A 54,445-nucleotide genomic window follows, 5' to 3' on the forward strand; every position below is an offset into this window, starting at 1 on the left:
GCAGGAACCGCGCCCGGGTGAGCCAGTTCCGGACCAGCAGCAGCGTGCCGAGGATCGCGCATGAAGGGTCGACACGGCGAAGACCCGGTCCGGAGCCGTGTCGACCTCACAATCACGCGTGTCGACCCTCGGATCACGCGTGTCGACTGCTCGAGCACACCTCAGCGGTGGTGGCGGGTTACGTGCCAGGAGTACCACGTGTGGGCCTGCGCGTCCGTGAGGGAGGCGACCTGGTCGACCACCACCCGGAGCAGCCCCGCGTCGTCGCGGGCCGCGTTCCAGGCCGGGACGAACAGCGGGTCCAGGGACTCCGGGGCCCGGCGGGCCAGCGCGTGGACCAGCTCCACCAGCAGCTCGCGCTGCCCCTCCTGCATCGCCAGCCGGCGGCGGTCGCTCATCACGTACCGCAGCGCCAGCGCCTTCAGCAGGGCCACCTCCGCCGCGACCTGCTCCGGGACGCACAACCGCGCCCGGTAGCGGCCCAGCGGGCCCTCCCCGAACTCCGCTCGGGTGCCCGTGACCGCCGCCGTCGTGAAGCGGCCGACCAGCTCGCTCGTCAACCGCTTCAACGCCACCTGGGCGCCCGGGGAACCGTCCGGCTCCGCCGACGTCAGCGCCGCCACCACCGGCAGCGCCAGCAGCTCCGCCGCCGCATCCTCCAAAGTGGACACCGACTGCGCCGAGAAGTGCTTGGCCGCGGCCTCGGCGACGGCCGCGCGCTCGTCCGGGTGGGCGAGCACGCCCAGCTTGATCCGGCCGGCCAGCACGCCGTCCTCGACGTCGTGCACCGAGTACGCGACGTCGTCCGCCCAGTCCATGATCTGCGCTTCCAGGCACGTCCGCTCGGCCGGCGCTCCTTCGCGGACCCACGAGAACACCGGGACGTCGTCGGCGTACACGCCGTACTTCACCTGCCCCGGCTTGCGCGGCCACGGGTACTTCGTGGTCGCGTCCAGGCACGCGCGGGTCAGGTTGAGCCCGACCGGGTCGCCGTCGTCGGACAGCAGCTTCGGCTCGAGGCGGGTGAGGATGCGCAACGTCTGCGCGTTGCCCTCGAACCCGCCGCACGCGGCCGCGACCTCGTCGAGCGCGCGCTCGCCGTTGTGCCCGAACGGCGGGTGCCCGATGTCGTGCGCCAGCCCCGCGGTGTCGGCCAGGTCCGGGTCCGCCCCCAGCTCGTCGGCGATGCCCCGCCCGATCTGCGCGACCTCCAGGGAGTGCGTCAGCCGCGTGCGCGGGACGCCGGTGACCTCGGCGCCCTCCCCCGGCCCGACCACCTGGGTCTTGCCGGCGAGCCGCCGCAGCGCCGCCGAGTGCAGCACGCGGGCCCGGTCGCGCGAGAACGCGCTGCGCCCGTCCGCCCGCGTACCGGGCAGCGCCGCGCCCTTCGCCGGCTCCGGCAGCAGGCGGGCGGTGTCGTGCTCGGTGTACTCCACCCGGCCAGCCTAAACGGGAGGACCGACAAACTCAGCCGAGGAACGTGGCGAAGAGATCGTCGGCCGGGGTCTTCGTCAGGCGGTAGTACAGCAGGGCGCCCGTCTCGCGGACGATGTAGCGCACCTGGGTGACGCGCTCCTGCACGATCGGCCCGCTGTGCGTCGGCGCGGTCCACGCGTCCAATCCCAGGTCGCCGGCCATGGTCCGGGCGCGGAACGAGTGCCACGGGTCGCTGACGAGCACCGCCGTGTGCCAGCCGCGCCCCTGGACCTCGTCGGCGACCGCGCGGAGGCTGCGCAGCGTGTCGCTGCCCTCCCCGACCGCCAGCGTCGCGGACGAAGGCACGCCGTGCCGGGTCAGCCAGAGCTGGCCGGCCCGGGCCTCGGTGAAGTTGTCCTCGGCCTTCTTGCCGCCCGCGGTGACGATCGTCTTCGCGACGCCCGCGTCGTAGAGCTGCTTCGCTTTTTCCAGCCGCGCCGCGTAGATGTCCGACGGCTTGCCGTTGTACTGCGCCGCGCCCAGCACCACGATGACGTCGGCGGCCGTGCGGTCGTTCTCGCGCGCGACCTGCCAGACGCGGAACGCCGTGCCGCCGACGAGCGCGAGCAGCATGAGGACCGTGCCGAAGACGATCCGGCGCGCCCAGCTCGCCAGCGTCGGTTTGGTGCGTTCAGCGGTACCCACCCGGACCATCTTGTCAGAAGGCCGCCGGCCGCTCAGAGCCAGCCGCGCTCCTCGGAAACCCGCACCGCCTCGGCCCGCGTCCGGGCGCCGGTCTTGCCGATCGCCGCGGACAGGTGGTTGCGGACGGTCCCTTCCGACAGGTGGAGCGCGCGAGCGACGTCGGCCACCGTGCTGCCGTCCTTGGCCTCCCGCAGCACATCCCGCTCCCTTCCGGTGAGCGGGCTGGCGCCGGTGGCCAGCGATTCGGCGGCCAGCGCCGGGTCGACCACCCGGAGTCCACTGTGGACTCGCCGGACGGCCTCGACGAGCTGTTCGGGCGGGGCGTCCTTGACCACGAACCCGGCCGCGCCCGCCGCCATCGCGCGGGCCAGGTAGCCGGGACGGCCGAACGTCGTGCAGATGATCACCCGGCACGACGGCAGCGCGGCCCGGAGATCGGCCGCCGCCTCGAGCCCGTCCTTGCCCGGCATCTGCACGTCGAGGAGGGCGACGTCGGGCTCGGTCTCGCGCGCGGCGGCCACCACCTCGTCACCCGAGCCGACCTGCCCGACCACCTCGATGTCCGATTCGAGGCCGAGCACGGTCGCCAGCGCGCCGCGCACCATGGCCTGGTCGTCGGCCAGCAACACCCGGATCAAGCGAGTCCTCCCGCGGGTTCGGCGCGCACGGCCGGAGCGGCCGCGCGGGGTTCGGGCAGCGGAACCTCCGCCCGCACCGTCAATCCTCCCCCGGACCGCGCCGACGCGCGTACCGTGCCCCCCACCGCGGCGAGCCGCTCGGTGAGCCCGCGCAGACCGTTGCCCGGCACGACCTCGGTCGCGGTGCCGTCGTCCTCGACCTCCAGCCAGGTGTCCCCCAGCTTCACCTTGACCAGCTTGGCACCGGAGTGCCGCAGCACGTTCGTCACGGCCTCGCGCAGCACGTAGCCGAAGACGCTCTGGAGCTCGGGCCGCACGTTGTCGACCGCGTGCGGCAGGTCGGCGTCGATCTCCGCGGCCCGCAACGCGGCCCGGGCGCCGACGATCTCGGCCGACAGCGACACCTCGCGGTACTCCGACACGGTGGCGCGGACGTCGGACAGCGCACTGCGGGTGAGGCCCTCGACCTCGCGGATCTCCTCGACCGCGCGCGGGATGTCCCCCGAGCTTTCCAGCACCCGCCGGGCCAGCCCCGCCTTGACGGTGATCGTGGTGAGGCTGTGCCCGAGCAGGTCGTGCAGGTCACGGGCGACGCGCTCGCGTTCGTTCGCCACCGCGAGCGTGGCGATCTCCTCGTTGGCCAGCTGCAGGCGCCGGACCGCCCGGACCAGGCTCGACATGAAGAACATCGCCATCGTCACCGACCCGACGGTGACCAGGTCGCCCCAGTTGTCGCCGAACCGGCCGTTCACCAGCAGGATCACCGCCGCGACCAGCAGCGCCGCGCCGTCGAGGAGCACCACCCACGCCAGCGGCAGCAGGAACACCAGCGCGGCGGTGCCGTAGAGCAGGACGAACGGGTTGGTGTGCGTCGCGGCGACCACCGTCAGGCCCAGGGCGAGCATCCACACGCTGTAGGCGAACCGGAACGGGCGGCCGCGGTCGAACGCCACCGGGAAGAGCGCGTAGGACACCGCGACGCCGTAGACGAGCACCCACAGCGCCACCACGCCGGGCGTCACCCGGTCCACGGCCAGCAGCGACTTCGTCACCGGGATCAGGTAGGGCAGGGTGAACACGATCGACAGGAACGGCCACCGGAACTTGTCCGGCCCGCTCTTGCCGCGGTTGGGCGGCGGGTCCTCCCACCACGTCTCGCGGGTGCCCAGCCCGTACTTCTGCGCCTCGTCCTTGGCCATCGCCGTTCCCATTCCCCTGTTCCCGGCCCTCAGACCCGGGCGCTGTCCTTACGGTAACGCCTGATCACGAGGGCCCCGAGCACGACGGTCCACGCCGCGAGCACGCCCACCGCGGTCGGCAGCGACACGACCATGTCCGTGGTCACCGCGGGCCGCGCCAGCTGCAGCACCCAGTACGTCGGCATGAGCTGGGCGACGTCGTGCATCCAGCCCGGCATCGTCTCGATCGGGATCCACAGCCCGCCCAGGAAGCCCATGCCCAGGGTGACCAGCATGTTGATCGGCTGCATCGACTCCGGCGTGCCGAACTGGCCGAGCAGCAGCCCGAGCAGCACCAGCGGGATCGTGCCGAGCCAGACACCGGCGAAGATCCGGACCCAGCCCGCGGCGTCGAGGTGCACCCCTTCGCCCACCACGGCGAGCGCCGGCACGAGGATCAGCGCGGGCAGCCCGACGAGCAGGCCGGAGACGCCCTTGCCGGCCAGGTAGCCGCTGCCGGTCAGCGGGGTCAGGCGCAGCTGTCGCTGCCAGCCCGCGGCCCGCTCCAGCGCGAGCCGGGCGCCGCTGTTCGTCGCGGCGGCGAACGCGCCGAACGTCATCATGTTGATCATGATCACGGCCACGATCTGCGCGTGCTCCGGATCGGACGACTTGGTGAAGACGTTGGCCTGCAACAGGAACATCAGCACCGGGAAGGCGACGACGAAGATCAGGAACCGCGGCGCCCGGAAGTTCCGGCGGATCTCGGTGAGCAGGTAGGTGGCGTTCATCGCACGGACTCCGGGGTCTCGTCGGCGGTCAGGGAGAGGAAGGCGCCTTCGAGGCCGACGGCGCTGATCTCGACGTCGTGCACGGCGGGCACCGCGGCTTTGAGCGCCCACAGCGTCGCGTCCGAGTCGGCGGTGGAGATCGCGACGCGGTCGCCGCGCAGCTCGAACTCCTTGACGCCGGGCAGCGCCGCGACGACGGCTTCGGTCACGCCCGGGACGGCGGCCCGCAGCGTGCGGCCGCCGGCCAGCGCGCGGACCTCGGCGACCGAGCCGTCCGCGACGACGCGGCCACGGCGCATCAGCACGACCCGGTCGGCGAACTCTTCGGCCTCTTCGAGGTAGTGCGTGGCGAACAGGACCGTGCGACCGGACTCGGTGAACGCGTACATCGACTGCCAGAACTCGCGCCGGGTGCCGACGTCCATCGCGGCGGTCGGCTCGTCGAGGATGAGCAGGTCGGGGTTGCTGACCAGGGCGACGGCGAACCGCACACGCTGCTTCTGCCCGCCGGACAGCTTGTTGGCGCGGCGGCCGGCCAGATCTTCGACGCCGGCGGCGCGCAGCGCTTCGGCGACCGGCATCGGCCGGCGGTGCAGGGCCGCGACCATGCCGACCGTCTCGGCGACGGTCAAGTCGTCCATCAGGGCGCCGCCCTGCAGCATCGCGCCGATCAGGCCGGCGCGGACGGCGTCGATCGGCTTGCGGCCGAAGACACGCACTTCGCCGCTGTCCTGCGTGCTGAGGCCGAGGATCATGTCGACGGTGGTGGACTTCCCGGCGCCGTTGGGGCCGAGCAGGGCGACCACCTCGCCCGGGGCGATGGTCAGGTCGACGCCGTCGACCGCGTGCACGTCGCCGTAGTGCTTCCGCAGGCCGGTGAGGTGGATCGCGGCCCCCGCCGCCACCGCCTGGATGTCTGTTTCTCGCATGCCCCCAGGCTGCCGCCCGGGCGGCCCGGGTTCCCAGACCGTGCGTCACGACCTGAGGGTGACAGGTGTCAGGGGTCGAACGCGCCGAAGCCGCCCCGCGGGGTGCGGGGCGGCTTCGGCGGGAAAGCGGGGTCAGCAGCCGATCAGGCGGCCGGCCAGGTACGACTCCAGCTTGTCGATCGCGACGCGTTCCTGCGCCATGGTGTCGCGGTCGCGGACCGTGACGGCGTTGTCGTCGAGGCTGTCGAAGTCGACCGTCACGCAGTACGGCGTGCCGATCTCCTCCTGGCGGCGGTAGCGCTTGCCGATCGACCCGGCGTCGTCGAAGTCGATGTTCCAGTGCTTGCGCAGCAGGTCGGCGACGGCCTTCGCCTTCGGGGTCAGGTCGGCGTTGCGCGACAGCGGCAGCACCGCGGCCTTGAACGGCGCCAGCCGCGGGTCGAGCTTCAGCACCACACGGGTGTCGGTGCCGCCCTTGGCGTTCGGGACCTGCTCCTCGTGGTAGGCGTCGACCAGGAACGCCATCATCGACCGGCCGACACCCGCCGCCGGCTCGATGACGAACGGGCGGTACCGCTCCTTCGACACCGGGTCGAAGTACGACAGGTCCTGACCCGAGTGGTTCGAGTGCGTGGTCAGGTCGAAGTCGGTGCGGTTGGCGATGCCCTCGAGCTCACCCCACTCCTGCCCGGCGTTGAACGCGAACCGGTACTCGATGTCGACGGTGCGCTTCGCGTAGTGCGAGAGCTTTTCCTTCGGGTGCTCGAAGTGACGCAGGTTGTCGGCCTTGATGCCGAGGTCCGTGTACCACTTCGTGCGCTCGTCGATCCAGTACTGGTGCCACGTCTCGTCTTCGCCCGGCTCGACGAAGAACTCCATCTCCATCTGCTCGAACTCGCGCGTCCGGAAGATGAAGTTGCCCGGCGTGATCTCGTTGCGGAACGACTTGCCGATCTGGCCGATGCCGAACGGCGGCTTCTTCCGCGTCGTCTGCTGGACGTTGGTGAAGTTCACGAAGATGCCCTGCGCGGTCTCCGGACGGAGGTAGTGCAGGCCCTCTTCGGACTCCACCGGGCCGAGGTAGGTCTTCAGCATCATGTTGAAGTCCCGCGGCGCGGTGTACTGGCCGCGCGTGCCGCAGTTCGGGCAGGGCACGTCGGACAGGTCGTCCTCGGTGGTCTCCTTGCCGGTGCGGCCCGCGTACTCCTCGGCGAGCTGGTCGGCGCGGAACCGCTTGTGGCACGAGAGGCACTCGATCAGCGGGTCGGTGAACACGTTGACGTGCCCCGAAGCCACCCACACCTGGCGCGGCAGGATCACCGAGGAGTCGAGGCCGACGACGTCGTCGCGGCCCTGGACCACGGTCTTCCACCACTGGCGCTTGATGTTGTCCTTGAGCTCGACCCCGAGCGGCCCGTAGTCCCACGCCGAGCGGGTACCGCCGTAGATCTCTCCGCTGGGGAAGACGAAACCACGGCGCTTGCACAGGCTGACTACGGTATCGATGGTGTTCGTGGGCACTCCACGCTCCGGAAAGCTTGCGGGACGGTTGTCTGACTGGAACGTCCAGGGTATCCGCCGGTGCCCACCGCTTTTCGCGCAGGTGAACCTACGGCCGCGACACCAGCGACGCCGTCACGACGCGGTTGTCCTCGTAGCCCTCGCTGCCGCCGACGTACTCGCCCCCGCAGGTGACCAGGAGCAGCTTGTGCGGGCCGTCCGGGTCGAACAGCTGCTCCGACCGGCCGGCCAGCTCGGACTTGTGGATGGTCTCGGTCGCGTCGACCCGGTAGACCCAGGCACCGCCGGCGGCGTCGGTCAGCTTGACCTCCTGACCCTGCTTGACCTGCCAGAGCTCGGTGAACGGGCCCTTCTTGCCCTTCCAGTTCACGTGCCCGGACAGCAGCGCGACACCGTGGTCGGCGCCCAGCTTCGCGCCCCACCAGGCGGCTTCGTCGAGGCCCTCGGGGATCTTGAGGGCGCCCGCGGCGTCGAGGTCCTCCTGGACGAGCTTCGCGGCACCGCCACCGGGCAGGGACAGCTGCGCGGGCGCCCGGCCGGTGTCCGGCTCCGCCTGCCGGCCGGCGGGCTGTTCCGCGGCCGCGACGGGCGTGGTCGTGCCGTTCGCGCCGGCGGGTTCATCCTTTCCGGTGAAGATGAGCAGCGTGGCGACGAGCGCCGCGACCAGGAAGGCGCCGGCGACGCCGACAATCCACCAGCGGCCGGGGCCCTTCTTCGGTTCCGCCGGGTTCTGCTCCTGCATGCGCCTGTGCTCCTTCGCTGTCCGTGCCGTTGCGAAGACACACATGCGGCGGCCGGCGAAGGAGGTTGCACCGGATCCGGTCAGCCGGTGGGGCGCGTCACCAGCGTGGCCGTGACCAGGCGGTTCTCGTCGTAGCCCTCGGTGCCGCCGACGTAGTCGCCGCCGCAGGTCACCAGGACCAGGCGGTGCGGGCCGTCCTGGCCGAACCACTTCGCGGCCTGCTCCGGCAGCGTCTCCTTCGGGAGCGTCACGACGTCGTCGACGCGGTAGACCCAGCGGCCGCCCCGCGCGTCGACCACGCTCACCTGGTCGCCGTCACGCATGCGCCAGAGCTCGTCGAACGGACCCCGCTGCCCTTCCCAGTTCACGTGGCCGGACAGCAGCGCCGCGCCCTGGGCCGCGCCCAGCTTGGCGCCCCACCAGGCGGCGTCGCCCAGGCCGCGCGGGATCGGGAGGACGCCGCGGTCGGTGAGCTCCGTCCGGACCAGGCGGGCGGTGGCGCCGCCGGGCAGCCGGACCGTGCCCGGGCGCTGCTGCGCGGCAGACTCGCTGTCCGCGGGCAGCACGGCCGGGGCCGCGTTCTCCCCCGGCAGCGAACCGGGCGGGGGCGCGGCGAGCGCCGCCGGCTCGGGCGGCAACCAGGTCAGCAGGATGACGCCGGCCGCGAAGGCGGCCACGGCCAGCGCCGCCGAGACGGCGGCCAGCCCGGTGCGCAGCACCTAGTCCGTCCCGGACTTGCGGCGCCGGCCGAGCAGCAGCGCGACGGCCCCGAAGAACACCCCGCCGAAGAGCAGGCCGATGCCGAGCGGGACGCGCGAGCCGTCACTGCCCGTGTCGGGCGCGGCCGCGCCGAGGTACCCGGCCGGGACCTGCGTCGGCACCGCGGCCTGCGTCGCGCTCTTGCCGCCGCCGGTGCCGCCCGAGGCCTTCGCGACGAATCCCTTCGGCACCGAGCAACTGACCCCGCCGAGCACGATGTTCGTCTGCACGTCCTGCAGCGCGGCGCCCGCCGCGTCCTTGACGTGGGTGGTGATCTCGACGCGCCAGCCGGCGACGGCGGTGTAGTCGCCGCCTCGCCAGCCGTCCTGGCGGATCAGCTGGTCGAACGCGCCGACGCGGGTCAGCTTGAGGTCGGAGACCGTCGTGTCCTTGCTCGCGTTCGTGATGTCGCCGGGCGGGCCGAGCCGCAGGTTCTTCAGCTCGAGGCCGGCGCTGCCGCCGGGCATCGGGACGATGCCGAGGCCGCCGCCCTGGCGCACCCAGAGCCGGGTCACCGACGAGGTGCCGGTGAGCTTCGACGGCGCGGTGCAATCCACCGCCGTCTTCGCGCCTTCGAGCACGAGCACGGTGTTGTCGGCCGCCTTCGCGGCGCCCTGCCAGTTGTCGCGCAGCGCGTAGCTGGTCTCGGCGACGGCGGTGGGCACGGTGGTCGCCTGCAGCGCGGCGACGACGTTGTGGTCCCGGCTCGCGACGCCCGCCGGGTACGGGTTGCCGCCGCTGTAGCGGCCGAGGTCGATCTGGTAGTGCCCGCCGAAGGTCGCGCGCTCACCGTCGTCCTTGGGGACCGTGACGCGGTCCGTGCCGAGCTTCGACTGGCCGGGCAGCAGCGGGGAGCGCTGGGTCTCGGTGATCAGGGCGCCACCGTGCTGGCCTTCGCCGCCGATCCGGATCGACGCGATGTTCGCGAACGAGACCGGCCCGGTCTTCTCGTCGACGGCCTGGCTCTGCGCCCCGGCCACCCCGGCGCCGACCAGCGGGAAGAGGACGGCCGTCAGTGCGGCTGCTTTCGTCACGAAACGGGTCATGTCTCCCCACTGCTCTGCTCGGGCGGGTCGCCAGCGTACGAGATAGCGACGAAACGCTCCGCGACAACCTTGCACCGTCGGCCACTACTTGCGAAGCCGAAGAGGCAATTCCCCACGAACTCACCCGAATGGGGGAGTACGACCGGCCGTAGTCCGCAGTGCTCGGTGACGGAGCGGGTGCTACCCGGGGGAACACTAGGATGGGTGGTGCCGTTATCGGCAATGACTACGGAATTCATGGTCGGCGGCGGCGATGACGAGCAGCGTGGAGGCGGGAATGGCGACAGTCACCGGAGGTGGCGCCCAGCCGGGCCTCGCGGAGTGCGCCCCGGCACCGGCCGGGACCCCGGCCCACCCGCCCGCGTCGGTCCTGAACGACGCGGGCGACCTGTTGCGCGCGCTGGCGGCCCCGGTCCGGATCGCGATCGTGCTGCAGCTGCGCGCGGCCGACCGGTGCGTGCACGAGCTGGTGGACGCCCTCGACGTCGCCCAGCCGCTGATCAGCCAGCACCTGCGGGTGCTGAAGACCGCGGGGGTGGTCCAGGGCGAGCGTCGCGGCCGCGAGGTCGTGTACCGGCTCGCCGACGACCACCTCGCGCACATCGTCGTCGACGCCGTCGCCCACGTGCAGGAAGGAAAGTGATGAACGCCGTCGTACCGCGCAGCCAGGCCCCGGTGCCCGGGCGCCGATCGACCCGCCAGCGCGCGGCGGTCGTCGAGCTGCTGAGCACCGTCGACGACTTCCGGTCGGCCCAGGAACTGCACGACGAGCTGCGCAAACGCGGCGACGGAATCGGCCTGACGACGGTGTACCGCACGCTGCAGTCGCTGTCGGAGGCCGGCGAGATCGACGTGCTGAGGACGGACTCGGGCGAGGCGATCTACCGCCGCTGCTCGGCGCACCACCACCATCACCTGGTGTGCCGCCTGTGCGGCCGGACGGTCGAGGTCGAGGGGCCGGCGGTGGAGCGCTGGGCGGAGAAGATCGCGGCCGAGCACGGCTTTTCGGAGATCTCGCACACGGTGGAGATCACGGGGACCTGCGGGGAGCACTGACGCGGGCTTCGGGGTCGCCTGCGGGTGTGGTGCTGAGGTGCGTCCCAGGTCTCGACGCGGCCACGCCCACCCCGCCCACACTGGGCCAGCGGCTCCCCGGCTCAGTACTCGTAAGGGTCCTTGGGCGCCGGGACCGTCGTGATCGAGGCCAGCGTGAAGTCCGGCGTGTAGCTGTTGTCCTTCGTCGCCGTGCGGGGGACGGCCGAGCCCGTCACCCGGATCCACGCGTCGCTCGGGAGGTGGTCGGCTTCGCCTCCTCGGAGGTGGACCGTCACCGGGAACGCGTCCGCCGCGCAGCAGCTGATCACCAGGCGGGCCAGCAGCGTGCGGCCGCCCGTGTGGACCACGAACCCCGTCAACGAGACCGTGCGGTTGTCGAGCGTGCCCGCCGCGTCCCAGCCTGCTCGGCTGACAAACTCGTTCACCGTCAGCGGTACCACGTTCCCCGCGGGCAGTGGCGGGAAAGCGGCGGCGTTGGCGGCGGCCGCGCTCGCCGGGGCGCGGGCCTCCGTGCGGATCACCGAGTCGGCGCCCAATGCGGGCGGGGCGACCAGGAAGACCGCCAGCACCGGCACCAGCAGCAGCCACGCCGGGCGCGCCGAATGAGAATGGCCGTGGTCCTGCTCGGCGGCCGCTTTCGCCCGCGCCGCCAGGAGGTCGCGCGCGATCGCGACCGCGCCCAGGAGCACCATCACCGCTCCGCCCGCGATGATCCACGGCTGCTGCGCCGGCTTGACGTACCGCAGGTAGTCGCCGTTGACCGCGATCTTGACCAGCGCGCCACCGAGCAGGATCAGCAGGATGTTCTGCGTTTCGCGCCTCATGCCACCCCCACCACCAGGCCGGCCACCACGGCGCACGCCATCGCCACCACGAACGTCGCCGGGGCGAACCGCGCCGCGAACGACCGGCCGAACGTGCCCGCCTGCAACGCGAACAGCTTCACGTCCACCGCCGGCCCCACCACCAGGAACACCAGCTTCGGCAGCATCGGCAACGCCGTCAGCGACGCCGCCACGAACGCGTCCGCCTCGCTGCACAGCGCCAGCACCACCGCCAGCACCGCCATCACCACGACGCCCAGCACCAGCTGGTCGCCCAGCACACCGAACCAGTGAGCCGGCACCAGCACGTTCAGCGCCGACGAGATCAGCGCCCCCAGCACCAGGAAACCGCCCGCCTCCACCAGGTCCGTGCGGGCCGTCTCGGCGAACACCCGCCACCGCTGCCCGGCCGCCACCTCGGGCAGGCGCCGCAGCGCCCGCGACGTGATCCACTCCAGCTTGCCCCAGCGGGCCCACAGCCAGCCCATCACCATCGCCGTCGCCAGCGAACCCGCGAAGCGCGCCAGCACCATCTCCGGCCGGCCCGGGAACGCCACCGCCGTCGCCACCAGCACCACCGGGTTCACCGCCGGCGCCGCCAGGAGGAACGTCAGCGCCGCCGCCGGGGCCACGCCCTGCCCCATCAGCCGGCGCGCCACCGGCACCGAAGCGCATTCACAACCCGGCAGCGCGACCCCGGCCAGGCCCGCCACACCGACCGCCGCGCCGGCCCGCTTCGGCAGCACCTTCTCCAGCACCCGGGCCGGCACGAACGCCGCGATGGCGCCACTGATCAGCACGCCCAGCACGAGGAACGGCAACGCCTGCACGCAGACGGCGACGAACACGGTCGAGCCCGTGCGCAGCGCGGGCACGTCGAACGCCTGCTGCAGCCAGCCCTGGGCGAGGATCGCGACCAGCAGGATCGCGCACAGCACCTCGACGGAGCTGATGCGGAACCGGCGGGTGCGCCGAGCCGAGTCGGAAACCATGTTCACGACGGCGATGATGCCAGCCGCGTCCGACAGCGAGAGCACCGCACATCCGCGAACGGTCGAAAAGTGCCGGTTTCCGGCCGGAATTCGCCGTTCGCGGCGAAACGACACCCCGAGTGGGTTACTCGCCGGGCGCGATTCCCGGCAAATCGGTCCGCAGCTGCGACGCCGTCGACACCACCAGCATCAGCAACGTCCCGAGCGCCGCGGCGTCCAGACCCGCCGCCGGGAACGCGTACCGCAGGGTCACGTCCACGCCGTTGTCCGAGTGCCCGACGCCCAGCGTCCCGAACAGTCCCTGCCCCGCCCGCTCGGCGACGGCGATCGACAGCTCCGGCCCGTCCGTGAGGTCCCAGCCGACCACGCAGGTGAGCGAGAGAACCGTGAGGCCTTCGCCGAGCCGGGTCGCCTGGATCACGCACGGAACGTCGCCGTGGGAGAACGTCAGCGCGCCGTCGTCGTCGACGTGCACCTCGAGGTAGCGCTCGAGCGATTCCTTCGCCTGCGTAAGCAGTTCCGCAGTCTCGGCCGCTTCGGTCGCGCTCATGACGACGCCTGGTCGACAGCGCCGCCGAAGCGGCGATCCCGCTTCGCGAACTCCAGGCACGCGCGCCACAAGTGCGTCCGGTCGAAGTCCGGGAACAACGTGTCCTGGTAGACCATCTCCGCGTAAGCCGACTGCCACAGCAGGAAGTTCGACGTCCGCTGCTCCCCCGACGGCCGCAGGAACAGGTCCACGTCCGGCATGTCCGGCTGGTACAGGTACTTGCCGATGGTCTTCTCGTTGACCTTGTCGGGGTTCAGCTTGCCGTCGGCGACGTCACGCGCGATCCGCTGCATCGCGTCGCCCAGCTCGGCCCGGCCGCCGTAGTTGACGCACATCGTCATGTTCAGCGCCGTGTTGTGCTTGGTCTTCTCTTCGGCCGCCTGCAGCTCCTTGATCACCGACGCCCACAGCTTCGGCCGCCGCCCGGCCCACCGGATGCGCACGCCGATCGAGCCGAGGTAGTCGACCTGGCGGCGGATGGTGTCGCGGTTGAAGCCCATCAGGAACCGCACCTCTTCGGGGCTGCGCTTCCAGTTCTCCGTCGAGAACGCGTACACGGAGAGCCACTTGACGCCGATCTCGACGGCACCGGCGGCGACGTCGATCATCACCGCCTCACCGCGCTTGTGCCCTTCGATCCGCGGAAGGCCGCGCTGGTTGGCCCACCGGCCGTTGCCGTCCATGACCAGCGCGACGTGCTTCGGCACCAGCTCACGCGGGATCTCCGGTGGCTTCGCGCCGGACGGGTGCGGATCCGGGGGCCGCAGCTCGTACCGCGACGCCTTGTTCTCGCGTCCCCTGCGCAGCACTGCGAGCCTCCCTGGATGGTGAAACCGATCAGGGCCGACCCTACTGCCCGGGCACCACGGCTTCCCGAGCGCGTCGTTCGACCAGGGGAAGGGACCGGAGCTGACGCTCCAGATGCCACTGCAGATGGGCCGCGACCAGGCCGCTCGCGTCGCGGCGGGTGCCCTGCAGCGTCGACTCGGCCAGCGGCCATTCGCCGTGCAGGAGGGCGGTGAGCAGGTCGAGGACCTCGGGCGCGGGGTGCACGCAGCCGGGCACGCGGCAGTCCTGGCACATCGAGCCGCCGGCGGCGACGCTGAACGCGACGTGCGGGCCCGGCAGGCCGCAGCGGGCGCATTCGGTGAGCGCGGGCGCCCAGCCGGCGTAGGACATCGCGCGGAGGAAGAACGCGTCGAGCACGAGGGACGCGTCCCGCTCCCCGGCGGCGAGGGACCGCAGGGCGCCGCAGACGAGGAGGTAGAGCTTGAGCACCGGCTCGCCCTCTTCGGCCGAGAGCCGGTCCGCGGTTTCGGCGATCGCGCTGGCCGCGGTGTAGCGCTGGTAGTCGGCGACCAGCGGCAGGTGGAACGCGTCGACGGTCTCGACCTGGGTGATCACATCGAGGGTGCGCCCGGTGTAGAACTGCACGTCGACGTGGCCGAACGGCTCCAGCCGGGCCCCGAACCGCGAAGACGTCCGCCGCACGCCCTTCGCGACGGCGCGGACCTTGCCGTGCCGTCGCGTGAGCAGGGTGACGATCCGGTCGGCCTCACCCAGCTTGTGCGTGCGCAACACCACCCCGGTGTCGCGGTAGAGGTTCACCACCCCGACATCGTCCCACTCTCGGGTGATGCCGGGGTGGAGCGCCCCGCCGAACCGCCGGGATCAGCAGTAGTAGCCGTAGCAGGTGCTGACGGCCACGGCCGAGGCGATGATCGCGATGATCGCCACGACGCAGCCGATGCTGCCCAGGATGGTGGAGATCAGGCAGAGCGTCTTGGTGGTGCGCGACGCCTGCTCCGCCATCATGTAGTTGCCCTGCATCTTGTACGTGCCGACCTCGTTCGACTTCATGATCGCGAAGATGCCGAGGATCAGGCCGCCCAGGAAGAGCGAGGCGATCGCCCAGCCCTTGTAGTCCTTGATGGCGTTGATGTCGCCGCCACCGCCGGGCATGCCGTAGCCGGGGGTGCCGAAGCCGCCGGACGGGGGCTGGCCGTACGGCGCGGGCTGGCCGTAGGCGGGCATCCCGCCCGACGGCGGGCCGTAACCGGGCTGCTGCTGCGGGAAACCGCCGGACTGCGGCTGCTGACCGTAAGGCGGCTGCTGCTGGCCGTAGGGATTGGTCATGAACGTCTACCCCAATTACTCGTGAACGTCCGCCGGGTCACCCCGGCGGTCCTGCGGAAAAAACGTGCCTCAGTGGTGCGGCGGCTGGTCGTTCGGCGGCTGGCCGTACTGACCGGGTTGGATCTTCCGGGTTTCTCCGGAGTCGCCCTGGCCTTCCGGACGCAGCATCTGCGTCCGCTCGGCCTCTTCGTCGAACGCGGACCCACTGCCGGCGGAGTCCGGGCGGAGCATCTGCGTGCGCTCGACCTCGTCGAAGGCGGAACCGCCCGGCGGCGGGGCGAGCGGCCGGCCCGGCTGCTGCCCGAAGCCGCCCGGCTGCGGCGGCTGGCCGAACCCACCGGACGACGGGTCCTGCGGGAACCCGCCGGACGACGGCTGCTGCGGGAAACCACCCGGCGTGGGCTGGCCGAAACCACCGGACTGGGGCTGCTGCGGGAAACCGGCGGACGGCGGCTGGCCGAACTGGCCCGGCTGGCCGGGCTGCTGGCCCGGCTGGCCGGGCTGCTGGCCCGGCTGGCCGGGCTGCTGGCCCGCCGGCGGGTAGCCGCCGGCGAAGGGCTGCTGCGCGCCGGGCTGCTGCCCGAACGGCGCCTGGCCGGGCGCGGCGTCGGCCTGCACCACGACCGTGCCGACGATCTTGTCCGCGAACGTCTGGCTCTTGTCGTCCCAGAGCGGCCACAGGAACCCGATGTAGCAGGCCGCGCCGTCGACGATGTGGCAGAGGTCGCGCAGGAACGCCGACCCGGCGCCGATCGGCTGCCCGGTCTGCTCGCCGATCAGCTTGATGCCGGCGATCCGCTTGCCCAGCGACTGACCGGTGTTGCCCTGCTGGATCCACCGGTTGTAGACGGCCCAGCCGATGCCGGCGAGCGCACCGATGCCGTACAGGGTCCCGCCGAGCCCGTAGGCGCCGGAGACGAAGAGGATGACCGCGATGAGGTAAATGACGAGCACCGGCGCCTGGTCGATCAGCAGTGCGACCGCGCGCTGGCCCCAGTTCGCGTAGTTCTGGGGTGCACCGAAGGGAGTTCCCGGCTGGCCGAACGGTGCCGGCTGCCCGTACGGGGCGGGCTGCCCGTACGGCGGCGGCGCCTGACCGGGCTGCGGTTGTCCGAACGGTTGCTGGCCACCGGGCTGCTGCCCGAACGGCTGCTGACCGTAGGGATCGGTCATCTGTGTCTCCCCCTCGCTGGTCACTCCACCGCACGCTCCGTGCGGAACCGCGCCGAATGTACGGCATTGGTCCGCGGGAGCGTACTCGGTTCACCTGCGGCAGCGCTGCCCAGGCGTCCACTGTCCGGGTGAACCCGGCGAGCGTCCGACGCGCTGCGTGGCGAAGTGGTTCCCGTCCGTCGAAATCAGACGCGCAGGCCGGTGAACGGGGCGAACGGGAGGTTGCGAATGACGAACCAGACGGCGAACACGACGCCGACGGTCAGCGGGGTCCAGCGCCAGTGCAGCCAGCTGTTCACCCAACGGCCGCGCAGCCGCCCGGCCGTCCAGGCGGCCGTGCTCCAGACGAAGAGAAGGATGAACACGAGGGACACGGCGTTGTAGTGCAGCGCCGCGGGAAGGTCGCCGTGCATCAGGCTGTAGGCCATCCGCATGCCGCCGCAGCCCGGGCAGTCGATGCCGAACAACGCCTTGGTCGGGCAGACGGGGAGCCAGCCGCCGGGAGTCGTGGGGTCGCCGATCAGGACGGCCGCGCAGCACACGCCGAGCCCGCCCACGACGGCCATCGGGGCGCCGAGCGCCCGCAGCGTGGCCCTCGCCCCGCGGGCCGGGTATCCCGTGTAGACGGTCGTCATGGCACGAGCGACCGGAAGGAGGCGCCGACGAGGGCGAACATGACCAGGATGAACACGAGGTAGAGCGCGAGCAGGATGCCGCACGAGATCGCCGACCACATCGCCCACTTGCGGGCTTCGTCGGCGGCCCGGTGCGCTTCGGCGTGGAACCCCTGGAACCACAGGGAGTTGACCTGGCTCGCCTTCACGATGGAGACGATACCCAACGGCATGCAGCACATCACCGTCGACAGGATCGCCCAGACCATGTTGTTCTCCGGCGGCGGCCCGTAGTTCGGCAGCCAGCCGGGCGGCGGCGGGTACTGCGGGTAGGGCTGGGTCACCGGGATCGCCTCCTGCTGCCGTCGTCGTCAGTTCGACGCGGCGTCGTCGGTGAGCGTTCCGAAGAGCAGCACGATCGTCACGATCGCGGCGACCCACAGGACGGCACCGGCGACGGCGGCGACCACGGCCCACCGCCGGGCGTCGCGAGCCGACGCGAGCGCCGCGTCCTGGTCACCTTGGGCCCAGAGCTTTTCGACCTTGGCGGCCTGGTAGATCGAGAGGACGCCGAACGGGAGGCAGCACAGGACGGCGCTGACGATGCCCCAGACCAGGTTGGTCGCGGGCGGGGGTCCGGGGTTGTAGTCGGCGGGCGGCCGCGGCGGCTCGGCCACGTCAGAACCCGAGCCGGCGCAGCTGCCGGGGGTCGCGCTGCCACTCCTTGGCCACCTTGATGTGCAGGTCGAGGTAGACCTTGGAGCCGAGCAGCGCCTCGATGTTCTTGCGCGCGGTGGCGCCGACCTCGCGCAGCCGCTCGCCCTTGTGCCCGAGGATGATGCCCTTCTGGCTGGGCCGCTCCACGAACAGGAAGGCGTGCACGTCGATGAGGTCGTCACGGCCTTCGCGCGGCAGCATCTCTTCGACGGTGACGGCGATCGAGTGCGGCAGCTCGTCGCGGACGCCTTCCAGCGCCGCCTCGCGGATCAGCTCGGCCACCAGCGTCTGCTCGGGTTCGTCGGTGAGTTCCCCGCCCGGGTAGAGCTGCGGGCCTTCGGGGAGCTTGCCGACGAGCAGGTCGGCGAGCGCGCCGACCTGGAAGCCGTCCACCGCGGACACCGGGATCAGCTCGGCGAACTCCATCACCTCCTGCAGCGCGAGCAGCTGCTCGGCGACCTGCTGGGGCTGGACGAGGTCGGTCTTCGTGACGATGCCGATGACGGGGGTGCGCTTGGCGATCTTCTGCAGCTCGCCGGCGATGAACTTGTCGCCGGGGCCGATCTTCTCGTTCGCCGGCACGCAGAACCCGACGACGTCCACTTCGGACCACGTCGTGTGCACGATGTCGTTGAGCCGCTCGCCGAGCAGGGTGCGGGGGCGGTGCAGGCCGGGGGTGTCGATGAGGACGAGCTGGGCGTCCTCGCGGGACACGATGCCGCGGATCGCGTGGCGCGTGGTCTGCGGCTTGCTGGAGGTGATCGCGACCTTGGTGCCGACGAGGGCGTTGGTCAGCGTCGACTTGCCCGCGTTGGGACGGCCGACGAAGCAGGCGAAGCCGGAACGGTGCTCGGTCATCGCTCCAGCACCTCGAGAACCGTGCCGTCCGGGGCGGCGAGGATGATCGGCGCGTACTTCGCGATGTCGCGCACGGCCTGCACGGACGCGCCCTTGAGCAGTCCTTCTTCGCTGACGACGGCGGCCGCTTCGATGCCTTCGGCGCCGCTGGACAGCGCCGCGGCGACCGCGGCCTGGAGCGCGGTGAGCTTGAACGACGGCTGGTCGACCGTGCCCGCCGCGTAGGTGCGGCCGTCGCTGTCGCGGACCGCGGCGCCTTCGGGGGCCTGGATGCGGGCGCGCGAGGACCGGGCGAGGGTGACCAGCTTCTGGTCCTCCGCCTCGAGGTCAGGCATGTTCGACGCTCCTGTCGCGTTCGTCGGGGTGGGGCAGGCGCGTACGGCGCCGGGTGGTGCGGTCGGCCGGGTCGGTCATCGCGTCGGCGTCGGCCGGGTGGACCACCACGGAGGTGATCCGCATGCGGCCGCGCCGGTCCTTGCCGCCTTCGGCGAACAGCCGGAGGCCGGCGACCTCGGCTTCGGCCCCCGGAAGCGGGACCCTACCCAGTCGTTCCGCGAGCAGCCCGCCCACGGTCTCCACGTCGTGGTCTTCGAGGTCGATGCCGAAGAGCTCGCCCAGGTCGTCGACGCTCATCCGGGACGACACGCGGACGGCGCCGTCGGCGAGCTCCTCGACCTCGGGGCGCTCGTCGGCGTCGGACTCGTCGGTGATCTCCCCGACGATCTCTTCCAGCACGTCCTCGATGGTGAGCAGGCCGGCGGTGCCTCCGTACTCGTCGACGGCGATCGCCATGTGGTGGTGCGAGCGCTGCATCTCCTTGAGGAGCTCGTCGAGGCGCTTCGAGTCGGGGACGAAGGAGGCTTCGTTCATCAGGGTGTCGACGACCGTGCTCGACCCGTCCGGGTCCATGTACGCCGACATCAGGTCCTTGATGTTGACGACGCCGACGATGTCGTCGACCGACTCGTCGATCACCGGGAGCCGGGTGAAGCCGGTGCGCAGCGCCAGGGCGAGGGCCTGGCGGACGGTCTTGGTGCGCTCGATCCAGACGATCTCGGTGCGCGGGACCATGACCTCGCGGGCGATGGTGTCGCCCAGCTCGAACACCGAGTGGATCATCTCGCGCTCGGAGTCCTCGACGACGCCGCGTTCCTGGGCGAGGTCGACGAGCTCGCGCAGCTCGACCTCGGAGGTGAACGGGCCTTCGCGAAAGCCCTGGCCGGGGGTGATGGCGTTACCGATGAGGATGAGCAGCCGGGACAGCGGGCCGAGGATCGAGCCGAGGACGCGGACGGGCCCGGCGACGTAGCGGCCGATGCGGTACGGGTGCTGGCGGCCGAGGGTGCGCGGGCCGACGCCGATGAGGACGTAGCTCACGACGATCATGACGACCGCCGTGACCAGCACGGCGACGCCGAGGGGCCGGAGCCGGGTGCCGACGAAGACGGTGACCAGCACGGTGGCCGTCAGCTCGCAGCCGAGGCGCAGCAGGAGCAGCAGGTTGATGTGCCGGCGGCGTTCGACGACGACCGCCGCGAGGTGGCGGGCGCCGGGCAGGCCCATCCGGGCGAGGCCTTCGGCCCGGGCTTGCGACACGGTGCTGATGGCGGCGTCGGCCGCCGCGAACACGCCCGCGAGGAGCACGAGCGCGATCGCGAACAGGAGCTGGACCATGGCCGGCGCTAGGGCGTTTCCCCGGCGGGTGGTTCGGCGGCCGGGGTGGTGGCCGCGTCGAGCCCGGCGATGCCGAGGACGCGGTCGTCGGTGTTGCGCTGGGCGTCACGCTTCTGCAGGGCGGCGACGGCGTCCTGGTACTCGCCGAGGATCCGCTTCTGGAGGGCGAACATCTCGCGCTCTTCGGCGGGTTCGGCGTGGTCGTAGCCGAGGAGGTGCAGGCAGCCGTGCACGGTGAGCAGGTGCAGCTCGTCGATCAGGGCATGACCCGCGGTCTTGGCCTGATCCTTGGCGAACGCCGGGCAGAGCACGATGTCCCCGAGCAGCGCCGGTGACGCGTCGGGCGCGTCGGGACGGCGGGAGGAGTCGAGCTCGTCCATCGGGAACGCCATGACGTCAGTGGGCCCTGGCAGGTCCATCCAGCGTTCGTGCAGGTCTTCCATGACGTCGAGGGTGACGAGCAGGATGGACAGCTCGGCGAGCGGGCTGACCTCCATCTTGTCGAGGGCGTAGCGGGCCGCCGAGACGATGGACGTCTCGTCGACGTCGACGCCGGACTCGTTGGCGATTTCGATGCTCACCGCCGGTTGCCCTTCCAGCCGTTGCCTTGCTGCTGGTCCTGGGCGTCCTGCACGGCCTGCCACTTCTCGTAGGCGTCGACGATGTCGCCGACGAGCTTGTGCCGGACGACGTCCTGGCTGGTCAGTTCGGAGAAGTGGAGCCCTTCGACGCCGCCGAGGATGTCGCGCACGACGCGGAGGCCGCTGCGCTGGCCGTTCGGCAGGTCGACCTGGGTGACGTCACCGGTGACGACGATCTTGGAGCCCTGGCCGAGCCGGGTGAGGAACATCTTCATCTGCTCGGGCGTGGTGTTCTGGGCCTCGTCGAGGATGATGAAGGCGTCGTTCAAGGTGCGGCCGCGCATGTAGGCGAGCGGCGCGATCTCGATGGTGCCGGCCTGCATGAGCCGCGGGATCGACTCGGGTTCGACCATGTCGTGCAGCGCGTCGTAGAGCGGCCGCAGGTAGGGGTCGATCTTCTCGTTGAGGGTGCCGGGCAGGTAGCCGAGGCGCTCGCCGGCTTCGACGGCGGGGCGGGTCAGCACGATGCGGGTGACCTGCTTGGCCTGGAGGGCCTGGACGGCCTTCGCCATGGCGAGGTAGGTCTTGCCGGTGCCGGCGGGGCCGATGCCGAAGACGACGGTGTGCTTGTCGATCGCGTCGACGTAGCGCTTCTGGTTGAGCGTCTTGGGCCGGATGGTCTTGCCGCGGCGGGAGACGATGTTGAGGCTGAGGACCTCGGCGGGCGACGCGTCCCCGGTGGAGAGCATGCCGATGGTGCGGCGGACCGTGTCGGGGCCGACCTGCTGCCCGCCGGTGGCGAGGGTGACGAGGTCGGCGAAGACGCGCTCGGCGAAGGCCACGTCGGCGGGGGTGCCGGTGAGGGTGACCTCGTTGCCGCGGACGTGCACGTCGGCGGCGAGAAGCTCCTCGGCGACACGCAGGTTCTCGTCACGGGAGCCGAGCAGGCTGAGCGCGGCGGCGTCGGGAATGGGGAACCGGGACTGCGCTGCCTGGACGGCGGCATCCTCGGTCTTGGCGACGTCCCCGGGGACGTCGGGTCGGGCGGCACCACCCGGTACGGTTCCGGCCACGTGGCCTCAGGCCTGCTTTCTCGGTGAGGGAGAACGGACCCCACCGATGCTACTGGCACCCACCGACAGAACGCAGACGGGTTTGCCCTAGTCCTGCTCAGGAGCCCCGAAGAGCCCCAGAGGCTCCCCACCCAGAACATGGGCATGAACATGAAAAACAGTCTGCCCGGCATCACCATCGGTGTTGAACACAACCCGATACCCAGACTCAAGAACCCCTTCAAGCTCAGCAACCCGCCGAGCAGCAAGCGCAACAGCGGCCAGCAACCCCGGATCCCCAGCAGCAAGGTCCCCCAGGTTCCGATACCGAACCTTGGGCACAACAAGCACATGAACCTTGGCCTGCGGCCGAATATCCCGGAAGGCAAAGGTCAGATCATCCTGATAGACAACATCAGCAGGGATCTCACCAGCAATGATCCGTTCAAAGAGAGTCTCATCCTCACTCATGGGAAGAGACCCTACCGACGAAGGAAGACGCGCCACCCAACAGGCACCGAGCGAGGGCCGCGGGGGTCCGGGGCATGCCCCGGCGGGGGTCTGGGGGTCCGACCCCCAGAAGACACAACGAACGCGAAGCGGCCCAACGACCGAAGCGAAGCGAGGGAGGGGGGCCGCGGAGCGGTAGACCCTGGGGGTCGATCTACCGCCACCGCGGCGGCCGCCGGACCGAGGGGGGAGGTGCCCGGCGGGGTCTGTGCTTTCCCAGTGGCGCGCCGAACCCGGAAACGGTGTGTGGCGCGTTAGTAAACGAGAGTAACGGGTCGGAGTGTGATCGCGCCATAACTGGGCGCAAAATCGGGGGTCTTTTTTCCGGTGATCTTTTCACCGCCACCGGCTGGTGAGGGCGCCCAGCGCACCGAGGGCGACGGCCGCGGCGGTGGACGTGCGCAGGACGGTCGTGCCGAGGCGGACGGCTCGTGCGCCGGCTTCGCGCAGGGTGCGGAGTTCGCCGTCGGTGATGCCGCCTTCGGGGCCGACGACGAGGAGGAGGTCGCCGGTGTCGGGCAGTGCGAGGTCGGTGAGGCGGTCGGGGACGTCGGACTCGAGGACGACGACCAGGGACATCGTGGCGGCCAGCCCGGCCAGTTCGCCGGTGGTGACGGGCTCGGTGACGTCGGGGACGTGGGCGCGGCGGGCTTGCTTGGCGGCGGCGCGGGCGGTGGCGCGCCAGCGGGCGAGGGCTTTGTCGCCGCGGCCGCCGTCGTCCCACTTGGCGACGCTGCGGGCGGCTCGCCAGGGGACGATCGCGTCGACGCCGGCTTCGGTGGCGAGCTCGACGGCGAGCTCGCCGCGGTCGCCCTTGGCGAGGGCTTGGGCGAGCACGACGCGCAGTGCGGGTGGTTCCTCGGTCCAGCTCTCCTCGACCGCGAGGGTGAGGACGGCGTCACGCCCGGGCTGGACGGCTTCGACGACGCAGCGGGCCATGGTCCCGGCGCCGTTCGAAAGGATCAGCCGCTCCCCCGTGCGGAGACGGCGGACCGTGGCCGCGTGCCGGGCTTCCTCGCCGTCGAGCACCGCGCGCCCGGAGGCGGGGACGGCGTCGGCGAGGAAGACCGGCAGGGTGGTGTCGGGCACGGTCAGCGGTGGTTCTTGGCGCGCAGCTTGGAGAAGAGGCCGCCGTGCTTGCTGCCGTTGGATGCCAGCGTCGGGACTTCCTCGCCGCGCTGCCGGGCGAGTTCGACGAGGAGCTCGCGCTGGGCTTCGTCGAGCTTCGTCGGGACCACGACGTCGATGTGGACGTGGAGGTCGCCACGGCCGTCGACGCGGCCGGAGGACCGCAGCCGGGGCATGCCCTTGCCGGTGAGGACGAGCTCGGCGGTGGGCTGGGTGCCGGGTTCGACGTCGAGCTCGTAGTCGCCGTCGATCAGCGTGGAGATGGGCACCGTGGCGCCGAGGGCGGCGGTGGTCATCGGGATGCGGAAGTTGCAGTGCAGGTCGTGGCCCTGGCGGACGAAGACCTCGTGCGGGGTCTCGTCGATCTCGACGTAGAGGTCGCCGGCCGGACCGCCGCCGGGGCCGACCTCGCCCTGGCCGGACAGGCGGATGCGCATGCCGTCGCCGACGCCCGGCGGGATCTTGGCGGTGACGTTGCGGCGGGCGCGGATGCGGCCGTCGCCGCCGCACTGGCGGCAGGGGTCGGGGATGACCTCGCCGAAGCCGCGGCAGACCGGGCACGGGCGGGCCGTGACGACCTGGCCGAGGAAGGACCGCTGGACGGACTGGACCTCGCCGGCGCCGCCGCAGGTGTCACACGTCTTGACGCCGGTGCCTTCGGTGGTGCCTGCGCCGCGGCAGAGGTCGCAGACGATCGCGGTGTCGACGGCGATCTCCTTGTCGACGCCGGTGGCGCAGTCCTCGAGGGACAGGCCGAGCCGGATCAGCGCGTCGGAGCCGGGCTGGACGCGGCTGCGGGGTCCGCGCCCGCGCCCGCCGCCACCACCGGCCGCGCCGAAGAAGGCGTCCATGATGTCGCCGAGGCCGCCGAAGCCCGCGAACGGGTCGCCGCCGCCCCCGCCGCGCGCGCCGCCGTCCATCGGGTCGCCGCCGAGGTCGACGATCTTGCGCTTCTGCGGGTCGGACAGCACCTCGTAGGCCGTCGTCACCTCGCCGAACTTGTGCTGCGCGTCTTCCGACGGGTTGACGTCGGGGTGCAGCTCCCTGGCCAGCTTCCGGTACGCGCGCTTGATGTCCTGATCGCTCGCGTTCTTGGCCACCCCGAGGATGCCGTAGTAGTCCCTCGCCACCGTCTCTGCTTCTCCTTCTGCTCTGCCCGGCTCAGCGGCCGGCCAGGATCTGCCCCACGTAGTTGGCGACCGCGCGCACCGCGGCGATCGTGCCGGGGTAGTCCATCCGGGTCGGGCCGACCACCCCCATGCCGCCGAGCACCATGTCCTGGCCGTAACCGATCGAGACGACCGAGGTGCTGCGCATCTGCTCGTCCTCATTTTCCTCACCGATGCGCACCGTGATCGCACCGGGGTTGCGCGCGGCGGCCAGGAGCTTGAGCACGACCACCTGCTCCTCGAGGGCTTCGAGGACCTGGCGCAGCGAACCCGGGAAGTCGGCGACGTTGCGCGTGAGGTTCGCGGTGCCGCCGAGGACCAGGCGTTCTTCGGGGTGTTCGGCCAGCGACTCGACCAGGACCGTGGTGACGCGGATGAGCGCGTCCCGCAGCTCGCCGGGTGCCTTGTCGGGCAGCTCGGCGACGCGCGCGGCGGCCTCGTTGAGCCGCCGTCCGGACATGGCCGTGTTGAGCACGGACCGCAGCCGCGCCACGTCTTCTTCGGTGACGACGTCGCCGAGGTCGACGGTGCGCTGGTCGACGCGGCCGTTGTCGGCGATCAGCACCAGCATCAGCCGCGCCGGGGTGAGCGGCACCACTTCGAGGTGGCGCACCTTGGCGTTGGTCAGCATCGGGTACTGGACGACGGCGACCTGCCGGGTCAGCTGCGCGAGCAGCCGGACCGAGCGGCGGAGGACGTCGTCGAGGTCGGTGCCGCTGTCGAGGAAGGTCGTGATCGCCCGGCGCTCCGGAGCGCTCAGCGGCTTGATCTCGGACAGCCGGTCGACGAAGAGGCGGTAGCCCTTGTCGGTCGGCACGCGGCCGGCGCTGGTGTGGGGCTGGGTGATGTAGCCCTCTTCTTCGAGGGTGGCCATGTCGTTGCGCACGGTGGCGCTCGACACGCCCAGGTTGTGCCGCTCGACGATCGCCTTGGAGCCGACGGGCTCCTGGTTGGACACGTAGTCGGCCACGATCGCCCGCAGCACGTCGAAGCGGCGCTCGTCCGCGTTGGCCACCGTTCCTCACCTACCTCGCTCGCTGCTCACCATGAGTTTACGGAAGCCTGAGCGGGTCGTGCTCAACCCCGCCCGTCCCAGCCGGGTAAAGAACGGACAAATGAATTCCCATGCATTCTTTTCGCACCGGATTTCCGGCTTGAAGAGGGAACCGAAAAGCGGTTTGCTGCCTCTGATCCGCATGCCGCTCCCCGACTACGAGGTCGCCGTGAACCGAAATGAACCCGCTTCGGCCGGAATGCCCGATATCGCCCGGCGCGCGGCCGAGGCGAAAGCCCGGCTCGAGCGCGTCTCGGCGACCGCTTCGAGTGCCGACGGGTCCGTCACGGTCACCGTCAACACCAGCGGTGCGCTGCAGGAACTCACCTTCGGCCCGCGGGCCGACGAGCTGCCGCGGGCCCGGCTCGCGCAGGCCGTTCTCGCCGCTGCCAAACGCGCGCAGGTCGACGCCGCCCAGCAGCTGACCGCGATCATGGCGCCGGTGATCGGCACCGACAGCGACGCGATGCATTTCCTCCGGGAACAGATCCCGGCGCCCGAAGTACCGGAAGAAGAAGCGGCCGCTCCGCCGCGCTGGGAATTCACCGAAGCCCGGCCGGAAACCCCGCCGCCGCCGCCCGTGCGTCCGGCCCGGCCGCGCCCGGCCGACGACGAGGACTTCGGCGGCCCGATCCTGCGCCGGGGGCTGTGATGGCGGGCAAGGCGATGAAGGTCGACTTCGACGTCCTCGGCGGCCACGAGGACGAGATCCGGCAGATCGCCGACCGGGTGCAGCAGGCGGTCGAGGCCGCCGGCACCGCCGGCGCGCTCGACTTCGACGCGTTCGGCCTGGTCGGGCAGGTGTTCGCGCTGCCGATCCAGGTGTGGGTGGAGACCGCGAACGGCTTCCTGGGCGACGCCGTCGAGGCCGGCCACGAGGTCGCGGACCGGGTGAAGACCGCGCACACGGCGTTCCGCGACCACGAAGACAAGACGAAGTGCCTGATCGAGGGCATCGGCAAGGAGCTCCCGGCATGACCGAGAACGCACTGGTCGCGACGGCCGGATCGCCGGGCGGCTTCTGGAGCGGCATGGGCGACGGCTCGAAGGGCGAGCTGGACAACGTCAACGCCCAGACCGGCGGCGCGGGCATCTTCAGCGACGCCGCGTCCACGCTCACCGACGCGCGCAACGGCGACTGGGGCAACCTCGCCATGGACGTCGGCACCGACGCCCTCGACCTGCTCGGCGCGGCGATGGACCCGCTCGGGTCGCTCGCCAGTGCCGGGGTCGGCTGGCTGATCGAGCACATCAGCTTCCTCAAGGACGGCCTCGACAAGCTCGCCGGCAAGCCCGAGGCCGTCACCGCCAAGGCCGTGACCTGGACGAACATCGCCAAGTCGCTCACCGAGACGGCCGAGAGCTACGAGCAGCAGGCCAAGAAGGTCCAGCAGTCCTTCAGCGACTGCGGCTCCGCCGAGGCCTACCAGCGGACGGCCGAAAGCTACGTCAACGTGCTGCGCGGCGCCGCGTCGCACGCCGGGGACGCGTCGACCGCCATGAACGTCGGCGCGGCGCTGGTCGGCACCGAGCGCGGGCTGATCCGCGACATGATCTCGTCGTTCGTGGGCGAGCTGATCGTCAAGGCCCTGGCCGCACTGGCCGCGTCCTGGTGCACCTTCGGCGGCACGATCGCGGCGTTCATCGCCGACACGGTCGTCGAGGGCGGCGTGCTCGCCGAGAAGATCAGCACGCGCATCACGAAGATCGTCGAGAAGCTGGAGAGCCTGGCGAAGGGCGCGGGCAAGTCGAAGGCGGCCCTCGAAGGCGCGGCGAACGCGCTGAAGAAGGTGGGCAAGGGCGTCGACAAGCTCGTGGACAAGTCGGTCGACACGGCCGCGGGCATCGAGCGGAAGGCCAACGAGCTCAAGCAGGCGGGCAAGGAGGCGAAGTCCGCCGAGGAGACGGCCGAAGGCTGGAAGGACGCCGCGCGCGAGAAGGTCCCCGGCGGCGACAAGCTGGAAGGCCCGGCCAAGAAGTACTCCGAAGACGGCCGCAGCGTGCTCAAGCCGGGTGCGTGGCAGGAGTCCGGCGGCTATCCGGGGTGGAAGCCCGCGGACACCGTCGGCGTCGTGACCGAGGGCCGCCGCCAGGAGAACGAGCAGCAGGACCGCTACCACGAGACGCAAGAGGCCTACGAGAAGGAACACCCCGAAGGCGAGGCCGAGTGACCGAGCAGGCCGAGGTGGAGCTGGCCAACCGCAATGGCCGGCTCCACCCGTCGCAGCGCCGGAAGCTGCTCGACTTCAATTTCTGGGCCGCGGTGGTCCTGGTGCTCGCCGGTCTGTGGACCGCGGCGCTCGCGATCACCGACGGAGCCGCGGCGGCCCTCGTCCCGATCCTCGCGGCGACGGCCTGGTTCGCGTTCGTGTGCGGGCGGCGGCTGTCCGAGGTCGGGAGCGGGCGGCTGGTCGTGATCACCGGCTGGACCCACGACTTCGGCAAGGTCCACGGGAAGCGGCCCGAGCGCGGCCAGTACCCGATCTACCTCTACACCATCATGGAACGGATCTGGTTCACCTACCTCGTGGTCCAGGACCGCAGCTTCCGCCTCGACGACCGCGCGCTCCGCGAGCGGATCCAGCCGGAGCGGACCAATGCCGTCTACCTGACTCCGCGCACGAAAACGCTGATCAACGTCCTGCCCGCTTAGACCGCCTTGGTCAGGGCGTCGAACTCGGCGTCGGTCAGCTCGATGTCGGCGGCGGCGACGTTGTCCTCGAGGTGCGCCACCGACGACGTCCCCGGGATCGGCAGCACCACGGGCGACCGCTTGAGCAGCCACGCGAGCGCGAGCTGCGACGGCGACGCGTCGTGCTCCTTGGCGAGCGCGGTCAGCGGGCTGTCCGCCCCGGCCAGGGCGCCGGTGGCGAGCGGGAACCACGGGATGAAGGCGATGCCGTGCTCGGTGGCGTGGTCGAGGAGCGGTTCGGCGTCACGGTTGGCGAGGTTGAACAGGTTCTGCACCGACACGATCTCGGCGGTCTTCTGCGCTTCCTTCAGCTCGTCCACGCTGATCTCGGACAGGCCGATGTGCCGGATCTTGCCCTCGTCCTGAAGGCTCTTCAGCTCGCCGACCTGCTCGGCGAGCGGCACCTTCGGGTCGATCCGGTGCAGCTGGAGCAGGTCGATCCGGTCGACGCCGAGGTGCCGCAGGCTCAGCTCGACCTGCTGCCGCAGGTACTCGGGCCGCCCGACCGGGATCCACTGGTTCGGCCCCTGCCGGGTGAAGCCGGCCTTGGTGGCGATGACCACGTCGTCGGCGTAGGGGTGCAGCGCCTTCTTGATCAGCAGGTCCGCGACGAACGGGCCGTAGGCGTCGGCGGTGTCGATCAGGGTCACGCCCAGCTCGACGGCGCGCCGCAGCACGCGCACGGCCTCGTCCGGGTCCTTGGGGTCGCCCCAGACCCCCGGGCCGGTCAGTTGCATGGCGCCGTACCCGAGGCGGGTGACCGGGAGGTCGCCGCCGATGGTGAAGGTGCCGGAGTTCTTCGCGCTCATTCGTCTGCCTAACGTCGACGGTGGGTCCCCTCGATGCCAACCCGGCGGACCCACCGTCGATTCCCGGCCTAGGAGTTGCGCGGGAAGCCCAGGTTCACCCCGGCGTGCGAGCGGTCCGGCCACCGCGACGTCACGACCTTCGTCCGGGTGAAGAAGTGGAACCCCTCCGGCCCGTAGGCGTGGCTGTCGCCGAACAGCGAGTCCTTCCAGCCCCCGAACGAGTAGTACCCCACCGGCACCGGGATCGGGACGTTCACGCCGACCATCCCGACCTCGACCTCGTTCTGGAACCGCCGCGCCGACGAGCCGTCGCCGGTGAAGATCGCCACGCCGTTGCCGTACGGGTTCGCGTTGATCAGGTCCAGCGCGTCGTCGTAGGACGCCGTGCGCGCCACCGACAGGACCGGGCCGAAGATCTCGTCGGTGTAGATCGACATCTCCGGGCGGACGTGGTCGAACAGCGTCGGGCCGAGCCAGAAGCCGTCCGCCGAACCGGAGACCTCGATCCCGCGGCCGTCCACCACCAGCGACGCGCCCTCGGTCACCCCGGCGTCCACATAGGACTGGACCCGCGCGTGGTGGGCCGCCGTCACCAGCGGACCCATCTCGGATTCGGGGTCACGGCCGTCGCCGACGCGCAGCACGGACATCCGCTCGGTGATCTTGCGCACCAGCTCGTCGCCGATCGGGTCGACCGCGACGACCACCGACACCGCCATGCAGCGCTCCCCCGCCGAGCCGAACCCGGCCGACACCGCGGCGTCGGCGGCCAGGTCGAGGTCCGCGTCCGGCAGCACGACCATGTGGTTCTTCGCCCCGCCGAGGGCCTGGACGCGCTTGCCGTGCCGGGTGCCGGTTTCGTAGACGTAGCGCGCGATCGGCGTCGACCCGACGAACGAGATCGCCTTGACGTCGTCGTGTTCGAGGAGCCCGTCGACCGCCGCCTTGTCGCCGTGCAGGACGTTCAGCGCGCCCGCGGGCAGCCCCGCTTCGGCGAACAGCTCGGCGATGAACACCGCGGCGGACGGGTCCTTCTCACTCGGCTTGAGCACGACGGTGTTGCCGCAGGCCAGCGCGTTCGGGACGAACCAGAGCGGCACCATCGCCGGGAAGTTGAACGGCGAGATCACGCCGACCACGCCGAGCGGCTGCGCGATCGAGTAGACGTCGACGCCGGTGGACGCGTTCTCGCTGAAGCCGCCCTTGAGCAGCTGCGCCGCGCCGCACGCGTACTCGACGTTCTCGATCGCGCGGGCGACCTCGCCCGCCGCGTCGGATTCGACCTTGCCGTGCTCGCTCGTGACGATCTTCGCCAGCTCGTGCTTGCGCGCCGACAGCAGCTCGCGGAAGGCGAACATGACCCGCGTCCGGCCGGCCAGGGACGTCCCGCGCCAGCCGGGCAGCGCCGCCTTGGCCGCGGCGACGGCGGCTTCGACCTCGGCGTCACCGGCGAAGTCGACGCGCGCCCGCACCTGCCCGGTCGCGGGGTCGAACACCTCGCCCGAGCGCTCGGCGGTCCCGGTGAACGGCTTGCCGTCGATCCAGTGGCTGATGTGGTCGGTCACGGCGGACGCTCCTTCGGTCGAGTACGTCTCCTGCGAGTCTCCGGGCGGGCGCCACGCCACCGCCATCGACAACGTGTACGTCAGTTGGCTCCCGGCCGTACAGTCTGTCCCTGCCGATCAGACCCGAGGAGCCATGTACCCGACCGTCGCCGAGGTGCTCGCGCTGCCGGTGCTGCGCCAGGGCCGTCCGCACGTCGTCGCGGGCTCGGCCGGGCTCGACGCGCCGGTCCGCTGGGCGCACGTCGCCGAGGTCGCCGACATCGCGCACCTGCTGCGCGGCAGCGAGCTGGTGCTGACGACCGGCGTCGCGCTGCCCGACGACGGCCCGTCGCTGGCCCGCTACGTCGCCGACCTGGCCGGGGTCGGGGCGGCCGGCCTGGTGATCGAGCTGGTCCGGCACTGGAGCGACAAGCTGCCCGCCGCGCTGGTCGAAGCGGCCGAGAAGCACGGGCTGCCGCTCGTGACGCTCTCGCGCGAAACCCGGTACGTCAGCGTCACCGAGGCGGTGAACGGCCAGATCGTCGACGCCCAGGTCGCCGAGCTGCGCGCCGCCGAGCGCGTGCACGAGACGTTCACCGCGCTGACGGTCGCGGGCGCCGAACCCGGCGTCGTCCTGGGCGAGGTCGCCCGGCTGACCGAGCAGCCGGTGGTGCTGGAGACGCTCTCGCACGAGGTCCTCGCCTACGACGCGGCCGGCACCGACCCGGCCGAGCTGCTCACCGGCTGGCCGGCCCGGTCGCGCGTCGTCCAGGTCGGCGAGCGGACCGGCTACCACCCCGGCTCGGGCTGGCTGGTGACCGTCGTCGGCGCGCGCGGGCACGACTGGGGGCGCCTCGTGGTCGTCTGCGCCGACCCACCGCCGCACCGGCACCGGGTGGTCGCCGAGCGGGCCGCGTCCGCGCTGGCCGTGCACCGGCTGGTCGCCAAGGATTCCGACGGCCTGGAGCGGCAGGCCCACCGGGCCGTGCTGCACGAGCTGCTCGCGTCGCCCGCCCCGACGGCGGAGCTGCTGGCGCGCGCGTCGGCGCTGGCCGTGCCGCTGACCGGGCGGCAGCTGGTCGGGCTGGCGGTCCGGCCCCGGCTGATCGGCAGCCGTCCGGCTCTGTCCACGCCGCCGGTGCTGCGCGAACTGGCCGAGGCGACGGTGCTCGCGGCGCGCCGCGCGAAGGTGTCGGCGCTGGTGGCGACGGACGACCTCGGCGTGCGCGCGCTGATCGCGCTGTCGCCGGAGGCGAACGCGGACACGGTGCTGCACCGGCTCGCCACCGACGTCCACGAGGCCCGGGGCAGCGCGCCGGGCGTGCTCGCGGTCGGCACGACGGTCTCGTCGCCCGCCGAGGCGGGCCGGACGCTGCTGGAGGCCGGCCAGGTCGCGGCGGCCGCGCTGGGGGCGGGCGCCGAGCGGGTGCTGCACCGGCTGTCGGACGTCCGGCTGCGCGGCCTGCTGCACCTGCTTTCGGGCGACGAGCGCGTCACGGCGTTCGCGGTCCGGGAGCTCGGGCCGCTGCTCCAGCGCGACGCGGCGTCCGGCAGCCGGCTGGTGCAGGCTCTGCGGCACTACTGCGAGCAGGGCGGCAACAAGTCGGCGGCCGCGGCGGCGGCGCACACCTCGCGGACGGCGTACTACCAGCAGCTCGCCCGGATCGAGCAGGTCCTCGGCGTCCGGCTGGAGGACCCGGAGTCGATGCTCTCGCTCTACGTGGCCTTGCTGGCGCTGGACCTCACTCGGTCGAGCGAAGAAGACTCACCCGGACGTGGAGCACAGTGATCGACCTCGGGCTGCCGATGGAACCGATATGGCCCTACTCCCCTTCGCAGCCTGCTTGATGAGCTTGAGCTGCCTCGCCCCGGCGCAGCCCCCGGCGTCGACGTTGCAGCTGACCAGCCACGACACCGCCAACCGGATCGGCTCGGTGGTCCTGACGTGCGACCCGGCGGGCGGCACGCACCCCAAGCGCGACAAGGCGTGCGCGGTGCTTTCGGGCGTGGACGGCGACTTCTCGCGGATCCAGGCGCGGCACCAGGCGTGCACGCTGATCTACGCCCCGGTGGACGTGACGGTGGTCGGGACCTGGCGGGGAAAGCCGGTGTCGTTCCGGACGTCATACCCGAACCGCTGCGCGGCGGACCGCGACTCGGACGACGTCTTCGCGTTCTGACGCCGGGCGCGCGGAAGCCGCCGGGCCGCCCCCACGACGGCCCGGTGGCTTCCGCGCATTGCTCTTAATCACGCACAGCCCGCGCCGGCGGTTCAGCAGTTGCCGAGAGTCACGTCGCGGGCGTTCGCGCGGCTGAGGTTCCAGGCCGGCCAGCCGTCGGGGGCGTCGCCGGCGAGGACCTGGCGCAGCACGCACGTCCGCAGGGGCTCCGGCAGTCGCGCCGACACCACGGGGACGACGTCGGTGGAGAAACCGGCCAGGTACCGGTGGTCGAGGGGCTTGCCGGTGGCCGCGCGGTCGAGGTTGGCGCCGGCGATGAGGCGTTCCGGGTCGAGGAGGGCGAGCACCAGCAGCGCCGCGGCGGCAGTGCCGATCGCCGCGCGGGGCAGCCACGCCGAGCGGAGCTTGACCAGCGACGCCAGCACCAGCACGAACACGGCGCCGAACCACAGTTCGCAGACCTCGACCAGCAGCCGCAGCACGGTGAAGCCGTACGCCTCCTGGTACGTCCACATGCGACTCAACGCCGACCCGGCGAGCACCAGGCTGAGCGCGCTCAAGGCCCCCAGCAGGACGCGCTGGCGGAGCCGGTCGGCCTTCGTGACGTTCGGCGCCCAGCGCAACGCCGCCGCGACGATCGCCAGCGTCAGCACGGTGACGGCGCACAGCTGCCAGAAGCCGCCGCGCGCGTACTCGGCGGAGGTGAGGTTGCTGGTGCGCAGGACGTACCCGGTGCCCCCGAAGAGCACGACAAGCCGGACGCCGACGAACACGCTGAACAGCAGGACCAGGACGGTGAGCGGGACTGTCCACTCCAGACCGTACTTGGTCCGGTACGGACGGTCTGTTTCCGCGCGATGCGCTGGGGCGGCGAGGAAGTAGCAGGCTCCGGCCACCAGCAGCGCCGCGACGGCGAACACGCAACACCACCGCACGAGGACGTCGAGGCTGAGATCGGGGACGACGGCGTTGACGACGTCGGCGAACACGGCATCGGCACTGGCGAGCAGCGGCACGAAGACGGCGACGATCGCGGCGGTGGCCAGCACGGCGAGGCCGATCCGCCGGGCGACGCCGTCACGGCGGGCGGCGAAACGGCCGACCCCGCGTCCGGCCCAGGGCACGGCGCGCAGGGCTTCCAGCGGGACGGCGAACATGTCGTACAAGACGGAGTTGACGGTCCGCTTCCCCACGACGGCGAGCGATCCGGTGACGACGGCGCCGAGTACACAGAGGACGAACAGCCACTCGGAGGCGCGGAGGGCGCCCATTCCGAGCAGGGCGAGGGTGAGGAAGGCCCACCCGGCGCTGCCCCAGGTGAAGGACCCGGCGCCGTCCGAAGACCGCCGATCGGCGACGAAGACGGCGAAGGCGACGGCCAGCCCGGCCAGCAGCCACCCGACCCCGGGCCGGTCGACGGGCAGCACGAGAGCGGCGGCCACCCCGGCCAGCCCGGCGGCGGGCAAGACGGCGGGAGGCAGCGGGACGATGGCCGATCTCGGCGGCGGGATCGGCCGCATGAGGACAGGAGGAGCGGCGACGGCCACACCGCCGGCTCGGGCACCGACGGTCCGGGCCTCGCCAGCCACCCCACCGGCCCAGGCTTGACCGGCTCCCACACCGGTCCGGGCTTCACCGGCCGCCCTACCTGCCCGAGCCTCGCTGACTCCGGCTTCGCCAGCTCGGGCTCCACCGGTCCGGACTCCGCCGGGCGCCCCTCCGGCCCAGGCTTCTTCGGCTGCCCCACCGGGTCCACGAACCCCTGCCGCCGAGCGCTTTCCCCTCGGCACCGGCTTCTCCGCGCCCGGCTCGTCGATCCTGCTCTTCGGCATCGTCCCCAACTCTCGTTCGCATTCGCAAATGTCCACACGTGCACCGACCACCGATCAACGCGGCGTCCCAGCGTCAGCCCGTCGGCAAAGTCACCCGGATCCGGCTCCCGACCCCCGCCGAAGGCGAGACCACCCCGATCGTCCCGCCGTGCAGCTCCACCGCCCACCGAGCGATCGCCAGGCCCAGCCCCGTTCCCCCGCCCGACGGCCGCTCCCCCCGCGTGAACCGCTCGAACACCCGTACCCGGTCGGCCGGCGCGATCCCCGGTCCCTCGTCGCACACGTCGATGCGCACCTCGCCCGGCCGCACCTCGGCCAGCACCCGCACCGAACCGCCCGCCGGGCCGTGGCGGACCGCGTTCTCCAGCAGGTTCGCCACCACCTGGAACAGCCGGCCGCGATCGGCCGTCACCACGGCGTCGATCGGTGTCACCGAAACCGAGAACGTCACCCCGCGCACCAGCGCCGCTTCGGAAACCGCCTCCGAAAGCAGCGAAGACAGCGAGAACGACGTCTTGTGCAACGGAATCGCCCCCGCGTCGAGCCGCGACAGGTCCAGCAGCTCGTCCACCAGCGTCGCCAGCCGCTCGGTCTGCTGCAGCGCCGTCTTCAACGTCGCCGGGTCCGGGTCCTCGACGCCGTCGACCAGGTTCTCGAGCACGCCGCTCAACGCCGTGATCGGCGTCCGCAGCTCGTGCGACACGTTCGCCACGAGCTCCCGGCGCCGCTTGTCCGCGTCACCGAGGTCGCCGGCCATCTGGTTGAACGCCTGCGCCAGCTCGCCCACCTCGTCCCGCGTGGTGGCCCGGACGCGCCGCGTGTAATCGCCCTTCGCCATCGCCCGCACCGCGCCCGTCATCTCGCGCAGCGGCCGGGTCATGCCGTGCGCCAGCACTTGCGACAGCAGCAGCGCCAGCACCATCGCGGTGATCGTCGTCCGGGGCGGCAGCCAGCCGATCTGCCAGTTGAAGAACGCGAACGCGACCCCGCCGGAGGCGACCATCAGGATCGCCAGCTTCAGCTTGATCGACCGGACCCCGTCCAACGGCCGCGGCAGCAGCTCGACCACCCTGACCAGCAACGCCTTCACGATCCCGCCTCCAGCGCGTACCCGACGCCGTGCACCGTCCGGATGAGGTCGGCGCCGAGCTTCCGCCGCAGGGCCTTGATGTGGCTGTCCACCGCGCGGGTGCCCGCGGACGTGCCGTGGACGTCCCAGTCCCACACCTCCGACAGCAGCCGTTCCCGCGGCTGCACCGCCCGTGGCCGCCGCGCGAAGTGCACCAGCAGGTCGAACTCGATCGGCGTCAGCTGCGCCGCGACGCCGGCCCGGGCGACGCGCCGCTGGTCGACGTCGATCTCGAGGTCGCCGAGGACGATCCGGGTGCCCGCGGCGGACGACGAGCGGTCGACCCGCCGCAGCAGCGCGTGCACCCGCGCCGTCAGCACTCGCATCGAGAACGGCTTCGTGAGGTAGTCGTCGGCGCCGACCCCCAGCCCGACCAGCATGTCCGTCTCGTCGGCGCGCGCGGTCAGCATGAGCACCGGCACCGGACGGCGCCCCTGGATCCGGCGGCAGACCTCCAGGCCGTCGAAGCCCGGGAGCATGACGTCCAGGACCACGAGATCCGGCTCCGACGACGACTCCGCTTCGACGGCGGCCGGCCCGTCGTGGGCGACGTCCACACTGAATCCTTCGGCCCGCAGCCGGGCCGCGATCGACGCGGCGATGGTGACGTCGTCCTCGACGACGAGCACTCGCCGCACTACCGGTTCCATGCGAACGACCTTAGGGATCGGCGGTGGAGAGGGTCCGCGCGAAGTGTGGAGATCCTGTGGAGACGTTTCCCCCGCTTTGCCGGGATGTGACCGTCCGATGTGTGACGCAGGTCATGCACCCGCCGCGCGTTCGCGCAATCGACAGTCTGCACTCCTGATCAGGGAAGAGTGAACAGTCTGCCGTTGCCCCGGCCGCGACCCGGCGCGCAGGATTCCGCAATGGCGCCGACACCCGCAGACCAGCGCGTGCACGACGACGGCCGGGTCGAGCTCGACCCCGCCGACGTCGGGTCTCTCGAAGGCAGCCGGTTCTTCAACGAGGAGCTGGCCCCCGTCCCCGTGGCGAAACGCACCTGGACCACCTACAACTACTTCGCGCTCTGGATGGGGATGGCCCACAACATCCCCAGCTACGCCTTGGCCGCGTCGCTCATCGCGCTCGGCATGAACTGGGTGCAGGCGCTGATCACGATCACGATCGGCAACCTGGTCGTCCTGGCGCCGATGCTGCTCAACAGCCACGCCGGCACGAAGTACGGCATCCCGTTCCCGGTGTTCGCCCGCGCCTTCTACGGCCTGCGCGGCGCCAACCTGGCCGCGTTGCTGCGCGCGTTCATCGCGTGCGGCTGGTTCGGCATCCAGACGTGGGTCGGCGGCGAGGCCATCTACGTCATCCTCGGGCGCCTGCTCGGCTCGTGGTGGCGCGACGCACCGGAGATCGCCGGGCAGCACTGGACGCTCTGGCTGTCCTTCGTGGTCTTCTGGATCGGCCAGATGCTGATCATCTGGCGCGGCATGGAGGCGGTGCGCCGGTTCGAGAACTGGACGGCGCCGCTAGTGTCGGTCGGCTTCCTGATCATGCTGGGCTACGTGCTGGTCAAGGCGGGCGGGCTCGGCCCGATCCTGTCCGACGGCGGCAAGCTCGGCTGGGGCCCGGACTTCTGGAAGGTGTTCGCGCCGTCGCTGATGGCGATGATCGCGTTCTGGTCGACGCTCTCGCTGAACATGCCGGACTTCACGCGGTTCGGCGGCAGCCAGCGCAAGCAGGTCCGCGGCCAGATCCTCGGCCTGCCGACGACCATGACGTTCATCGCGATCGTGGCCATCCTGACGACGTCGGGCGGGCACGTCCTCTACGGCGAAGACATCTGGGACCCGGCGCAGCTGGCCGACAGGTTCACCAGCCCGGTCGTGGTCGTCGTGGCGCTGGTCGCGCTGGTGCTCGCGACGATCTCGGCGAACCTCGCGGCCAACGTCGTCAGCCCGTCCTACGACTTCTCGAACGCCTTCCCGAAGAAGATCACCTTCGCGATCGGCGGCGGGATCACCGGCGTCATCGGCGTCCTGATCCAGCCGTGGCGCCTCTACTCCGACCCGAACATCTACATCTTCGCCTGGCTCGGCTTCTACGGCGGCCTGCTCGGCGCGGTCGCCGGGGTGCTCGTCGCCGGGTACTGGGTGATCGCCCGCACGAAGCTCAAGCTGAAGGACCTGTACACACCCGATGGGGTGTATTGGTTCAGCGGCGGCTGGAACTGGCGCGCATTGGTCGCGACGCTGGTGGGAGCCCTGCTCGCGGTCGGCGGCGCCTACGGCGGGCCGTTCCCCGACGGCGGCCTGATCCCGTTCCTCAAGCCGCTTTACGACTACAACTGGGTGGTCGGCTTCGTCGGCGCGTTCGTCGTCTTCGCCGCCCTGTCCATGTCCACGAACAAGGAGGAAGCAAGTGAGCGTCGTCCGAGCCGGATTGATCCAGCAGCGGTGGACGGGTGACAAGGAGTCCATGATCAAGGCGGCGGTCGACCACATCGCCACCGCCGCCTCGCAGGGCGCCCAGGTCGTCTGCCTGCAGGAGCTGTTCTACGGGCCGTACTTCTGCCAGGTGCAGGACACCGAGTTCTACTCCTACACCGAGGGCATCCCGGACGGGCCGACGACCCAGCTCATGCAGGAGGTCGCCGAGCGCCACGGCGTGGTGCTGATCGTGCCGATGTACGAGGTCGAGCAGCCCGGCGTGTACTACAACACCGCCGCGGTGATCGACGCCGACGGCACGTACCTCGGCAAGCACCGGAAGAACCACATCCCGCAGGTCAAGGGCTTCTGGGAGAAGTTCTACTTCCGGCCCGGGAACCTGGGCTACCCGGTGTTCGACACCGCCGTGGGCCGCATCGGCGTCTACATCTGCTACGAGCGGCACTTCCCGGAGGGCTGGCGCGCGCTGGGCCTGGCCGGGGCGAAGATCGTGTTCAACCCGTCGGCGACCAGTCGCGGCCTGTCGCAGTACCTGTGGAAGCTGGAGCAGCCGGCGGCCGCGGTGGCCAACGAGTACTTCGTCGGCGCGATCAACCGTGTCGGCGTGGAACCGCTGGGCGACAACGACTTCTACGGCCAGACGTACTTCGCCGACCCACGCGGGCAGCTGATCGGCGACGCCGCGTCCGACACCGACGACGAGGTCGTCATCCGCGACCTCGACATGACACTGCTCGACGAGGTCCGGGACCTGTGGGCGTTCTACCGCGACCGCCGCCCGGACACCTACGGCCCCCTCACGGAGGCCTGATGACCACGCTGATCAAGGGTGGCCAGGTCGTCTCGCCATCGGGCGCTCTGCTCGCGGACGTGCTCGTCGACGGCGAAACCATCTCCGCCGTCGGCGCGCCCGGGACGCTGACCGGCGACGAGACGATCGACGCCACCGGCAAGTACGTGCTGCCCGGCGGCATCGACGCGCACACGCACATGGAGATGCCGTTCGGCGGCACGCACTCCGTCGACACGTTCTCGACCGGCACCACGGCGGCGGCGTGGGGCGGCACGACGACGATCATCGACTTCGCCGTGCAGGCCAAGGGGACGTCGTTGTTGTCCACTTTGGACAAGTGGCACAGCAAGGCCGACGGCAACTGCGCGATCGACTACGGCTTCCACATGATCGTCTCCGACGTCAACGACCAGTCGTTGAAGGAGATGGAAGCCTGCGTCGACGGCGGCGTCGGCAGCTTCAAGATGTTCATGGCGTACCCGGGGGTGTTCTACTCCACGGACGGGGAAATCCTGCTGGCGATGCAGAAAGCGCGGGAAATCGGCGCTACGATCATGATGCACGCGGAAAACGGCATCGCGATCGATCAGCTGGCGGCGCAAGCCGTCGCCGCGGGCAACACCGACCCGGTGCAGCACGGCCTGACGCGGCCGCCGGAACTGGAAGGAGAGGCAACGTCGCGGGCGATCCAGCTCGCGAAGGTGACCGGTGCGCCGTTGTACATCGTGCACCTGTCGGCGTCGCAAGCGCTTGCGGCGGTGGCGGAAGCACGCAACGACGGTCAGAACGTCTTCGCCGAGACGTGCCCGCAGTACCTCTACCTGTCCATTGAGGACCTGGCGAAGCCGGACTTCGAGGGCGCGAAGTACGTCGCTTCGCCACCGCTGCGCGAGAAGTCGCACCAGGCGGACCTGTGGCGCGGGCTGCGGACGAACGACCTGTCCGTGGTGTCCACCGACCACTGCCCGTTCTGCTTCAAGGACCAGAAGGAGCTGGGCCGCGGCGACTTCCGCGCGATCCCGAACGGGATGCCGGGTGTCGAGCACCGGATGGACCTGCTGCACCAGGGCGTCGTCGCGGGTGAGCTGACGCTCGGGCGCTGGGTCGAGACGTGCTCGGCGACGCCGGCGCGGATGTTCGGGCTGTACCCGCGCAAGGGCGTCATCGCCGCGGGGTCGGACGCGGACATCGTCATCTACGACCCGTCGGCGACGCAGACGCTGTCCGCCGAGACGCACCACATGAACGTGGACTACTCGGCGTACGAAGGGTTCGAGATCACCGGCCGGGTGCACACGGTGCTGTCGCGTGGGCGCGTTGTCGTGTCGCCTGACGGCTTCACCGGGTCGACTTCGCACGGGAAGTTCCTGTCCCGCTCGCTGAACCAGTACCTGAACTGAGGCAACCATGGACTTCGGGATCGTGCTGCAGACGGATCCGCCCGCGCGGGACGTCGTGCGGCTGATGAAGGACGCCGAGGACGCCGGGTTCCGCTACGGCTGGACGTTCGACTCCTGCGTGCTGTGGCAGGAGCCGTTCGTCATCTACTCGGCGATCCTCGCGGCGACGTCGTCACTGGTCGTGGGGCCGATGGTGACCAGCCCCGGGACGCGCGACTGGTCGGTGATGGCGTCGACGTTCGCCACGCTGAACGACATGTACGGCAACCGGACGGTCTGCGGCATCGGCCGCGGCGACTCGGCGCACCGGGTCGTCGGGAAGCCACCGTCCACTTTGGCCACCGTCCGCGACTGCATGCGCGTCGTGAAGGACCTCGCCGAGGGCCGGGCCGTCGAGATGAACGAGACGACCGTGCAGATCCCGTGGATCCGCAACGGCCGCCTGGAAATGTGGATGGCCGGGTACGGGCCGAAGGCGCTGAAGACGGTTGGCGAGCACGCCGACGGCTTCATCCTCCAGTGCGCGGACCCGGCGATCGCGCGCTGGACGATCGGCGCGGTGCGCGACGCGGCCCGCGCGGCCGGCCGCGACCCGGGCGGCATCACGATCTGCGTCGCGGCCCCGGCGTACGTCGGCGACGACCTGGCGCACCAGCGTGAGCAGCTGCGCTGGTTCGGCGGGATGGTCGGCAACCACGTCGCCGACCTGGTCGCGCGCTACGGCTCTTCCGGTGCAGTGCCGAAGGAGCTGACCGACTACATCCGCGAGCGGGAGGGGTACGACTACAGCCACCACGGCAAGGCGGGCAACCCGTCGACGGAGTTCGTCCCGGACGAGATCGTCGACCGGTTCTGCCTGCTGGGCCCGGCTTCGGCGCACATCTCCCGGCTCCAGGAACTCGCGGAGCTGGGCGTGGACCAGTTCTCGCTGTACCTGATGCACGACGACCGCGAGGCGACGCTGTCGTCGTACGGCTCGCAGATCATCCCGAAGCTCACCGCGTAGGGCCCGCCCTACCCCGGTTCCGGGGGTGCGCACCAGCGCGCCCCGGTCCCGGCGGCGGGACGATCAGGGCCATGAATTCTCCGAAACTCCGTGCTGCGCTGGCTCTGGGGGCCGTCGTGGGCGCGGTCGCCTTGAGTGCGCCCGCGGCTGCGGCGAGCCCCGCCGGAATCGCGTGGGAATCCGCGTGCGCCGCCGGGTACCAATGCGGTCACCTCGACGTCCCGCTGTCCTATCAGGACCCTTCCGCCGGCACTGTGTCGATCGCCGTCGGCCGCCTCCCGGCCACCGACCAGGCCCACAAGCTGGGCACGATCTTCTACAACCCCGGCGGCCCGGGTTCGTCCGGTCGTTTCGCACCCGCGTTGACGCCGTTCCTGCACGAGCGCTTCGACATCGTCGGGTTCGACCCTCGTGGTGTCGGCGCCAGCTCGAAGATCCACTGCTTCACCGATCCGTCGCAGCTCGAGGTGCTCCAGCGAGCGCTCGGCACGTTCCCGCTGACCCGTTCGGCGGAACAGCAGCAGATCGCGGACACCAAGACCGTCACCGACCTCTGCGAACAGAACGCCGGACCGCTGGCGAACCACCTCTCCACCGGCACGATCGCACGCGACCTGGACCGGCTGCGCGCGGCATTCGGCGAGCCGAAGCTGCGGTACTACGGGAAGTCGTACGGTACTTACCTCGGCGAGACGTACGCGAACCTGTTCCCCGGCCGCGTCGGCTCGCTCGCGCTCGACGCCGTCGACGACCCGATGCGCTGGGCGACCGGTTCCGGCCCGATGAGCTACCGGCTGCAAGGCTACGAAGACGGGCCTCGCGCGCTCAAGTCCTTTTTGGACGCTTGTGCGGCACGCTGCGCCTTCGACTACTCGGCCATTCTCGACCGCCTCGCCGCCGGCCCGATCACCGTGACGGACACGGCCGGGAAGCAGGTCGTCGTCACCTACCAGAGCGCGATCGCCACGATCCACAGCTACCTGACCGACGCGCAGGCCGCACCGCAGCTGGCGGCGTTCCTGCGGGCGCTGGCGGATCCGGCGTCGCGCGCACCGGTGTCCGCGGGCGGGCCCCCGGACGTCGACTCCCTGCTGGGCGGCGGCGCGACGCTGTGTTCGGACGCGGCGAACCCGCGCGATCCGGCCGTCTGGTGGGACTACGCCCGGCGCGCGGACCAGGTCGGCCGCGGCTTCGGGCCGTACGACGTCTACAAGACGCTCCCCTGCGCCACCTGGGACGTCTCGGACACCGGCCGTTACGCGGGTCCGTGGAACCGGCCGACGGCGCCGATCCTGCTGCTCGCCAACCGCCAGGGCGACCTGGAAACCCCGTATGCCGGCGCGCAGCGGACCGAGAAGCTGCTGGCCAACGCCCACCTGCTGAGCCTCGACACGTACGGCCACGGTTCGCGCGGCAAGAGCGCGTGCGTGGATGAGGCGCTCGACCGGTATTACGTGGCGGGTTCGCTGCCCGCCCGGGGTGCGCTCTGCGCCCCGGACCGGGGCCCCTTCGACTGAAGGTAGGCCATCGCCGCTTCGGGATCACCCAGCCAGCCTTCGTAGTCGGCCGGGTTCTCGAAGAGGTGTGCGAACCGGTGCGCCAGTTCGGGAACGCGCTGCGCGGTGTCCAAAGTGGCCAGTACGTGCGGTGGCGGCGGGGCCAGGAGGTCGTTGTTGAAGCGCGTCGCGTGCCGGGCGTGGTGCCAGTAGCGGGCGAAGGCGCCGTGCATGAACTCCTCGTCGAACGGCCGGTCGGCGCGCTCGACGATGGCCTCCTGGTACGCCCGCGCCGCGCGGGCGGCCATGTTGGCGCCCTGGCCGCCGACCGGGTCGTTGGTCACCGCGGTGTCGCCCATCGCGAGGACCTTCGCCCCGGACGGCAGGGTGCCGACCGGGTGTCGCACGATCGGCGTGATCCGGCCGTGCAGCATCTCGGTCGGCGCCACGGGACGCGCGTTGTCGAGCAGCTCCGCCTGCCACGGGTAGTGCGTGCGCAGCAGCTTCCGGGCGGTCTCGTAGTGCTGGCCGACGTCGGCGACGCCGTCCCAGACGTCCATCGGGCCGCCGGGCAGGCCGAAGAAACCGATACCGTGCACCGGGCCGTGAACCGAAAGCACGGGTAGCAGGAAGAACTCGCCGACCGGCGCCATGCCGAAGGTGAGTCCCGGGACGGCGTCGAGCGTGCCGGCGACGTAGCAGATGCCGATCGCACGCTGCGGCTCGCGGTAGGGCGAGCGTTCGTCGTCACGCGGGAAGAGTGCGTCGAACTGCGGCCCCCGCCCGGCCGCGACGATGAGCAGCTCGAACTCGCGGGCGCAGTCGTCGAGGGCGTCGGGGGTGACCCGGCGGATCCGGAGGTCGCCGCCGAGGCGGTCGAACTCGGTCATCCAGTCGGAGACCTTGACGCGCTGGTCGACCGACTGCGCCGGCCGGTCGAGTTCCACGCGCCAGGAGATGGCGGGCTCCGCGCCCTCACCGGCGGCGGCGAAGGCGACTTCGCGGATGGGCGGCGCCTCCCAGAAGTTGACGCCGAGCGCGCGTTCCCGTTCGAGGGCGGGGTGGAAGAGGCACTGGTTGGAGACGAGCCGTCCGCCGCGCACGTCTTCGGCGGAGCGTTCGGCGAACACCGTGACGTCGTAACCCTGGTGGCGCAACCCGATGGCGAGGACGAGTCCCGCTTGCCCCGCTCCGACGATCCCGATCCGCCGCATGGCCGCCCTTCCCCCCGGAAACCCTTTACTGCCAACGTACTCGTTTTCGGTGAACCCGCGGCCGCCCGATTGGGCGGCCGCTAGGGTGGGCCGGTGACGCAGCCGCCCCCGGGATTCGACCGCACGCTCCTCCTCCGCGACGGCCGCCGGGTCCGGGTCCGCCCGCTGACCCCGCAGGACGCGCCGGAGCTGGGCGAAGCGATCCGCACGGCGGACCCGGAGACCCTGCGCCGCCGTTTCTGCGGCTCGGCCCCGCGAGTAACCCCCCAACTCCTCCAGCGGCTGACGGTGCTGGACTACGAGCGCCGGTTCGCCCTGGTGGCCCGCTCGGTGGAGGGCCCGGGGGTGGCGGTGGCCCGCTACGAGGCAACGGGCAAGCGGATGGCGGAGGTGGCGATAGCGGTGGCACCCGAGTGGCGCCGGGTGGGGCTGGCCTCGGCCCTGCTGCACATGCTGGGGCTGGCAGCGCTGGAGCGCGGGTTCGAGCGGTTCACGGCGGTGTATTCGGCGGACAACCGCCCGGTGGCGGAGCTGTTGGACTACGCCCGGGGTCGCAGGGTGATCGCGGAGGGGGTTGCGGAGGCCGAGGTCCAGCTTCGGGATCATCCTGAAGCGCCGGTTTCCAGACCGGGGTTTTCGTTTTTTCAGCGAAATCCGTAACAGACCACGCGACCGCACCGATCCAGGCCGGGCACCTCGTTCCCGCAACAGAACGGCACCGGCATGGACATCGCGGAGCGCGCGCAAGCACTCGCACTGAAGATCCGCAAGCACAAGGACGGCATCGAGACCGAAGAGGCGACCAAGAACGCCTTCGTCATGCCGTTCATCAGCACTGTCCTCGGTTACGACGTGTTCAACCCGGCCGAGGTGATCCCCGAGTTCACCGCCGACGTCGGCACCAAGCGGGGCGAGAAGATCGACTACGCGATCGTGCACGACGGTCAGGTGCAGGTGCTCGTCGAAGCCAAGAAGATCAACGACCCGCTCCGGATCGAGCACGCTTCCCAGCTGTTCCGCTACTTCGCCGTCACGAACGCCCGGATCGCCGTGTTGACGAACGGTCAGGTGTACGAGTTCTACACGGACCTCGACGCGCCGAACCGGATGGACGCCAAGCCGTTCCTCGTGCTGGACTTCGCCGACATCGACGAAACGCTGCTGCCCGAACTGGCCAAGCTCACGAAGGAGTCCTTCGACCTCGACTCGGTCATCAGCGCCGCCGGCGAGCTGAAGTACATCGGCCAGCTCAAGCGCATCCTCGCGGCGCAGTTCAAGGAACCCGAAGACGAATGGGTGAAGTTCCTGACGTCGCGGGTCTACGAAGGCGCGATCACCCAGCGGGTCCGGGACCAGTTCGGCCCGCTGGTGGCCAAGGCGGCCGCCCAGTTCCTGAACGAGCAGGTCAACGACCGGCTGAAGAACGCGCTCGGCGGCCCCGGCTCCTACGTCAGCGTCTCGGGCGCGAGCACCGCGCAACCCGAGCAGCAACCGCAGCCGGAGCCGGCCACCGAGGCGGAGGACACCGAGCGGGTGGTCACGACCGAGGACGAGCTCGAAGGCTTCCGGATCGTCCGCGCCATCGTCTGCGGCGAGGTGTCCGTCTCACGGATCGCCGCGAGGGACACCCAGACGTACTTCGGCGTCCTCCTGGACGACAACAACCGCAAGCCCATCGCCCGCCTGTGGTTCAACCGGTCGAAGAAGTACCTGGGCGTGTTCGACGAGAACAAGGTCGAGACCCGGCTGCCGATCACGACGGTCGAGGACATCTACCAGCACGCCGACTACCTGCGAAGCACGGTGGCGAGGTACCTCACCACCGTGCGGCCGCCGGAACCCGCTCAGTCCACCAGCGCCTGGTAGACCAGCTGCCTCAGCTGCGACCGCAGCCGATAGGTGCTCGACGGCAACAGCTGCGTGTAGAACCCCACCGTCAGGTCCTCGTCCGGATCCACCCAGAAAGCCGTCGAAGCCGCGCCACCCCAGGCGAACTCCCCCGCCGACGACAAAGTCCGCGCCTTCACCGGGTCCTCCAGTACCGAGAACCCCAACCCGAACCCGTGCCCGTCGAACGGCATCTCCGCGAACAGCGGGCGGCCGTACTCCTCCAGGTCCACGTGGCCCGGCAGGTGGTTCGAAGCCATCAGCGACACCGTTCGCGGGGACAGCAGCCGGACGTCGTCCAAAGCGCCGCCGCGCAGCAACATCTCCGTGAAACGCCAATAGTCCGACGCCGATGACACCAGGCCGCCGCCACCCGACAGGCAGTCCGGGCGGGACTTCCCCAAGCTGCCGAACGCCTCATTGCGCGTCGCGCGGCCGGTAGCGGGATCCGGCACGTACAACGCCGCCAAGCGCGAAACCGACGAAGCCACGAAGCCCGTGTCCGTCATGCCCAGCGGCGTGAAGATCCGCGACGAGAAGAACTCGTCCAGGGACTGTCCCGAAACCACCTCGACGAGCCGCCCCAGCACGTCCGTCGCGATCGAGTAGTTCCACTCCGCGCCCGGCTGGAACAGCAGCGGCAGTGACGCCCACTGCTCCGAACACGCCGCCAGGTCCAACCCCGGCGGCGTCCCCCACTCGAACCCCGCCGCCCGGTAGATCGCGTCCACCGGGTGGCCGTGGTGGAAGCCGTACGTCAGGCCCGCCGTGTGGGTCAGCAGGTGCCACACCCGGATCGGCTGCGTGGCCGGTTCGGTCACCGGCCGCAACGCCGACCCCTTGACGAACACCCGCGGCGACGCGAACTCCGGCAGCCACCGCGAAATCGGGTCGTCCAGCTCCAGCAGGCCGTCTTCGACGAGCATCATCGCCGCGACCGACGTGATCGGCTTCGTCATCGAGAAGATCCGCCACAGCGTGTCGGTCTCCACCGGGGTGCCCGCTTCGACGTCGCTGTGGCCGCCGTGGCCGACGTGCACGATCCGGCCGTGCCTGCTCACCACCGCGAGCCAGCCCGGTAGCCGTCCGTCCTCGACATACCGGTCGAAGTGCGCGTCGATCCGGGACAGCCGATCCGCGTCGAACCCGGCGTCCGCCGGCTCGACCTCCACCTTGAGGTTCGCCATGCCGCGAGGTTACTTCTCGCGCGCCCGTTCGGCCGCTTTCTCCTCACGCCAGGCTTCGTCGTCCTTACCGACGCGCCAGTACCCCGAGATCGACAGCAGCTCGCGCCGCACCTCGCGCTCGTCGAGCAGGTAGCGCCGCAGGTCGCGGACGAACCCCGCCTCGCCGTGCACGAACGCCTGGACCACCCCGGAGCGCCACGGCAGCGAGCGCACCGCCGCGGCGACGTCGCCCCCGGACGCGCGGTGCAGCCACGTGATCTGCGCGTCGGCCTTCGTGACCAGCTCCTGTTCCTCGGCGGCGTTCTCGACCAGGATCACGGCCTGCGCCGACACCCCGGCCGGCAACGCTTCGAGCGACGCCGCGATGGCCGGCAACGCGCTTTCGTCGCCGGCCAGCAGGTGCCAGTCCGCTTCGGTGCCCGGCGCGTACGCCCCACCGGGACCGGACAGCAGCAGTTCGTCACCCGGCTGAGCCGAGGCCGCCCACGGGCCGGCGATGCCCTCGTCACCGTGGTGCACGAAGTCGAAAGTCAGCTCGCCGGCCTGCGGGTCGAACGCCCGGACCGTGTAGGACCGCATCCGCGGCCAGTGCTCGCGCGGCAGCGTGGCCCGGCACTCCTGGACGTCGAACGGCTCCGGGTACTCGACGCCCGGCACCTTGAACAGCACCTTCACGTAGGCGTCGGTGAACGCGTTCGGCGCGAAATCGGCGATGCCTTCGCCGCCCGCGACGATCCGGATCATGTGCGGGGTCAGCCGCTCGGTGCGCAGCACCCGCAGCCGCACCGCGGGACGCCCGGACCGCCGGGGTGCTTCAGCCATCGACCACTCCTCAAAGAACTAAGGGTTACCTAAGCACCGTACGCGCCAAGTCCGGCCCGTGGCCACCGGGCCGCCCCAGTTCTTCGAGCATCCGGGCAAAAGCGGCAGCCGTCTTCGCCTGGAAGCCGACGAAGAACCGGTTGGCCAACGGGACTCCCCAGCGCCCCCAAGAAGCCGCGTTGACCACCCGGTGCTCGACGCGCGCACCGCCCGGATCGGCCGTGACGCGGTATTCGCCGCGGTACCACCAGCCGCCCTGGACCGCCAGGAACCCCCGTTCGCGGTCGACCTCCGTCCGCATCGGGTACCCGCCCCCGGTCACGCGGCGCAGGACGTCCTCGAACACCTCCGCGGGCGGCCGCGCGACGACCCCCGACGCTTCCGCAAGCGTTTTCACCCGCGCGGATCCGAGACGCGCCTGTTCTGGAACGCCGTGATCAGCCATTCGCCGTCCTCTTGGACGAGCACGAAGCTGACGGTGGAATTACGGCCTTCGTCGGTGGTGTCGGCGCCCGTGAGCGAGGAACCGCCACCCACGACGACCACGGCGACATCCGGGCGGACGAACCGCACCTTCGCCGCCGCGCCGAGCTGCCCGGTCAGCTTGGAGCCCTTGAGCGGGCCTTCGAAGAGGGCGCGGTGCGAGCTTTCGATCGTCTCCCGGCCAGGGAGGTTCATCCCGAAGAACGTCACGTAGTCCGCGTCGTCGGTGAAGAGCCGTCCGTACGCGGCGGCGTCGGCGGAGTTCCACGCCTCGGTGAGGCGGCCGAGCACGGCGCGGACGTCGGCTTCGGCGGTGGTCGTGGTCATGAGATCCCCTTTACGAACGATGTTCGCTTTACGAACACCGTTCTACATACGAACAACGTTCGCGTCAAGTACAGTGTTCGCGTGACCGTTCCCCCACCGCCGTGGCGCAGCGCCCCGCGCCGCCGCGCCGCGAAACCCGCGCTCTCCCAGGAGCTGGTCGTGAAGACGGCGCTGGAGATCCTGGCGAAGGAGGGCCTCGACGCGGTCACCATGCGGCGGGTCGCCCAGGAGCTGGAGACGGGACCCGCGTCGCTCTACGCGCACGTGGCCAACAAGGACGAGCTGGCGGAGCTGATGCTCGACGCCGTGCTCGCCGAAGCGCCCATCCCGGACCCGGACCCGGCGCACTGGGACGAGCAGGTGAAAGACCTGGTCCGCGGCCAGATCCGGGTGATGGTCGCCCACCCCGGCATCGCGCGGGTGGCGTGGGACATCGCCGTGCCGGTCACGCCCAGCTCGCTGCGGCAGGGCGAGGCGATGCTCGCCCTGCTGCGCGCCGGTGGCCTGACCCTCAAGCAGGCGACGTTCGCCGGCGACGCCCTGGCGCTCTACGCCAAGGCGTACGCCTACGAAGCGAGCGGCTGGACCTGGGGCGACATCGACGAAGCCGAGACGGCGAAACGCGGCGAGCAGATGGTGGCGTACATGCGCTCACTGCCGCCCGAAGCGTTCCCGAACATGCTGCACATCGGCGAGTTCTTCTCCGCCGAGACCGCGACCGAACGCCTGGAGTTCGCTCTCGACGTCTACCTCGCCGGCCTCAAGGCGGTGGCGGCGAAGAACTAGGGAACCAGGACGATCTTGCCGCGCGTGTGGCGCTGCTCCAGCTCGCGGTAGGCGTCGTGCACCTCGTCCAGCGGGTAGACGCGGGCGATCGGCACCTCCAGGAGTCCCTTGCCCACCAGCAGGCTCAGCTCGCGCAGCACCTCGGCCGAGGCCCCGGCCGCGTTGCCCTCGGTCTTCACGTTGTACTTCCCGGCGGCCTCGTAGTCGATGATCGTGTCGATCCGGCCGGGGTGGATGCCCAGGTGCAGAGCCAGTTCCACATAGCCGGAGCCGAACGTGTCGACGAACGCGTGCACGCCGTCCGGGGCCGCTTCCCTGATCCGGTCGAGCACGCCGTCGCCGTAGGTCACCGGGATCGCGCCCAGCGCGCGCAGCCATTCGTGGTTCGCCGGACCGGCCAGGCCGATCACCTTGGCGCCCGCGAGCAGAGCCAGCTGGACGGCCAGCGATCCGACGCCGCCGGCGGCACCCGAGACGACGATCGTGTCGCCCTCGCGCGGGCACACCGCGGCTGTCGCGGCGTAGGCCGTGGTGCCGGCGACGAACAGCGCCCCCGCGGCCTCCCACGACACGCCGTCGGGCCGCGGCGTGAGGTCCGAAGCCTCCGCCACGACGTAGTCCGCGTGGCTCGAGCGCGTGTTCACGAAGCCGATCACCTCGTCGCCGACCGCGATCTCCTCGACGCCGTCGCCGAGTTCCGCGACGACGCCCGCGAAGTCGCTGCCCTGTCCGGACGGGAAGGTCGCCGGGAAACGCTCGTGCAGGAGGCCTCGCCGGATGGAAGCCTCGCCCGGGTTGATCCCGGCGGCGCGGACCTCGACGAGCACCTGCCCCCGTCCCGGTACCGGCTTCGGGACGTCCTCGACCCGCAGGACCTCCACGTCGCCGTACTCGCCGAACCTGATCGCGCGCGCCATGAGGCCTCCTCAAAAGTCGTTGCTCGATACAAGCAACGACCGGGCCGCGCGATTTAATCCCGTCAGCCCGCGAGACGCCGGACGACGCCGTCGGCGAGGAGCCGTCCGCGGTCGGTCAGCACCGCGCGGCCCCGGGTGTCCAAAGCGGACGGATCGAGCAGGCCCTCGGCCGCCGCCGCCCGGGCTTCGGCCAGCCCCGGCTCGTCGAGGACGTCCAGCGGAAGTCCTTCGGCGACGCGCAGTTCGAGCATGATCCGCTCGAGGTGCTGGTCGTCGTCGGTGAGCACCTCGCGCCCGCCCGCGGGCGACTCGCCGGCGGCCAGCAGCGCGGCATAGCGCGCCGGGTGCTTGACGTTCCACCAGCGCACGCCGCCGACGTGGCTGTGCGCGCCCGGCCCGGCGCCCCACCAGTCGTCGCCGCGCCAGTAGCCGAGGTTGTGGCGGCAGCGGGCCGCGTCGTCCGCCGCCCAGTTCGACACCTCGTACCAGCGCAGGCCCGCCGCCGAAAGCGTCGCGTCGATCATCTCGTAGTCCGCGGCCAGCACGTCGTCGTCCGGCGCGGGCAGCTCGCCGCGGCGCACCCGGCGGGCCAGCGCGGTGCCCTCCTCGACGATCAGCGCGTACGCCGACACGTGGTCGACGCCCGCGGCCAGCACGGCGTCGAGCGTGGCGAGGAGATCGTCCGGGCGCTCGCCGGGCGTGCCGTAGATCACGTCGAGGTTCACGTGCTCGAACCCGGCCGCCCGCGCTTCGGCGGCGGCCTGACCCGGCCGGCCCGGGGTGTGCACGCGGTCGAGGATCTTCAGCACGTGCCGCGCGGCCGACTGCATGCCGAGCGAGACGCGCGTGTAGCCGGCCTCGCGGATCCCGGCGAAGAACTCCGGCGAGGTCGACTCCGGGTTCGACTCCGTCGTGACCTCGGCGCCCGGGGCGAGCCCGAAGACGTCGCGCACGGCGTCGAGCACCGAGGCGAGGCCGTCGGCACCGAGCAGCGACGGCGTGCCGCCGCCGACGAACACGGTGTCCGCGGCGGGCGGCACGACCAGGACCTTCGCGGCGAGCTCCAGCTCGCGCCGCAGCCCTTCGAGCCAGGACTGCGGCGACGAGTCCGAGTCGAGCTCACCCGCGGTGTAGGTGTTGAAGTCGCAGTAGCCGCAGCGCGTCGCGCAGAACGGGACGTGCACGTAGACCCCGAACGTTCTGCTGCCGAGCCCCTTCAACGCGCTCTCCGGCAACGCCGGGTCGATCGAGGTGGTGGAGTCGGGACGCAGCACGGGCACCCCCCGATTGTCCCCTACGACGCCGGGAGGTTCGCCGCCGCCCAGTCCGGGTCCGGCGGGATCATCTCGATGACGTCGAGCAGCACCCCGTTCGGATCGGCGACGTAGAAGTGCCGCTGTCCGAAGGCTTCGTCGACGACCGGCGTGACCAGCTCCACACCGGCCTCTTCCAGCCGCTTCGCCTCGGCCCGGGCGTCCTCGACGACGAGCCCGAACGCCAGCCCCGACACCGGCCGGGCCCGGTAGCCCTCCGGAACCGACTCGTGCCCACGCCGCACGAAGCTGATCTCGTAGCCGGGCGCGCCGGCGTTGACGCTGGCGAACCAGTCCAGCTCGACCGTGACCGGCAGGCCGATCACCTCCCGGTAGAAGCGGGTGGTCGCGGCGACGTCGTCGACCAGGTACCCCGCCCCGAAACCCTTGACCTGCATCCGCGGCTCCCCTCAGTCAAACCACTATGCCTGTAGTACTCTAAACATAGTGGTTTGAATCGGGCAAGGAGGATTCGTGCGGCAGAACACCGAGCGGCGGACGGCCCTGACGGACGCGGCCATCGAGGTCCTCGCCCGGGACGGCGCGCGCGGGCTCACCTACCGCGCAGTCGACACCGAGGCGGGCGTCCCGCCCGGGACGACGTCGAACTACTTTCGCGACCGCGACCAGCTGCTGGCCGAGGCGGGTGACCGCGTGCACGTCCGGCTGTCCGCGCCGGCGGAGGTGCTGGCCGATCCGCGGGCCGAAGAGCCGTCGTCCGGCCGGGTCGCCGCGCTGCTCGGCGACCTGATGACGCGACTGACCACCCGCCGCAGCTCCTACCTCGCACTGCTCGAACTGCGGCTGGAGGCGAACCGGCGGCCCGGGTTGGCGGCGGCGCTGACGGCGACCGTGAAGGAGAGCTTCGAGCTGAGCGCGGGCTTCCACGAAGCCGCCGGGCTGCCCGGCGGGCGCGACGAGGTCCTGCTGCTCTATCTGGCCCTGACCGGCTTGAGCGTCGAGCGGTTGACATTGCCCGAGGCCTTCTCCGGGTACTCGGACGCGCAGGTCGTGGGCCTGCTGGTCGACCGCATTCTCCCAGGCGAGTGACCCTTCTCCCACCATCCGGGCACCGCTGGACCACATTGTGGACGCGTGGCACGCTGACGCCGTGACTCATGCCGGTGTTCTCCTCGTGGCCCGCCGCCACGTCGACCTCCTGCGGGTCGCCAGCGCCCTCTGCGTACCCGTTCGCTGACTCCCCGCCCCACCACCTGCCACGAAATCTGGACAGCCGGCGCCGGAGGACACACCCGCGAGCCGGTGTTCCTCCGCCGCCACGAAAGCCTCTCGGAGGACGCCGCCATGGCCACGCCCCAGACCCCCGCCCGCCCCGCGCGCGTCAAGCAGAAGCGCGGTGAAGGGCAGTGGGCGCTCGGTTACCGGGAGCCGCTGAACCCCAACGAGCGGTCCAAGAAGGACGACCACCCGCTCAACGTGCGGGCGCGGATCGAGAACATCTACGCCCACCGCGGGTTCGACGCGATCGACCCGGGCGACCTGCGCGGCCGGTTCCGCTGGTTCGGCCTCTACACCCAGCGCAAGCCGGGGATCGACGGCGGCCGCACCGCGACCCTGGAGCCCGAAGAGCTGGACGACCGCTACTTCATGCTGCGAGTCCGGCTCGACGGCGGCGTGCTGAGCACCGAGCAGCTCACCGTGCTCGGCGAGATCTCGCAGGCGTACGCGCGGGACACCGCCGACATCACCGACCGGCAGAACATCCAGTACCACTGGATCCGGATCGAGGACGTCCCGACGATCTGGGCGAAGCTCGAGAACGCCGGCATGACCACGATGGAGGCCTGCGGCGACAGCCCGCGCGTCATCCTCGGCTCGCCGGTCGCGGGCATCGCGGCGGACGAGGTCATCGACGGCACCCCGGCCATCGACGAGATCAAGCGCCGCTACATCGGCAAGCCGGAGTTCGCGAACCTGCCGCGCAAGTTCAAGACCGCCATCTCGGGCCAGCCCGACGTGGCCCACGAGATCCACGACATCGCCTTCGTCGGCGTGAACCACCCCGAACACGGCCCCGGCTTCGACCTCTGGGTCGGCGGCGGCCTCTCCACGAACCCGATGCTCGGGCAGCGCCTGGGCGCTTGGGTGCCGATCGACGAGGTGCCGGACGTCTGGGAAGGCGTCATCTCGATCTTCCGCGACTACGGCTACCGGCGGCTGCGCTCGCGGGCCCGGATCAAGTTCCTGGTGAAGGACTGGGGCGCCGAGAAGTTCCGCCAGGTGCTGCAGGACGAGTACCTCAAGCGGGAGCTGATCGACGGCCCGCCGCCGGTCGACCCGGCTGTGCCGATCGACCACGTCGGCGTGCACCCGCAGGTCGACGGCAAGTTCTACGTCGGCGCGGCCCCGATCGCCGGGCGCGTCTCCGGCGGCACGCTGGTCGCCGTGG

61 protein-coding genes (1 of these 61 cut by a window edge) are annotated in these 54,445 nt (G+C 71.1%); 19 read left to right on the top strand and 42 right to left on the bottom strand.

The annotated features are described in order from the left end of the window. Nucleotides 1–161 precede the first annotated feature (161 nt). From ABZ342_RS07310 to ABZ342_RS07355, 10 genes are all read right to left on the bottom strand, one after another. On the bottom strand, nt 162–1,436 hold the full coding sequence (locus ABZ342_RS07310) for a deoxyguanosinetriphosphate triphosphohydrolase (RefSeq protein ID WP_155545766.1): 1,275 nt from the start codon (nt 1,434–1,436) through the stop codon (nt 162–164). A 31-nt stretch (nt 1,437–1,467) separates the two neighbouring features. Beyond that, complete coding sequence (locus ABZ342_RS07315; RefSeq protein ID WP_360469769.1) at nt 1,468–2,121, bottom strand: YdcF family protein; 654 nt, start codon at nt 2,119–2,121, stop codon at nt 1,468–1,470. Between the two features lie 32 nt (nt 2,122–2,153). Then, nucleotides 2,154–2,759, bottom strand: coding sequence for a response regulator transcription factor (locus ABZ342_RS07320; protein WP_155545764.1), 606 nt, complete (start codon nt 2,757–2,759; stop codon nt 2,154–2,156). Continuing rightward, nucleotides 2,756–3,958: a sensor histidine kinase gene (locus ABZ342_RS07325; protein WP_360469772.1), complete on the bottom strand. Its 1,203-nt coding sequence runs from the start codon at nt 3,956–3,958 to the stop codon at nt 2,756–2,758. The genes ABZ342_RS07320 and ABZ342_RS07325 overlap by 4 nt, the downstream gene beginning before the upstream one ends. A gap of 29 nt (nt 3,959–3,987) precedes the next feature. Further along, complete coding sequence (locus tag ABZ342_RS07330; protein WP_360469775.1) at nt 3,988–4,728, bottom strand: ABC transporter permease; 741 nt, start codon at nt 4,726–4,728, stop codon at nt 3,988–3,990. Continuing rightward, nucleotides 4,725–5,657, bottom strand: a complete 933-nt coding sequence (locus ABZ342_RS07335) for an ABC transporter ATP-binding protein (RefSeq protein ID WP_360469778.1) — start codon at nt 5,655–5,657, stop codon at nt 4,725–4,727. Before ABZ342_RS07335 ends, ABZ342_RS07330 begins: the two co-directional genes overlap by 4 nt. A gap of 132 nt (nt 5,658–5,789) precedes the next feature. Continuing rightward, the gene (locus ABZ342_RS07340; protein WP_155545762.1) at nt 5,790–7,178 is read right to left on the bottom strand and encodes a glycine--tRNA ligase; all 1,389 of its coding nucleotides are present in this window, start codon (nt 7,176–7,178) and stop codon (nt 5,790–5,792) included. Nucleotides 7,179–7,266: 88 nt separating this feature from the next. Next, entirely contained in the window at nt 7,267–7,920 is a 654-nt protein-coding gene (locus ABZ342_RS07345) for a class F sortase (RefSeq protein ID WP_360469780.1), read from the bottom strand. Nucleotides 7,921–8,000: 80 nt separating this feature from the next. After that, nucleotides 8,001–8,639, bottom strand: coding sequence for a class F sortase (locus ABZ342_RS07350; RefSeq protein WP_155545760.1), 639 nt, complete (start codon nt 8,637–8,639; stop codon nt 8,001–8,003). Continuing rightward, a complete protein-coding gene (locus ABZ342_RS07355) occupies nt 8,640–9,725 on the bottom strand; it encodes an LPXTG cell wall anchor domain-containing protein (RefSeq protein ID WP_360469784.1) in 1,086 nt (361 codons plus the stop codon). Nucleotides 9,726–10,002: 277 nt separating this feature from the next. Here ABZ342_RS07355 and ABZ342_RS07360 point away from each other — a divergent pair, with 277 nt between their 5' ends. Continuing rightward, on the top strand, nt 10,003–10,368 hold the full coding sequence (locus tag ABZ342_RS07360) for a metalloregulator ArsR/SmtB family transcription factor (RefSeq protein WP_360469787.1): 366 nt from the start codon (nt 10,003–10,005) through the stop codon (nt 10,366–10,368). Further along, nucleotides 10,368–10,781, top strand: a complete 414-nt coding sequence (locus ABZ342_RS07365) for a Fur family transcriptional regulator (RefSeq protein ID WP_155545757.1) — start codon at nt 10,368–10,370, stop codon at nt 10,779–10,781. Before ABZ342_RS07360 ends, ABZ342_RS07365 begins: the two co-directional genes overlap by 1 nt. Nucleotides 10,782–10,882: 101 nt before the next feature. Here the strand turns inward: ABZ342_RS07365 and ABZ342_RS07370 are convergent, their stop codons facing one another. The 19 genes from ABZ342_RS07370 to hrcA all read right to left on the bottom strand — a co-directional run bounded on the left by ABZ342_RS07370 (nt 10,883) and on the right by hrcA (nt 25,774). After that, nucleotides 10,883–11,605, bottom strand: coding sequence for a TIGR03943 family protein (locus tag ABZ342_RS07370; RefSeq protein WP_360469790.1), 723 nt, complete (start codon nt 11,603–11,605; stop codon nt 10,883–10,885). Further along, a complete protein-coding gene (locus ABZ342_RS07375) occupies nt 11,602–12,597 on the bottom strand; it encodes a permease (RefSeq protein WP_360470251.1) in 996 nt (331 codons plus the stop codon). Before ABZ342_RS07375 ends, ABZ342_RS07370 begins: the two co-directional genes overlap by 4 nt. Before the next feature lie 124 nt (nt 12,598–12,721). After that, complete coding sequence (locus tag ABZ342_RS07380; protein ID WP_155545755.1) at nt 12,722–13,147, bottom strand: YbjN domain-containing protein; 426 nt, start codon at nt 13,145–13,147, stop codon at nt 12,722–12,724. Next, a complete protein-coding gene (locus ABZ342_RS07385) occupies nt 13,144–13,956 on the bottom strand; it encodes an isoprenyl transferase (protein WP_155545754.1) in 813 nt (270 codons plus the stop codon). Before ABZ342_RS07385 ends, ABZ342_RS07380 begins: the two co-directional genes overlap by 4 nt. Nucleotides 13,957–13,996: 40 nt before the next feature. Further along, a complete protein-coding gene (gene recO, locus ABZ342_RS07390) occupies nt 13,997–14,758 on the bottom strand; it encodes a DNA repair protein RecO (protein WP_360469794.1) in 762 nt (253 codons plus the stop codon). Nucleotides 14,759–14,818: 60 nt separating this feature from the next. Further along, on the bottom strand, nt 14,819–15,283 hold the full coding sequence (locus tag ABZ342_RS07395) for a CD225/dispanin family protein (RefSeq protein WP_155545752.1): 465 nt from the start codon (nt 15,281–15,283) through the stop codon (nt 14,819–14,821). Nucleotides 15,284–15,352: 69 nt separating this feature from the next. Next, nucleotides 15,353–16,456 (bottom strand): RDD family protein, encoded by a 1,104-nt coding sequence (locus tag ABZ342_RS07400; protein WP_360469797.1) that lies wholly within the window; start codon nt 16,454–16,456, stop codon nt 15,353–15,355. A 185-nt stretch (nt 16,457–16,641) separates the two neighbouring features. Further along, nucleotides 16,642–17,091, bottom strand: a complete 450-nt coding sequence (locus ABZ342_RS07405) for a DUF2752 domain-containing protein (RefSeq protein ID WP_360469800.1) — start codon at nt 17,089–17,091, stop codon at nt 16,642–16,644. Further along, nucleotides 17,088–17,414 (bottom strand): CD225/dispanin family protein, encoded by a 327-nt coding sequence (locus tag ABZ342_RS07410; protein WP_360469803.1) that lies wholly within the window; start codon nt 17,412–17,414, stop codon nt 17,088–17,090. The genes ABZ342_RS07405 and ABZ342_RS07410 overlap by 4 nt, the downstream gene beginning before the upstream one ends. Before the next feature lie 27 nt (nt 17,415–17,441). Beyond that, entirely contained in the window at nt 17,442–17,747 is a 306-nt protein-coding gene (locus tag ABZ342_RS07415; protein WP_155545748.1) for a CD225/dispanin family protein, read from the bottom strand. Nucleotide 17,748: 1 nt separating this feature from the next. Further along, nucleotides 17,749–18,645, bottom strand: a complete 897-nt coding sequence (gene era, locus ABZ342_RS07420; protein ID WP_155545747.1) for a GTPase Era — start codon at nt 18,643–18,645, stop codon at nt 17,749–17,751. Then, on the bottom strand, nt 18,642–18,980 hold the full coding sequence (locus ABZ342_RS07425; protein WP_360469806.1) for a cytidine deaminase: 339 nt from the start codon (nt 18,978–18,980) through the stop codon (nt 18,642–18,644). Before ABZ342_RS07425 ends, era begins: the two co-directional genes overlap by 4 nt. Further along, nucleotides 18,973–20,319 (bottom strand): hemolysin family protein, encoded by a 1,347-nt coding sequence (locus ABZ342_RS07430; RefSeq protein WP_155545745.1) that lies wholly within the window; start codon nt 20,317–20,319, stop codon nt 18,973–18,975. Before ABZ342_RS07430 ends, ABZ342_RS07425 begins: the two co-directional genes overlap by 8 nt. Nucleotides 20,320–20,327: 8 nt before the next feature. Further along, nucleotides 20,328–20,900 (bottom strand): rRNA maturation RNase YbeY, encoded by a 573-nt coding sequence (gene ybeY, locus ABZ342_RS07435; protein WP_285998443.1) that lies wholly within the window; start codon nt 20,898–20,900, stop codon nt 20,328–20,330. Beyond that, nucleotides 20,897–21,973 (bottom strand): PhoH family protein, encoded by a 1,077-nt coding sequence (locus tag ABZ342_RS07440; RefSeq protein ID WP_155545743.1) that lies wholly within the window; start codon nt 21,971–21,973, stop codon nt 20,897–20,899. The genes ybeY and ABZ342_RS07440 overlap by 4 nt, the downstream gene beginning before the upstream one ends. Nucleotides 21,974–22,060: 87 nt before the next feature. Next, entirely contained in the window at nt 22,061–22,423 is a 363-nt protein-coding gene (locus ABZ342_RS07445; protein ID WP_360469811.1) for a histidine triad nucleotide-binding protein, read from the bottom strand. A gap of 375 nt (nt 22,424–22,798) precedes the next feature. Continuing rightward, nucleotides 22,799–23,551 carry a 16S rRNA (uracil(1498)-N(3))-methyltransferase gene (locus tag ABZ342_RS07450; RefSeq protein ID WP_360469814.1) on the bottom strand — a complete coding sequence of 251 codons (753 nt, stop codon included), beginning with the start codon at nt 23,549–23,551 and terminating at the stop codon, nt 22,799–22,801. Nucleotides 23,552–23,553: 2 nt separating this feature from the next. Then, the gene (dnaJ, locus tag ABZ342_RS07455) at nt 23,554–24,720 is read right to left on the bottom strand and encodes a molecular chaperone DnaJ (RefSeq protein ID WP_155545740.1); all 1,167 of its coding nucleotides are present in this window, start codon (nt 24,718–24,720) and stop codon (nt 23,554–23,556) included. A 31-nt stretch (nt 24,721–24,751) separates the two neighbouring features. Next, the gene (gene hrcA / locus ABZ342_RS07460; RefSeq protein ID WP_155545739.1) at nt 24,752–25,774 is read right to left on the bottom strand and encodes a heat-inducible transcriptional repressor HrcA; all 1,023 of its coding nucleotides are present in this window, start codon (nt 25,772–25,774) and stop codon (nt 24,752–24,754) included. Between the two features lie 31 nt (nt 25,775–25,805). Here hrcA and ABZ342_RS07465 point away from each other — a divergent pair, with 31 nt between their 5' ends. Genes ABZ342_RS07465 through ABZ342_RS07480 form a run of 4 tightly spaced genes read left to right on the top strand, consistent with a single transcriptional unit; the run spans nt 25,806 to nt 28,466 of the window. After that, nucleotides 25,806–26,465 carry a YbaB/EbfC family nucleoid-associated protein gene (locus tag ABZ342_RS07465; RefSeq protein WP_360469817.1) on the top strand — a complete coding sequence of 220 codons (660 nt, stop codon included), beginning with the start codon at nt 25,806–25,808 and terminating at the stop codon, nt 26,463–26,465. Then, nucleotides 26,465–26,791, top strand: coding sequence for a type VII secretion target (locus ABZ342_RS07470; RefSeq protein WP_360469819.1), 327 nt, complete (start codon nt 26,465–26,467; stop codon nt 26,789–26,791). The genes ABZ342_RS07465 and ABZ342_RS07470 overlap by 1 nt, the downstream gene beginning before the upstream one ends. Next, nucleotides 26,788–27,984, top strand: a complete 1,197-nt coding sequence (locus ABZ342_RS07475) for a hypothetical protein (RefSeq protein ID WP_360469822.1) — start codon at nt 26,788–26,790, stop codon at nt 27,982–27,984. The genes ABZ342_RS07470 and ABZ342_RS07475 overlap by 4 nt, the downstream gene beginning before the upstream one ends. Next, a complete protein-coding gene (locus tag ABZ342_RS07480; protein WP_360469825.1) occupies nt 27,981–28,466 on the top strand; it encodes a hypothetical protein in 486 nt (161 codons plus the stop codon). The genes ABZ342_RS07475 and ABZ342_RS07480 overlap by 4 nt, the downstream gene beginning before the upstream one ends. Here the strand turns inward: ABZ342_RS07480 and ABZ342_RS07485 are convergent. Beyond that, nucleotides 28,463–29,314 (bottom strand): aldo/keto reductase, encoded by an 852-nt coding sequence (locus ABZ342_RS07485; protein ID WP_360469827.1) that lies wholly within the window; start codon nt 29,312–29,314, stop codon nt 28,463–28,465. The genes ABZ342_RS07480 and ABZ342_RS07485 overlap by 4 nt on opposite strands. Before the next feature lie 68 nt (nt 29,315–29,382). Next, the gene (locus ABZ342_RS07490) at nt 29,383–30,879 is read right to left on the bottom strand and encodes a CoA-acylating methylmalonate-semialdehyde dehydrogenase (RefSeq protein WP_360469830.1); all 1,497 of its coding nucleotides are present in this window, start codon (nt 30,877–30,879) and stop codon (nt 29,383–29,385) included. Between the two features lie 133 nt (nt 30,880–31,012). Here ABZ342_RS07490 and ABZ342_RS07495 point away from each other — a divergent pair, with 133 nt between their 5' ends. Both ABZ342_RS07495 and ABZ342_RS07500 read left to right on the top strand, forming a co-directional pair. After that, on the top strand, nt 31,013–32,647 hold the full coding sequence (locus tag ABZ342_RS07495; protein WP_360469833.1) for a PucR family transcriptional regulator ligand-binding domain-containing protein: 1,635 nt from the start codon (nt 31,013–31,015) through the stop codon (nt 32,645–32,647). Between the two features lie 58 nt (nt 32,648–32,705). Further along, the gene (locus tag ABZ342_RS07500; protein WP_360469836.1) at nt 32,706–33,038 is read left to right on the top strand and encodes an SSI family serine proteinase inhibitor; all 333 of its coding nucleotides are present in this window, start codon (nt 32,706–32,708) and stop codon (nt 33,036–33,038) included. A gap of 92 nt (nt 33,039–33,130) precedes the next feature. Here ABZ342_RS07500 and ABZ342_RS07505 read toward each other — a convergent pair whose 3' ends face one another. The 3 genes from ABZ342_RS07505 to ABZ342_RS07515 form a co-directional block, all read right to left on the bottom strand. Further along, nucleotides 33,131–34,558, bottom strand: coding sequence for a DUF4173 domain-containing protein (locus ABZ342_RS07505; protein WP_360469839.1), 1,428 nt, complete (start codon nt 34,556–34,558; stop codon nt 33,131–33,133). A gap of 385 nt (nt 34,559–34,943) precedes the next feature. After that, nucleotides 34,944–35,960 carry a HAMP domain-containing sensor histidine kinase gene (locus ABZ342_RS07510; protein ID WP_360469841.1) on the bottom strand — a complete coding sequence of 339 codons (1,017 nt, stop codon included), beginning with the start codon at nt 35,958–35,960 and terminating at the stop codon, nt 34,944–34,946. Beyond that, nucleotides 35,957–36,649 carry a response regulator transcription factor gene (locus ABZ342_RS07515; RefSeq protein WP_155545732.1) on the bottom strand — a complete coding sequence of 231 codons (693 nt, stop codon included), beginning with the start codon at nt 36,647–36,649 and terminating at the stop codon, nt 35,957–35,959. Before ABZ342_RS07515 ends, ABZ342_RS07510 begins: the two co-directional genes overlap by 4 nt. Nucleotides 36,650–36,868: 219 nt before the next feature. On the opposite strand from ABZ342_RS07515, the gene ABZ342_RS07520 reads away from it, so the two are divergent. From ABZ342_RS07520 to ABZ342_RS07540, 5 genes are all read left to right on the top strand, one after another. After that, a complete protein-coding gene (locus tag ABZ342_RS07520) occupies nt 36,869–38,422 on the top strand; it encodes an NCS1 family nucleobase:cation symporter-1 (RefSeq protein ID WP_360469844.1) in 1,554 nt (517 codons plus the stop codon). 10 nt (nt 38,423–38,432) lie between these two features. Further along, complete coding sequence (locus tag ABZ342_RS07525) at nt 38,433–39,215, top strand: nitrilase-related carbon-nitrogen hydrolase (RefSeq protein WP_230862946.1); 783 nt, start codon at nt 38,433–38,435, stop codon at nt 39,213–39,215. Then, complete coding sequence (hydA, locus tag ABZ342_RS07530) at nt 39,215–40,597, top strand: dihydropyrimidinase (protein ID WP_360469847.1); 1,383 nt, start codon at nt 39,215–39,217, stop codon at nt 40,595–40,597. The genes ABZ342_RS07525 and hydA overlap by 1 nt, the downstream gene beginning before the upstream one ends. Before the next feature lie 7 nt (nt 40,598–40,604). Beyond that, nucleotides 40,605–41,603, top strand: coding sequence for a TIGR03842 family LLM class F420-dependent oxidoreductase (locus ABZ342_RS07535; protein ID WP_360469850.1), 999 nt, complete (start codon nt 40,605–40,607; stop codon nt 41,601–41,603). Nucleotides 41,604–41,674: 71 nt separating this feature from the next. Continuing rightward, the gene (locus ABZ342_RS07540; protein ID WP_360469853.1) at nt 41,675–43,120 is read left to right on the top strand and encodes an alpha/beta hydrolase; all 1,446 of its coding nucleotides are present in this window, start codon (nt 41,675–41,677) and stop codon (nt 43,118–43,120) included. On the opposite strand, the gene ABZ342_RS07545 is transcribed toward ABZ342_RS07540, so the two are convergent. Then, nucleotides 43,054–44,313: a styrene monooxygenase/indole monooxygenase family protein gene (locus ABZ342_RS07545; RefSeq protein WP_360469856.1), complete on the bottom strand. Its 1,260-nt coding sequence runs from the start codon at nt 44,311–44,313 to the stop codon at nt 43,054–43,056. The two genes, ABZ342_RS07540 and ABZ342_RS07545, sit on opposite strands and share 67 nt — an antisense overlap. 93 nt (nt 44,314–44,406) lie before the next feature. On the opposite strand from ABZ342_RS07545, the gene ABZ342_RS07550 reads away from it, so the two are divergent. Together ABZ342_RS07550 and ABZ342_RS07555 are read left to right on the top strand one after the other, a co-directional pair. Further along, entirely contained in the window at nt 44,407–44,973 is a 567-nt protein-coding gene (locus ABZ342_RS07550; protein WP_360469859.1) for a GNAT family N-acetyltransferase, read from the top strand. A 63-nt stretch (nt 44,974–45,036) separates the two neighbouring features. Next, nucleotides 45,037–46,179, top strand: a complete 1,143-nt coding sequence (locus ABZ342_RS07555) for a type I restriction endonuclease (RefSeq protein ID WP_360469861.1) — start codon at nt 45,037–45,039, stop codon at nt 46,177–46,179. Here ABZ342_RS07555 and ABZ342_RS07560 read toward each other — a convergent pair. The 4 genes from ABZ342_RS07560 to ABZ342_RS07575 are packed head-to-tail and all read right to left on the bottom strand — an operon-like array spanning nt 46,158 to nt 49,019. Beyond that, nucleotides 46,158–47,387 carry a serine hydrolase domain-containing protein gene (locus tag ABZ342_RS07560; RefSeq protein WP_360469864.1) on the bottom strand — a complete coding sequence of 410 codons (1,230 nt, stop codon included), beginning with the start codon at nt 47,385–47,387 and terminating at the stop codon, nt 46,158–46,160. The genes ABZ342_RS07555 and ABZ342_RS07560 overlap by 22 nt on opposite strands. 9 nt (nt 47,388–47,396) lie before the next feature. Continuing rightward, a complete protein-coding gene (locus ABZ342_RS07565) occupies nt 47,397–48,209 on the bottom strand; it encodes a siderophore-interacting protein (protein WP_360469867.1) in 813 nt (270 codons plus the stop codon). A gap of 25 nt (nt 48,210–48,234) precedes the next feature. Further along, entirely contained in the window at nt 48,235–48,606 is a 372-nt protein-coding gene (locus ABZ342_RS07570; RefSeq protein WP_360469870.1) for a hypothetical protein, read from the bottom strand. After that, a complete protein-coding gene (locus tag ABZ342_RS07575) occupies nt 48,603–49,019 on the bottom strand; it encodes an SgcJ/EcaC family oxidoreductase (protein WP_360469873.1) in 417 nt (138 codons plus the stop codon). Before ABZ342_RS07575 ends, ABZ342_RS07570 begins: the two co-directional genes overlap by 4 nt. A gap of 171 nt (nt 49,020–49,190) precedes the next feature. Between ABZ342_RS07575 and ABZ342_RS07580 the strand changes: the two genes are divergently transcribed. Beyond that, nucleotides 49,191–49,805: a TetR/AcrR family transcriptional regulator gene (locus ABZ342_RS07580; protein ID WP_360470255.1), complete on the top strand. Its 615-nt coding sequence runs from the start codon at nt 49,191–49,193 to the stop codon at nt 49,803–49,805. Here the strand turns inward: ABZ342_RS07580 and ABZ342_RS07585 are convergent. The 3 genes from ABZ342_RS07585 to ABZ342_RS07595 form a co-directional block, all read right to left on the bottom strand. Beyond that, the gene (locus tag ABZ342_RS07585) at nt 49,802–50,722 is read right to left on the bottom strand and encodes an NADP-dependent oxidoreductase (protein ID WP_360469875.1); all 921 of its coding nucleotides are present in this window, start codon (nt 50,720–50,722) and stop codon (nt 49,802–49,804) included. The two genes, ABZ342_RS07580 and ABZ342_RS07585, sit on opposite strands and share 4 nt — an antisense overlap. Nucleotides 50,723–50,784: 62 nt before the next feature. Next, nucleotides 50,785–52,002 carry a radical SAM family heme chaperone HemW gene (gene hemW / locus ABZ342_RS07590; RefSeq protein WP_360469877.1) on the bottom strand — a complete coding sequence of 406 codons (1,218 nt, stop codon included), beginning with the start codon at nt 52,000–52,002 and terminating at the stop codon, nt 50,785–50,787. A 14-nt stretch (nt 52,003–52,016) separates the two neighbouring features. Then, nucleotides 52,017–52,433, bottom strand: coding sequence for a VOC family protein (locus tag ABZ342_RS07595; protein WP_155545719.1), 417 nt, complete (start codon nt 52,431–52,433; stop codon nt 52,017–52,019). Between the two features lie 76 nt (nt 52,434–52,509). On the opposite strand from ABZ342_RS07595, the gene ABZ342_RS07600 reads away from it, so the two are divergent. From ABZ342_RS07600 to ABZ342_RS07610, 3 genes are all read left to right on the top strand, one after another. Beyond that, the gene (locus ABZ342_RS07600; RefSeq protein ID WP_360469881.1) at nt 52,510–53,085 is read left to right on the top strand and encodes a TetR family transcriptional regulator; all 576 of its coding nucleotides are present in this window, start codon (nt 52,510–52,512) and stop codon (nt 53,083–53,085) included. A gap of 61 nt (nt 53,086–53,146) precedes the next feature. Beyond that, nucleotides 53,147–53,233, top strand: coding sequence for a putative leader peptide (locus ABZ342_RS07605; protein WP_350310667.1), 87 nt, complete (start codon nt 53,147–53,149; stop codon nt 53,231–53,233). 107 nt (nt 53,234–53,340) lie between these two features. Then, nucleotides 53,341–54,445: the 5' portion of a nitrite/sulfite reductase gene (locus ABZ342_RS07610; RefSeq protein ID WP_360469884.1), read on the top strand. The gene runs 584 nt beyond the window's last position; 1,105 of the gene's 1,689 nt are visible here — the first part of the coding sequence; its start codon is at nt 53,341–53,343; its stop codon lies beyond the right edge, outside the window.

This window comes from Amycolatopsis sp. NPDC005961, assembly GCF_040629235.1.
Classification (GTDB): domain Bacteria; phylum Actinomycetota; class Actinomycetes; order Mycobacteriales; family Pseudonocardiaceae; genus Amycolatopsis; species Amycolatopsis camponoti.

Bases quoted from the DNA above. Each gene is read 5' to 3' on its own strand.
- ABZ342_RS07325 (WP_360469772.1), bottom strand. From the start codon at position 3,958: ATGGCCAAGGACGAGGCGCAGAAGTACGGGCTGGGCACCCGCGAGACG.
- ABZ342_RS07330 (WP_360469775.1), bottom strand. From the start codon at position 4,728: ATGAACGCCACCTACCTGCTCACCGAGATCCGCCGGAACTTCCGGGCG.
- ABZ342_RS07335 (WP_360469778.1), bottom strand. From the start codon at position 5,657: ATGCGAGAAACAGACATCCAGGCGGTGGCGGCGGGGGCCGCGATCCAC.
- ABZ342_RS07345 (WP_360469780.1), bottom strand. From the start codon at position 7,920: ATGCAGGAGCAGAACCCGGCGGAACCGAAGAAGGGCCCCGGCCGCTGG.
- ABZ342_RS07355 (WP_360469784.1), bottom strand. From the start codon at position 9,725: ATGACCCGTTTCGTGACGAAAGCAGCCGCACTGACGGCCGTCCTCTTC.
- ABZ342_RS07360 (WP_360469787.1), top strand. From the start codon at position 10,003: ATGGCGACAGTCACCGGAGGTGGCGCCCAGCCGGGCCTCGCGGAGTGC.
- ABZ342_RS07365 (WP_155545757.1), top strand. From the start codon at position 10,368: ATGAACGCCGTCGTACCGCGCAGCCAGGCCCCGGTGCCCGGGCGCCGA.
- ABZ342_RS07370 (WP_360469790.1), bottom strand. From the start codon at position 11,605: ATGAGGCGCGAAACGCAGAACATCCTGCTGATCCTGCTCGGTGGCGCG.
- ABZ342_RS07375 (WP_360470251.1), bottom strand. From the start codon at position 12,597: ATGGTTTCCGACTCGGCTCGGCGCACCCGCCGGTTCCGCATCAGCTCC.
- ABZ342_RS07380 (WP_155545755.1), bottom strand. From the start codon at position 13,147: ATGAGCGCGACCGAAGCGGCCGAGACTGCGGAACTGCTTACGCAGGCG.
- ABZ342_RS07395 (WP_155545752.1), bottom strand. From the start codon at position 15,283: ATGACCAATCCCTACGGCCAGCAGCAGCCGCCTTACGGTCAGCAGCCG.
- ABZ342_RS07400 (WP_360469797.1), bottom strand. From the start codon at position 16,456: ATGACCGATCCCTACGGTCAGCAGCCGTTCGGGCAGCAGCCCGGTGGC.
- ABZ342_RS07405 (WP_360469800.1), bottom strand. From the start codon at position 17,091: ATGACGACCGTCTACACGGGATACCCGGCCCGCGGGGCGAGGGCCACG.
- era (WP_155545747.1), bottom strand. From the start codon at position 18,645: ATGACCGAGCACCGTTCCGGCTTCGCCTGCTTCGTCGGCCGTCCCAAC.
- ABZ342_RS07425 (WP_360469806.1), bottom strand. From the start codon at position 18,980: ATGCCTGACCTCGAGGCGGAGGACCAGAAGCTGGTCACCCTCGCCCGG.
- ABZ342_RS07430 (WP_155545745.1), bottom strand. From the start codon at position 20,319: ATGGTCCAGCTCCTGTTCGCGATCGCGCTCGTGCTCCTCGCGGGCGTG.
- ABZ342_RS07445 (WP_360469811.1), bottom strand. From the start codon at position 22,423: ATGAGTGAGGATGAGACTCTCTTTGAACGGATCATTGCTGGTGAGATC.
- ABZ342_RS07465 (WP_360469817.1), top strand. From the start codon at position 25,806: ATGAGTTTACGGAAGCCTGAGCGGGTCGTGCTCAACCCCGCCCGTCCC.
- ABZ342_RS07470 (WP_360469819.1), top strand. From the start codon at position 26,465: ATGGCGGGCAAGGCGATGAAGGTCGACTTCGACGTCCTCGGCGGCCAC.
- ABZ342_RS07475 (WP_360469822.1), top strand. From the start codon at position 26,788: ATGACCGAGAACGCACTGGTCGCGACGGCCGGATCGCCGGGCGGCTTC.
- ABZ342_RS07485 (WP_360469827.1), bottom strand. From the start codon at position 29,314: ATGAGCGCGAAGAACTCCGGCACCTTCACCATCGGCGGCGACCTCCCG.
- ABZ342_RS07495 (WP_360469833.1), top strand. From the start codon at position 31,013: ATGTACCCGACCGTCGCCGAGGTGCTCGCGCTGCCGGTGCTGCGCCAG.
- ABZ342_RS07500 (WP_360469836.1), top strand. From the start codon at position 32,706: ATGAGCTTGAGCTGCCTCGCCCCGGCGCAGCCCCCGGCGTCGACGTTG.
- ABZ342_RS07505 (WP_360469839.1), bottom strand. From the start codon at position 34,558: ATGCGGCCGATCCCGCCGCCGAGATCGGCCATCGTCCCGCTGCCTCCC.
- ABZ342_RS07515 (WP_155545732.1), bottom strand. From the start codon at position 36,649: ATGGAACCGGTAGTGCGGCGAGTGCTCGTCGTCGAGGACGACGTCACC.
- ABZ342_RS07520 (WP_360469844.1), top strand. From the start codon at position 36,869: ATGGCGCCGACACCCGCAGACCAGCGCGTGCACGACGACGGCCGGGTC.
- ABZ342_RS07525 (WP_230862946.1), top strand. From the start codon at position 38,433: ATGATCAAGGCGGCGGTCGACCACATCGCCACCGCCGCCTCGCAGGGC.
- hydA (WP_360469847.1), top strand. From the start codon at position 39,215: ATGACCACGCTGATCAAGGGTGGCCAGGTCGTCTCGCCATCGGGCGCT.
- ABZ342_RS07535 (WP_360469850.1), top strand. From the start codon at position 40,605: ATGGACTTCGGGATCGTGCTGCAGACGGATCCGCCCGCGCGGGACGTC.
- ABZ342_RS07540 (WP_360469853.1), top strand. From the start codon at position 41,675: ATGAATTCTCCGAAACTCCGTGCTGCGCTGGCTCTGGGGGCCGTCGTG.
- ABZ342_RS07545 (WP_360469856.1), bottom strand. From the start codon at position 44,313: ATGCGGCGGATCGGGATCGTCGGAGCGGGGCAAGCGGGACTCGTCCTC.
- ABZ342_RS07555 (WP_360469861.1), top strand. From the start codon at position 45,037: ATGGACATCGCGGAGCGCGCGCAAGCACTCGCACTGAAGATCCGCAAG.
- ABZ342_RS07560 (WP_360469864.1), bottom strand. From the start codon at position 47,387: ATGGCGAACCTCAAGGTGGAGGTCGAGCCGGCGGACGCCGGGTTCGAC.
- ABZ342_RS07565 (WP_360469867.1), bottom strand. From the start codon at position 48,209: ATGGCTGAAGCACCCCGGCGGTCCGGGCGTCCCGCGGTGCGGCTGCGG.
- ABZ342_RS07575 (WP_360469873.1), bottom strand. From the start codon at position 49,019: ATGACCACGACCACCGCCGAAGCCGACGTCCGCGCCGTGCTCGGCCGC.
- ABZ342_RS07585 (WP_360469875.1), bottom strand. From the start codon at position 50,722: ATGGCGCGCGCGATCAGGTTCGGCGAGTACGGCGACGTGGAGGTCCTG.
- ABZ342_RS07595 (WP_155545719.1), bottom strand. From the start codon at position 52,433: ATGCAGGTCAAGGGTTTCGGGGCGGGGTACCTGGTCGACGACGTCGCC.